Below are 55644 nucleotides of genomic sequence, written 5' to 3'. Positions count from 1 at the left end.
GTCACGGCGAAGCTCGAGCTCGAGAGCCCCTTGCTGAGGCCGCTGCCGATCAAGCCGGTGCCGACCTACACGACCGAGACGCCGAAGGTCCGGCGCTGGAGCACGATCAAGGTGCGGGGGCGGATCTACTCGGTGCCTTCGCAGCTGATCGGCCACCAGGTCGAGGTCCGGCTGCACGCCAACGAGGTCGAGCTGCGCTACGGCGGTGAGGTGGTCGAGACCTTCCCGCGGCTGCGAGGCGAAGGCGCGCACCGCATCGACTACCGCCACGTGATCGCCTCCTTGGTGCGCAAGCCCGGGGCCTTCCCCAACTACTGCTTCCGCGAGGAGCTGTACCCCTCGCTGATCTTCCGCCGGGCCTACGACGCGCTCGAGCGCGCTCGACCCGGGCGCGGCCACGTCGACTACGTGAGGATCTTGCACCTCGCGGCGATGACGATGGAGTCGACGGTCGAGGCCGAACTCGCGCAGCTGCTCGAGGCCGGCGCGCCCTTCGACTACGCGACGGTCAAGCAGCGGGTCCAGCCCACGGAGTCCGAGGTCCCGCAGCTCGAGGTCGGCGAGCCCGATCTGGGCGTCTACGACGAGCTGCTCGGAGGTGCGGCGTGAACCCTCGACCCCCCGCCCACGCCGAGCAGATCACCACGCTGCTGCGCAGCTTCAAGCTGACGACCGCGGCCGAGGAGCTGGTCCCGCGCCTGGTCACCGACGGCCACGAGCCAGCGCTGGCGACGATCGCCGAGGTCCTGGACCTCGAGGCCGAGGCCCGCCACGCTCGCCGAGTCGCTCGCCTGCGCCGGGCCTCGAAGCTCAGCGTCGGCAAGACCTTCGAGACCCTCGACGACAAGCGGCTGCCGCGACCGGTGGTCCGCAAGCTCCGCGAGCTGCAAGCCGGCGACTTCCTCGACGAGGCGATCAACGTGCTGGCCTTCGGCCTGCCCGGCGTCGGCAAGAGCCACGCCCTCGCGGCCCTCGGCCACGCCCTCGTCGAGCAGGGCCGCTCGGTGCTGTGGACGCCGACCTACTCGCTGATCCAGGAGCTGCTCGCGGCCAAGCGAGATCTGGAGCTGCCCCGGAAGCTGCGTCGGCTCGACAACTTCGAGCTCGTGATCCTCGACGACATCGGCTACGTCAAGCAGTCGGCCGAGGAGGCCGAGGTCCTCTTCACCCTGCTGGCCGAGCGCTACGAGCGACGCTCGACGGCGCTGACGAGCAACCTGGTCTTCAGCGAGTGGGACCGGATCTTCAACAACAAGATGGCGACCTCGGCCGCGATCGACCGGCTCGTGCACCACTCGGTGATCCTGGAATTCAACGTGCCCAGCTACCGGACCGAGAAGGCCAAGGGGCGCAAGAAGGGCTGACGCCCGACGACAACTACACCGGGCTGCGACAACTGCCCGAACGACAACTACCCCGCGCGCGAGGTCGCCGTGCACGGGGACGCGCAAGTCTCGCACCGGCAGGAATAATCGTCGCCAATCGGAAAAAATAATTGACGCTGATCACGGGGCTTCTGAAGGGGGCTGTGAACACGGCAGGAGGGGTCGGTGAGCTGGGCGGAAACGCGATGGCGGGTGGGGCCGAGTTTGGGAGCGACGTGCTGGATGGGAGGGGGCTGTCGGAGCTGGAGATCAGCTACGACGAGCTCGACCACGACGTGCGGGTGACAGTGGATGCGGCGCCAGAGATTGCGGGGAAGATCTACGAGGAGGCGGTCGAGAAATTCGAGAAGGGGGACATGAAGGAGAAGGTGTTCATGGTGAGTGACGCCGGGGGCCAGGTGGTGTTCGAGGTGTTGCTGGAGGTGGTGGGAGGCGGAGCGACGAAGCTGGGGAAGGCGGACGACTTTGCAGACGCGGCGCGGCTGCTTGACAGGCTTGATGACGGCCGAGACCTGAGCAAGGGGCTGGATCTGAGCAAGCTGTCGGGGCGGAGCCGAGAGCTAGTGGATCGAGGGCTGCTGGGATCGGCGCGACACAACGAGGCGCTGAACGCAGGGAAGCGCAGGGAGCTGGACGCGAAGAGCTGGGGGAAGGTGAAGTCAGAGATCCCAGAAGGGACGAAGGTGTGGGTGGACGAGGAGCTGCCGATTGGAGAGGTGCGTGTGGAGTACGACGCGCCGGGAGGAGTGGTGAAGGCGGAGTCGGTGCGGATCGTGACGGGCCCGGGTCCGGAGGCGAAGCGGATCAGGCTGCATGGAGAGACGGTGCGGCAGGTCCGGAAGTACAGCGGGCTGCAAGGAGAGGTGCGGCGGCTGCTGTCTCGGTTGAGGTTCTATCTGACGGGGGTGGACCGGGGAGCGGGGTCGGTGCTGTGGGAGGCGAAGATGGAGGTGGAGAAGCTGGAGAGGGGGATGAGCGAGTGGATGGGAGATCTGCTGGGGGCGGATCCTGGAGGGGCAGGGGCGGAGAAGGCGAGGCGTGAGCTGGAGGGTATTGGAGGGCAGTACGAGTACTGGCGGCGGGTGTCGGAGGGAGAGATCTCACGCCGTGAGTCGCGTGGGTACATAGCGATGGAGGGGGATGAGGCGGGTGTGGGACTGGAGGCGCTCGAGGAGGCGGGGGATGAGGCGGGTGTGGGACTGGAGGCGCTCGAGGAGGCGGGGGATGGGAAAAGGGTCTATGCTCCGGGAGCAGCCGAGAGGAGCGTGCTTCCTGAAGGAGAGGGTGCGCGGGTCAGTCAGGAGAGCAGCGTTTCATCCGCCGCAAAGGGGGGAGTGGCGCCCGGAGTCGTGTCTGGACGAGGTGAAATCTTGGCGAAGGCGAGGGCGGCGAAGGCCGGCGACGTGCAAGCGCTCGGCGAAATCCAGGCCGCGAAGGTCCTTCAGGCCGAGGGCAAGAACGTCCATTTCCAGACACCGACCGGACCGCGCGGGGCGGGGACCGCAGACCTTCTCGTTGGTGGAGAGGCAGGGACCGGAGCGGGTGGTATGGTCATGGATGTCCTGACACCTCGCACCTCGAACCCCGCAAATGTGTATCTGGGGATCGCTTCCAAGAACAACCAGGCGCCGAACATCATCGTGAACATCCGGAACAACCCGCGTCTGACGCCAGAACTCCTGGGCACCGAGGCCGAGATCCTCGAACAAGTTCGGTTGCTCATCGAGCCGGCCGGCGGCGTCATGAACATCCGCAGCGTTCGGGTCATCAACTAGGAGGAAGAGCACAACATGTCATCGTGGGTCACCTGTCCCTGTGGGCATCGAACAAGCACGGGAGCATTCCCAAACCCCGGAGTCCACAGGCTTATCTCTGAGGAAGCGTACGATGAGGTCGTCGATCCGATAGACCGCCGCAAGCTCAGTCTGTTGTTTCTGGGCGGCCGGGAAGTGGTCGAATGTCCGGAATGCGCTCGTCTGCTGGTGCGTGCTCCCGATACCGACGAGTACCGGGCGTACGTGGCGGAGGCTCAAGAACGAAAACCCTGACTATTTCGCGGGCCGGTTCTTCGGAGGCGTGTGGCGGTGATCTCCCGATGGGTTCCGCCACAACGAGATGCCCCGCCTTTCGCTTCCCAACCTGGTCGTCGCCTTCCTGACCCGTGACGCGAGGACGACCAGCCTCGACCTTCTCGCCCGCATCTCGGTTCTCGAAGGCATCGCCGGCGTGAACCCGGGCACCTGGATGCGCAACGTCGTGCCCGAGAAAGAGATCGTCGAGGTGTTCGGGCCGAGAGTGAAGGCGAACTGGTTGTCGCCCCGGGACTCCGGGTTGGTGACAGCCGTCAGGCGGTCGTTGGAACCGCTGCTCCGGAACACGACGACCACGGCCGACGACATTCTCCAGCCGGCCATCATTGGCCTGGGGGCATCGGGCGAGGTCAGCCGGCTGCCCCTGTTCTACGGCGTCGGCAAAGCGCCTGGGTTCACGGTCGAGAAGGTGGCGGCCGGTTCCCTCGTGCCCCGCGACGTGCTGGCGGTCGCCAAGAGTTACGCTCGACGGCGAGCCATCGACGTGCTCCGAGCCCAGGCCCGGAAGCCCGGTATCGTTCGCGTCGATGGCGATGAAGTCGAGCCGATCAGGAAGCACGACGTGATCGACACCATCGTGACGGTGCTCGTGGACCCGGGCCATCCGATGCACGGGGTGCTCCGCCGCAGCCTGTGGGCCGTCGTCGAACGTGAGGCTCGGCCATCCGACCGGCGCATCTTCGAGGCGCTGGTCGAGGGCGCCCACAAGGGCATGAACGATGCCGCGGTGGCCCGTGCCCTGGGCATCAGCCGGGCCGCCGTATCCCAGGCCAAGAAGCGCGTCGGCGTTGTCATCCGCAACGCCATCGCCCGAAACCCGAAGCTGATCGAGCCGGTGCTGCGCCAGCACGAGCTTGATCAGCTTGGCCTCGCCCGTCGTGCCCGCCGTCAGCGGTCGAACACATCGTCGGCGTCGGCGAGTTCGAGCCGAAGAACCTCGGCTATCGCCTGGAGACGGCTCAGCTTCGAGAGGTTCACACCGGCCATCGCAAGGTCGGCGACAAGCTCGGCTGTGGGGTCGTCGAGGTGCGCGGCGTAGGCGTCGGCTTGTCCGGCTCGAAGCCCGACACGCAGGGCCACCTCGATGGCGAAAGCGTCGCGGGCGTTGATCTGCTGTTCCAGGTCGAGAAGGAGCTTGGTCGCCTTCGGTCCTTCGGCTTTCAGTTTCTCCTGGAGGCGGAGAATCTCCTTCGTGCGCCGACGCTCGTCCGGGTGCCGGGCGAGCGCGGCGATGACGAGTTCGATCAGGTCGTCGAGGTCGGGCATCGTCCTGATGAACGCGGGCGGTGGCCGGCGTCAACCGGGGCACCCTCCACGAGATCCTGTGCGCCTCCGTGAGCAGCTCCGGGCCGGATGGACCACTGCACCGACTCGGGGCTCGAAACGATCTGGAGGGCTCTCAGGCCCGCCGGCGATCAAGGTAGCACCTTGAAGCTCATGCGGCGGGCCTTGAAGGCCGGAGCGGGACTCTCGACGGGGTGGTAGCCACCGTCCCCGTCCTCGACGATCTGGTAGCCGTGGTCGGTACGCCGCAACCACCCGTTGACGCGCTCCAGGAGAATCCCCTCGTCAGCGTCCGACATCGACGACCCCACGTCGATCAAGGCGTCGATGAGGTCGGTGGGGCGGTTGCCGGTGCCGACGAACAGGAACGCATCGACCACGACCCACACCGTGTCCAGATCGAGGCCGGTGTCCAGGGCGCCAGTCTGGTCGATGGCGTCGGTGAGTTCGACGAGGGCGGCGTGGCCGAGCTTGTCGGGCACGGCGAAGGGAAGTTCGACCAGGGCACCGGCCTGCTGGTCGAGGTGATTCTCGATGGCGTCGGCGAGGGTGCGCAAGAACACCACGCCCATCCGGTCGGGAATGATCTCGATGTCGATGCGCCCCGTCATGCGGCTTGCCCTCCGAGCCTACGTGATTGCCCACGCAGGTCGAACCACCCACCCGACCGTCGTGCCATCCCGCCGAGGCGTTCCCACCCTCGCATGTCGATGTGCTCGATCATCTGCTCGCGCTCCGTGAGGTTGGTGGTGACGATCAATACCGAGCCCGTGGCCGACTCCCGCAGGTCGAAGAAATCGGACCAGATCCGGCGAGGAAAGTCGGGCTTCCCGCCGTGGCGCCAGCCGAGATCCTCGATGATGACGAGGGGCGTCGCCGCGAGCCGTCTGATGCGTTGGCGCTCGGACGGGGCATCCTCGTCGTCGTACCCCCGTTGGATGTCGCGCAAGAAGTCGGGGTCACGGACGATGCTCACGCTGTCGAGTGAGGGCCGAGTCACGACCTGTTGCTCGTAAGTGGCGCGCAGCCGAGTGCCGGCGAAGACCAAGCTCGGGGGCGGAGCGTAGGTGCCCGCCCGCGTAATGCCTCGCAGATGCTCTGTCGTCGTCTGGATTTCGACGCCTCGGCCGAGCAAGCGCACGGCGAGCCACGCCCCAAGCAGGCTCTTGCCGGTCGAGTTTGGTCCCGACAACACCACCGCGAGGGGAGGCTCGTTCGGCTCGGGCATCTGCATGGGTTCCAGTTCCTCGATGACCTCGACGTTCCCCTCGTCACGCTCAGGGACCAGGAGATGCCGAACTCGATGCTTCCGCAGCAAGTCCCGATGGGCACGGCGTAGGTGCTCGGCGAGTTGCACGATGCCCCAGGTTCGGTCGCGCTTGGTGAGTTGCTCGTCGGCCTCCAGCGGGAAGTGGATGCGGTCGCCGGTGATGAGGTGGGTGAGTTGCCCGAGGCGCTGCTCACGAGCCTCGGGGTCCATCCGGTCCAGGTCACGCAGCAAACGTGGCAGGTCGGTCCGCAGTCGGTAGTCGCTCACAGGGCCCTCCTTCCGCTCGGGCGGCTTCGTTGCTGTTCCAAGGCGTCGTACTTCTGGCCGACCTCCGGCTTGGGTTTCCTGGCGGTCGCGTTCCGGGGGCGCTCGCCGTCCGCGACCCACCCGGCGACCATCAGGCAGTGTCGCTCGGGGTGCATGACCGCGACTTCACCCGCCACTTCGTGCAGCGCCGCGATCAGGTTGTCGCGTGTCTCGGGGCCGCCGGCTTTGTCGAGTGCCGAGGCCCACGCGGTCGCCGACAGGCCGGGATAGCGCCCACAGGTCACGCCTCCATCGCGCGACCAGGTGACGCGCACCCCGGCAACGAGGGTCGTCCAGGTGGCGGGCGGGTCTTCGTCGCCCAGGTACTCGCGGCGTTCTGCCGCATCCATCGACCGCCAGGTCGCGTCGAAGCCGGCTTCGGGAGGTTCCATCGCCAGGAGGTCGGCATCCGACAGATCGTCCACCCACGCCCGCGGGGAACCAGGATCTGAGCCGTCAGGTGAAGGGGAAGACGACGACCGACCGTCTCTGTCTGTCTCTTGTTCTCTGACAGTCTCCTTGTCTCTGTGGGGGGGGGGGGGCGGGGTGCTGTGAGCAGCAGCCCTCGTGTTCTCCAGAGCACCCCCGCTGCTGTGGGCAGCACCCGTCGTGTTCTCCAGAGCACCCCCGCTGCTGTGGGCAGCACCCTCCCGGGGGGTCGTGGACAGCGCCGTGGTCGGGTCGGCCATCGTCCACTCGATCTTCGAGCCGGCCGTGGCGCCGCCGCCCCACTGCTCGAAGCCGAGGTCTTCTCGGCCAGCAGCACCCGCGACGCCCTCGGCCGCACCCTCGCCGCTGTCTCCCCAGACGGCAGCGAAGTCACCTACGGCTACGACGAAGGCGGCCTTCTCACCCGCGTAGACCTCCGCCACCGCGGCGGCCCCACCCTCGACACCCTCGTCGGCGACATCGCCTACGACGCCAAGGGCCAGCGCCAGTCCATCACCCACGGCCCCATCGATGCCCCCACCTCGACCACCGCCTACACCTACGACCCCCACACCTTTCGTCTACAGCGCCTGACCACCACGCGCACCAGCGACCAGGCCCTGCTCCAGTCGCTCCACTACCACTACGACCCCGCCGGCAACCTCACCGACGTCCGCGACGCCGCCCAGCAGACCCTCTACTTTCAGAACACCGTCGTCGAAGCCGCCAACACCTACACCTACGACGCCCTCTACCGCCTCATCGAGGCCACCGGCCGCGAGCACGCCAGCGACGGCACCACCCAGCGCTCCCACGACCAGCTCCCCGTCGGCCCCCAGCCGATGACCTCGGACCCGTCGGCGATGCGGCGCTACACCCAGCGCTTCACCTACGACGTCGTCGGCAACATCCTCGCCCTCCAGCACATCCCCAGCACGGGCACTGGCTGGACCCGGCGCTACCAGTACGCCGAAGACGGCAACCGCCTCCTCGCCTCCTCCGCCCCCGGCGACGCTCAGAACGTCTACACCCACGCCTACACCCACGACGCCCACGGCAGCATGACCACCATGCCGCACCTGGCCGCGATGCTGTGGAACCACGACGACCAGCTCGAGCAAGCCACCGCCGGCACCACGACCGTCCACTTCCAGTACGCAGGAAGCAGCCGCGCCCGCAAATATACCCAGCACGCCGGCGCCACCACCGAAGAGCGCATCTACCTCGGCCCCTTCGAACTCTACCGCAAGCGCGTCAACGGAGACCTCGACCTCGAGCGCGAGAGCTTGCACGTCAGCGACGGCACAGGCCGCATCTGCCTCATCGAGACCAAGACCATCTCCGACGGCGCCGCCATCCAAGACCCCCTCCCCATCTGGCGCTACCAGCTCGGCAACCACCTCGGCTCTGCGGCCATCGAGCTCACCCGTGCCGGCCAGGTCATCTCCTACGAGGAGTACCACCCCTACGGGACAAGCGCCTACCGTGCCGTCGACGCTGCCATCGACGTCAGCCCCAAACGCTACCGCTATACCGGCATGGAGCGCGACGAGGAGACGGGGCTCGCGTATCACACGGCCCGCTACTACGCGCCTTGGCTCGGGCGATGGACGGCGGCAGATCCAATAGGGCTAGCCGATGGCCTGAACCAGTACACCTACACAAAAAACAAACCCACCATAACAACAGATCTAAACGGGAATAAAGGATGGCTATCAAACACAATAGACTCTTTTCCAACGCCATCTTCCCCCACGCCCGAGCTCTATCCCTCATATATCATACCGCAGTCACCTCAGACGACTGAGGCCGAAGAAGAAACAGAACATAGCGAAACCGCAACATCCCAAACCGAAGACAACCCCACGCCGCGGAAAAAGACCGACGCAGAGTATGAGGCAGAAGTTTACCGAGAGTTAGAGCACCAACTCGAAGTCGAAGACGCCGACCACTACAACCGGCCACTAATCGCAGAGTTCCTTCCGCTAATAGGATTAGTAGACCTCCCGCACGACGCAGGACAACTAGGAGCGGCCATTGAGCTTGGCGACGAACAAAGAGCACGCAACGCACTCACACAAGTCAGCCTCGACGTCATCTTCACGGTCTTAGATATATACACATTTGGAGGAGACCGACTCATTGCAGGATCCGCAAAAAAACTCGCCCGAAAAGAGGCTCAAGCCCTCACGCTTTCGGCAAAAGGCGCAAACGGCGAGGCCCGTCACGAAGCGAAAGCAGCAGTACGAAGCGACGCCCCCAAGGGGCGCGGATCGCTGCCTGAGCAGGACTCGCTGGGTTTCCGAGCGGAGGCGGTCGAGGCCAGGGCCAACGACAACTCGACAGAATCATCGGGTCGAGTAGCGAAGCCGTGCATGGTCAATTTGGCAATCGAGTCCGAGATACCCAGCCGGCGTGTCGCAGCGATCAAGTCAGCCGCTCGGCATCGAATACCATACATATGTGACCGTCACGATATTTGCAGACGAGTATGAGAGGGCAGAGCGCGTCAAACTTCAGTCGCCAAACAAAAAGAAAAACGCGATGCCCAGGAACGCAAGGATCCCACAAGTCGACCGTACTGACAAGCGCCTCATGATGATCGGCCAGCTCATCACCGAGGTCGTCGAAGAACGAATGGGAGGTGAGCGAGGGTGGATGGAGACCTCGCAGGCCGAGCTTTGCGTCGTGGCCGACGCCCTGTGGCTCCGAGAAGAGCAACGACTCGAGGCTGCACGTACAGACGCCGCCAGGATCATCGTCGATGGCGAGCCCTACCGCCGCATGCCCCAGCCTTCGAGCCGGCTGTACCATGGTCGGTGGGGAGCCCACCGGATCGAGGAGCCTCTGTACCGTCGAGAAGGGGTGCGCAATGGGCCAACGCTCCGACCTCTCGATCGGGTCATCGGTGTCGTCGATGGCTCGCTTCTCCCCGAGCTCGCACTGGCGCTGGGCAGCCTCTGCGCCGTTCAGACGAGCCGGGAGGTCGAGGAGACGCTGACCCGACTCGGATTTCGCCCCCCAAGCCGGGCCACGATCCAGAAGCGGACTGACGGCCTCTTCGACGACATGGCGACAACCGTGCGCGAGCTCGAGCAAGAGGTCCGCGTCGAGGAGAAGCTCGACTTCGAACTCGGCGCGGTCAGCTGCGGCCTCGACCGCTTTGCCGTGGCCATGGACGAAGAGCTCCCCGATGGGCCCGAGCGAGACGCGAAGCTCGTAGCTCGTCAGAAGCGAGCCTACGAGCGGACGCCGCCTGAACCCTACGAGCAGAATTGGCGCATGGCCTGGGCCGGCAACGTCACCCTCTATGACACCGAAGGCGTAGCCCGTCGGAGCCTGCGCTATGGCACCGATGCGGGAGATGAGTCTCACCGACTTGCAGCTCGGATGACCGATGACATCCTCCATCTCGTCGATGAGCGGCGAGACATCCCCGTGGCGATCATCCAAGACGGGGCGGCCGAACTCGCCGTGCTCCCCCAAGCTGTGCGAGAGCGCCTCCCCGAGGGGGTGCCTCGCTGGCAACTCGTCGACTTCCACCATGCGATCGGCTACCTCGACGCCATCGTGACTGCGCGCGATGACGGGGACCCCTACGACATGCGGCGTGCATATCGAGGCTGGCTGCTCAACGATGACGATGGCGCACAACGAGTCGTCCGCCATCTACGCCACGAAGCGGCGAAGCCTGACCTCGAGCCTGCGCTCGCGGAGACCATCGACGCCGCTCTGACCTACTTCGAGCGCCGCCGACCGCTGATGAAGTACAAGGCCGCACGCGATGAGGGACTGCCGATCGCCAGCGGGACGACCGAGTCTACCTGTGGGCTCTATCAGCTTCGCGTCAAACACCCGGGCTCGCACTGGCGCCCTCCTGGGCTACGGGGCGTCATGACGGCCAGGGGACTGATGCTCTCGGGTCGATTCGATGCAGCCTTCGAGGCCCACTACGCGACGCTGCTCGCAGAGGTGCGAGTCGCCTGATCAGACTGAAATCCACGCCCGCCTGATCAGACTGAAATCCACGCCCAGGGGCCGGCTGTCTTCGGGAGCTTGCCGAGGTCTGGGAGCGCTGACGGAGCGACGAAGGCTTCCCGGCGGGCCGAGGGGTGCTGCTGCAACAGATGACCGAGCGCGCTCCGTCTCCAATGCAACAGATGGTGCGATGGAACCCTTCACCGACTGTTCCTATCCCCGGCGACTCTCTCCGAGGCGAGTTGGCAAGACTGGAAGGTGAACACCAAGCACGAGAACCTCGCCAACCTTCGCCTCCAACTGACCGCCCTCGCCGCCGTCCAAGTGGCACAGCCTGGGGGTCCCTGCCAAAAGGCAGGGGCCCGTGAACCCAAGCGGGTAGAGGGAGTCACGGTCGTCAGCCCAACTTGCATCGCCGCAGTCCGCGTCGACGGCGGGACCACCTTCGAGATCGACACCCCACCACACCGCCGCAGCCCCGCGCTGCGCGAGTTCATCGCCTCGATGGCGAGCGCCGAGCCGCACACCTCGCTCTCCCTCGACATCCCGGGTTCAGCCGGCTCGGACGTCATGCTCGGCGTGCGTCACGGCGAAGAAGCTGCGCAAGCACGCGTTCTTCGAGCAAGGAGCAGCGCTCGAGGCGACGCTGCGGCCGCTGGAAGAGGCGAAGGCGAGGGCGGACCGGGAGGCGAAGATCCAGGCGGAGCTGGCAAAGGTTCGGGAGGAGATGTCGGCGTACTGGAACTGGCAGCCGCTGAAGGACATCCGGGCGGAGCACGAGCGGCTGAGCAGGAAGCTGCTGGAGATGGGTGGGAAGAGCAAGACGGGGGTGCTGGAGGTGCAGCTGGAGGTCCTCGCGGGGCTGAACGTTCCCGAAAACTTCGAGTGGGGGCCGTCGATGACGGAGCGCTCGCAGACCTTGGCAAAGGCGGTGATGGACGACATCGGGCGCGGGGCTCGGATGTTTGCGAAGGAGATCGAGGGAGCGCTGAGCGGAGGCAAGCCTGACGGGACGAGGCTCGAGGTTGTGCTGGGGGCGTTTCGTTGGGTGGACTTCTACGATGAGGGGACGACGAAGTCGGAGCGGCTGGCGCCGATGGTGCTGGAGGCGTTCTCGGATCCGAGCGTGACGTTGACGGCGCTGTCGAGGTTGGAGCGCGGGAAGGTTTTGATTTCATGGCTCTCGCCGGATCGTCGGCCCGAGCTGGGGTTTGCGATGCGGGTGATCTGGGCGGATCCCGAGGCGGGGGAGCAGGCGGGCTCGGCCAAGGACGCGATCGAGTTTCTACGAGAGATCGGGGCAGGGGGGCGGCCACGGGCGGTGAAGCAGGCGACGTCGATGTTGTCGAAGTCTGGAGCGCTGACGCGCTACGCGGGGCACAACGAGACGTTGGCGTTGCTGGTGGAGATGGTCTACCAGCTGTGGTTCGACCGCTTCGACTATGGATTCGTTGGCACCGGAGACGCGCTGGCGAGCGCGATCACGGGAGGGGGCGGCGAGGCACGGGCGTGGATCCCGATCGTGGGGAGTCTGCGAGTGGAGCGAGTGGGGAGCGGGGACGAGTTCAGGGTCCGAATGAACTTGCGAGATTATGGAGAGGCGGAGGGGCTGGGAGCGGACGGTAAGACGGCGAACGAGATGTGGAATGGTGGTGGGGTCCTGGTGCGAGCACGGGACAGGGTGGGGCTGTTGACGGAGGAGGGCCGGGTGTTGGCGCCGGCGATGAAGCTGCTGGAGTTGGGGGCGATGGCGGAGCGGGGGCTGCTGCGGGCAGGGGGACAGGAGCTGGCGCGGTGGTCGTCGGAGACGGCGAAGTCGCTCAACGAGGGGGTGGAGAGGCGGGCGAAGGCGCGGGTGGAGTGGCTGGAAGCTGGGCTGGAGGGCTCGGGAGATGTGGCAAAGAGGCTGGCGGGGCAGGTGCTGGAGGGCGAAGACCTGGAGCGGGCGAAGTGGGTGATCGATGGGCTGGAGCAGGGGGGTATCGGGGCGTACTCGTCGGCGGAAGGGTTTCGGACGGGGCTTCTGAAGGGGGCTGTGAACACGGCAGGAGGGGTCGGTGAGCTGGGCGGAAACGCGATGGCGGGTGGGGCCGAGTTTGGGAGCGACGTGCTGGATGGGAGGGGGCTGTCGGAGCTGGAGATCAGCTACGACGAGCTCGACCACGACGTGCGGGTGACAGTGGATGCGGCGCCAGAGATTGCGGGGAAGATCTACGAGGAGGCGGTCGAGAAATTCGAGAAGGGGGACATGAAGGAGAAGGTGTTCATGGTGAGTGACGTCGCGGGTCAGGTGGTGTTCGAGGTGTTGCTGGAGGTGGTGGGAGGCGGAGCGACGAAGCTGGGGAAGGCGGACGACTTTGCAGACGCGGCGCGGCTGCTTGACAGGTTTGATGACGGCCGAGACCTGAGCAAGGGGCTGGATCTGAGCAAGCTGTCGGGGCGGAGCCGAGAGCTGGTGGATCGAGGGCTGCTGGGGTCGGCGCGACACAACGAGGCGCTGAACGCAGGGAAGCGCAGGGAGCTGGACGCGAAGAGCTGGGGGAAGGTGAAGTCAGAGATCCCAGAAGGGACGAAGGTGTGGGTTGATCAGCGTCAATTATTTTTTCCGATTGGCGACGATTATTCCTGCCGGTGCGAGACTTGCGCGTCCCCGTGCACGGCGACCTCGCGCGCGGGGTAGTTGTCGTTCGGGCAGTTGTCGCAGCCCGGTGTAGTTGTCGTCGGGCGTCAGCCCTTCTTGCGCCCCTTGGCCTTCTCGGTCCGGTAGCTGGACACGTTGAATTCCAGGATCACCGAGTGGTGCACGAGCCGGTCGATCGCGGCCGACGTCGCCATCTTGTTGTTGAAGATCCGGTCCCACTCGCTGAAGACCAGGTTGCTCGTCAGCGCCGTCGAGCGTCGCTCGTAGCGCTCGGCCAGCAGGGTGAAGAGGACCTCGGCCTCCTCGGCCGACTGCTTGACGTAGCCGATGTCGTCGAGGATCACGAGCTCGAAGTTGTCGAGCCGACGCAGCTTCCGGGGCAGCTCCAGATCTCGCTTGGCCGCGAGCAGCTCCTGGATCAGCGAGTAGGTCGGCGTCCACAGCACCGAGCGGCCCTGCTCGACGAGGGCGTGGCCGAGGGCCGCGAGGGCGTGGCTCTTGCCGACGCCGGGCAGGCCGAAGGCCAGCACGTTGATCGCCTCGTCGAGGAAGTCGCCGGCTTGCAGCTCGCGGAGCTTGCGGACCACCGGTCGCGGCAGCCGCTTGTCGTCGAGGGTCTCGAAGGTCTTGCCGACGCTGAGCTTCGAGGCCCGGCGCAGGCGAGCGACTCGGCGAGCGTGGCGGGCCTCGGCCTCGAGGTCCAGGACCTCGGCGATCGTCGCCAGCGCTGGCTCGTGGCCGTCGGTGACCAGGCGCGGGACCAGCTCCTCGGCCGCGGTCGTCAGCTTGAAGCTGCGCAGCAGCGTGGTGATCTGCTCGGCGTGGGCGGGGGGTCGAGGGTTCACGCCGCACCTCCGAGCAGCTCGTCGTAGACGCCCAGATCGGGCTCGCCGACCTCGAGCTGCGGGACCTCGGACTCCGTGGGCTGGACCCGCTGCTTGACCGTCGCGTAGTCGAAGGGCGCGCCGGCCTCGAGCAGCTGCGCGAGTTCGGCCTCGACCGTCGACTCCATCGTCATCGCCGCGAGGTGCAAGATCCTCACGTAGTCGACGTGGCCGCGCCCGGGTCGAGCGCGCTCGAGCGCGTCGTAGGCCCGGCGGAAGATCAGCGAGGGGTACAGCTCCTCGCGGAAGCAGTAGTTGGGGAAGGCCCCGGGCTTGCGCACCAAGGAGGCGATCACGTGGCGGTAGTCGATGCGGTGCGCGCCTTCGCCTCGCAGCCGCGGGAAGGTCTCGACCACCTCACCGCCGTAGCGCAGCTCGACCTCGTTGGCGTGCAGCCGGACCTCGACCTGGTGGCCGATCAGCTGCGAAGGCACCGAGTAGATCCGCCCCCGCACCTTGATCGTGCTCCAGCGCCGGACCTTCGGCGTCTCGGTCGTGTAGGTCGGCACCGGCTTGATCGGCAGCGGCCTCAGCAAGGGGCTCTCGAGCTCGAGCTTCGCCGTGACGTGCTGGTTGTGCTCGCGCTCGAGGGTCTGCTGGACGAAGCGCTCGTAATCCTCGACGCTGGCGAAGTCCCGGCTGCCCCGCAAGATCAGCGCCTGCTTCAGCAGCTTTTTGGTTCGCCGATGCCGGACCTCGACCGCGCCGTTTTCGTGCGACTTGCCCACGTTGATGCGCCGGACCGTCTCGATGCCCAGATGCGTGCACGCGTCCGCGAAGCGCTTGTTGAGGCTCCGGCCCCGCGCCTTCTTCAGCTCGTGCGTCGCCGCCGACATGTTGTCGAGGGTCAGCTTCCGCGGCACCCCGCCCAGGGCCCACAGTGCCCGCTGGAGCCCCTCGACCAGCGCCTCGTAGCTCTCCGACAGCGCCACGCAGGCCCAGGTCCACGCGCTCGCTACCAGGACCAGCTCGAAGAGCAGGTGGCGGAAGGGCTCGCCCGCGATCGTCACCTGCAGCTCGTTGCAGTTGGTGAAGTCCAGCGCCGCTTCCTCGCCGGGCGGGTGCTCTTGCTGGAAGTAGACCTCCTTGTCTGGTCCGTGCAGCGCTCGCCAGTCCCGGACCCGCCGCTGCATCGTCCGCAGCTGGCCCTGGTTGAAGCGCTCGGGCTTCTCCTCGATCAGCTGCTTCAGCAGCGTCTTGGCTTCGAGCTCGCCCTCCTTGTCCCGCTCGAGCAGCGGGACGATCTTCTCCTCCCACACCCCCTCGAAGGGATCCTTGCGCGTCCGCCAGTGCCGCGGCTCCTTGGTCTGCGAGGGCAGTGGCCCGCTCTGCCACTTCCGCGCCGACCTCACGCTCATTCCCGCCGCCGCTGCTGCGGCCTGCTGTGTCTTGCCTTGGTTCATCTTGCTCCGTAGCAGCCGTACTTGCTCGTCCGTGACCACGTGGGGGCTCCTGCTCCCCAGCGTCCCACGCGCGTTCTGGCTGGCTCGGACCGGCAGGTTTAGTTGTCGTCGACCGGCAAAAGTTATTGTCGTCGATCAGTGGGTGGACGAGGAGCTGCCGATTGGAGAGGTGCGTGTGGAGTACGACGCGCCGGGGGGAGTGGTGAAGGCGGAGTCGGTGCGGATCGTGACGGGTCCGGGGCCGGAGGCGAAGCGGATCAGGCTGCATGGAGAGACGGTGCGGCTGGTCCGGAAGTACAGCGGACTGCAAGGAGAGGTGCGGCGGCTGCTGTCTCGGTTGAGGTTCTATCTGACGGGGGTGGACCGGGGAGCGGGGTCGGTGCTGTGGGAGGCGAAGATGGAGGTGGAGAAGCTGGACAGGGGGATGAGTGAGTGGATGGGAGATCTGCTGGCGGCGGATCCTGGAGGGGCAGGGGCGGAGAAGGCGAGGCGTGAGCTGGAGGGTATTGGAGGGCAGTACGAATACTGGCGGCGGGTGTCGGAGGGAGAGATCTCACGCCGTGAGTCGCGTGGGTACATAGCGATGGAGGGGGATGAGGCGAGTTTGGGACTGGAGGCGCTCGAGGAGGCGGGGGATGGGAAAAGGGTCTATGCTCCGGGAGCAGCCGAGAGGAGGGTGCTTCCTGAAGGAGAGGGGGCGCGGGTCAGTCAGGAGAGCAGCGTTTCATCCGCCGCAGGGGGGGGAGGATCGAGACTCAAGCCTGGTGAAGCTCTGGAGAGGCACTTCGTCGGGGACAGCTTGGAGGGGCTCATGGCCTCCCTCGACAAGGATGGAACTCTGCATCTATACATTGCCGCGGGCGAACACACACCGAAGGGCGGCGCGATGTTCAGGGAGGCTATTGATGCATTTGGAGCCGACTCGATCAAAGCGATCGAGGGCAGGTGGGGTGGAGGCGGCGACCTGGCTTCCAACTTTGACGCCTACAAGGCTGCCGTCGCGCGAGGTGTTTCGCCCGAAACAGCTGCTCTTGACCACACGTTTACTGGGCATATGGCCAAGAAGTTCGGTTTCACCGAGGTGGAACTTCTGAAAGATAACAGCAAGCTCGTCGTACCAGTATTCACGAGGCCAAAATGAGCACCTACGAAAAACTCCGGCAACACGCACTCAGGACCGGAGACCCGCCGCACTCCTTGGCAAACAAGCTCGCAGATATGCTGGGCGTTGAGCTTACGCAAAAAGTCGTGGTGGCGGGCTTCAAGCGGGCGTTTCCTTCGCTCCCACTACCTGTGCTCCTGGAGGCTGGTGGGTGGCACCGAGTTAGCGACGGCGATATGCCCGACAGCGAGTTTGACGCGCTTCTGGGAGAACTCATTGCCATGGACTTGGCCGGCGGAGGGTAACCAGCCTTCCCAAAGGAATCTGGGACGGACCGAAGGACTCGTCCTCCTCCGACATCAACGAACCGATGTCTGAGACCCATGAACCCTGATGTTGCATTGGGTCAGGCCGCGAGAGAATCGTAGATGCTCTCGAACTCTTGCCGTGCAACGCCGCTGGCCAAGGTTGCAAGGTGCAGGCGTCCCTGGGGTCGCGTGAGTCGGCCGGCCCGACGCAGCAGGAGGTGTCGGAGGGTCCCGAGCGTCTTGAGTTCGTAGTGCGGTGCCCTCGTCGTCGACGTCCGCCGCGTGGGCTCGACGACCTGCATCTGCAGCTCGCGGCTGAGGTTGTGGGCGAGCATGGTCGAGAGCGTGAAGACCTCGTTGGCCGCGCGGCGGCGGCAGGGGATGTAGTCGAGGCTAGCGAAGGACTTCGCCTCGCCGTAGACGGCCTCGTTGAGCCCGCGGCCGTTGAAGAAGTGCAGGACGTTGGCGGCGGTCGTGGTCTTGTTGTGCACGAGTCCCCGATCGATGGATGTGGCCACGCGCGAGGCAGGACAGCGGGCGCGCAGACGTGCGGGTGACAGTGGATGCGGCGCCAGAGATTGCGGGGAAGATCTACGAGGAGGCGGTCGAGAAATTCGAGAAGGGGGACATGAAGGAGAAGGTGTTCATGGTGAGTGACGTCGCGGGTCAGGTGGTGTTCGAGGTGTTGCTGGAGGTGGTGGGAGGCGGAGCGACGAAGCTGGGGAAGGCGGACGACTTTGCAGACGCGGCGCGGCTGCTTGACAGGTTTGATGACGGCCGAGACCTGAGCAAGGGGCTGGATCTGAGCAAGCTGTCGGGGCGGAGCCGAGAGCTGGTGGATCGAGGGCTGCTGGGGTCGGCGCGACACAACGAGGCGCTGAACGCAGGGAAGCGCAGGGAGCTGGACGCGAAGAGCTGGGGGAAGGTGAAGTCAGAGATCCCAGAAGGGACGAAGGTGTGGGTGGACGAGGAGCTGCCGATTGGAGAGGTGCGTGTGGAGTACGACGCGCCGGGGGGAGTGGTGAAGGCGGAGTCGGTGCGGATCGTGACGGGTCCGGGGCCGGAGGCGAAGCGGATCAGGCTGCATGGAGAGACGGTGCGGCTGGTCCGGAAGTACAGCGGGCTGCAAGGAGAGGTGCGGCGGCTGCTGTCTCGGTTGAGGTTCTATCTGACGGGGGTGGACCGGGGAGCGGGGTCGGTGCTGTGGGAGGCGAAGATGGAGGTGGAGAAGCTGGACAGGGGGATGAGTGAGTGGATGGGAGATCTGCTGGGGGCGGATCCTGGAGGGGCAGGGGCGGAGAAGGCGAGGCGTGAGCTGGAGGGTATTGGAGGGCAGTACGAATACTGGCGGCGGGTGTCGGAGGGAGAGATCTCACGCCGTGAGTCGCGTGGGTACATAGCGATGGAGGGGGATGAGGCGAGTTTGGGACTGGAGGCGCTCGAGGAGGCGGGGGATGGGACAGGGGGCTCAAGGCTGGGTGGGGAAACTGAAGCGGGGGATGGGAAAAGGGTCTATGCTCCGGGAGCAGCCGAGAGGAGGGTGCTTCCTGAAGGAGAGGGGGCGCGGGTCAGTCAGGAGAGCAGCGTTTCATCCGCCGCAGGGGGGGGAGCGGATGAGTTCGTTGATGTGCTGTCTCCACGGTCGCGGCAGCACATTCTTCATGGCGACGGTCCGGGCAGCGGCGGGCACCTGTGGCCGGGCCAGCCCGGAAAGACGCCCTTCCCCCAGAACTGGTCCGGCGACAAGATCGTCCACGAGGTGGGGGACATAGTGACGAGCCCGAACACGCGATGGCACGTGCAGACGGGTAGCGGCGGTCAGTACACCGCCGCCGGCAACCCGGCCCGCTGGCGAGCGTGGGAGGTGCGTGATGGAGTGAGGACCAGGGTTGTGTACGAACCGGCCACTGGCGAGGTAATAACGGCCTTCCCGGACCCGCACACCGTCCCAACAGGAGCACTCGTACCGTGACCGAAAGCCAAACACAGAAGGTTGAAGCCGAAGTGCGTGCCGTTGGCGCCTTGTTCGATGGACGGCTGAACGCCGACGTATTGAGCGACGCGTTGAGCTACGTCGGTTTCGGTGAGTGCCGCCTCGCAGTCGAGACTCTCTGCGACCAGCTTTATGAGTATGGCGTGGAGGTAACCCGCGAGGAGGTTGCGACATTGAAGGCGCTGTTAGCCAAGCTGGGCGGTGAGGCGCAACACGCGGCGGTGCTTGGCAAACTGGCCAAGGGTTAGCGGTGGATCTGTGGTCGGCCCGCAACAGCCTTGCCGTCGGGCCGCCCCCTCATTCCCAACAACCACACTGAGAGGAACACCGTGACCACCCGAGTAACGTTCGGGGAGTGTCCGGTCTGCCGGCAGGGGACACTTGAGGCCGCCCGTTTGCCCAACGCCGGGGTGTTGGTTGTTGTCTGCGACGACTGCGAGTCGCAGTGGCGGCACCCAGGGGAGGCCACCGGCGGTGACACCGTGATCCGCGAGGAGTACGCCAGGCTCGTCCCGGCCGACGCTGAGGAGGTTGCGGCGGCGGGCTGGCCTGAGGGAACGGTCGTAGATACGCCGTAGCGCCCGATAGACCGCTCCGCCCACAGCAAGATCCCCGAATATTGCACTCCCCCAGACCGCGGGTGCAGACGCCGGTGAAACACCCCGGGTGGGGGCGCCCCGCGCGGCGACGGCGAGTTGATCCCCACCGACGGCCCGCGCCACTGACGGGCGGCGACGGCGAGTTGATCCCCACCGACGGCCCGCGCCACTACGGGCGGCTACGGGCCGTTGCGATCCGGGCCTTCGGAGGGGTCGGGGTGTTCGGCTATTTCAGCCGGTCGCGCCAGTACCCCGGTCGGCGGCGTCCGTGAGCGACGGCCACGACGGCCTGCTGACCGGCAAGCATCGCGGTGACTACCGTGTACGGGAAACGGCGAACGACGAAGCGGCGAACATCACGGCTCGGCGGCGTCCCGGGTACGCGAGGGCCACTTTGCGGCAGTTCTACGGCGCGATCGACTGCACGTTGCACCTCCGCGACAAACAGGGCGCCGTACCCACGTCGCTCGCGTTCGTACCAGGCGGCGGCTTCCTCCAACTCCTCGGCCGCGTCGGCTTGGAACGGCAGCCGCATCAGATGCGGCTGAGGGTTTCCCGGATGCGGGCTTCCACCTCGTCGCCGGGAATGAGACGGGACTCACCGCGTTCGACGGCCTCGATGCGGCGCTCGATTTCGGCTTTCCACTCTGGGCTGAGTTCTCCGGCGGCCTCGTGCAGGCTGTCGCTCAACGCCTCCATGAGGGCCGCCCGGTCCTCGTCGGGCAGCGCGAGGGCCTGCTCAAAGACCTTTTTCGCCTCGGCGGTCACCCGACCAGTCTACGCTACCGCATCCGATGGAGCCACAGCCTCGGCATGGAGCGCTGACGGATGGCTAGTGATCGACGACAATAACTTTTGCCGGTCGACGACAACTAAACCTGCCGGTCCGAGCCAGCCAGAACGCGCGTGGGACGCTGGGGAGCAGGAGCCCCCACGTGGTCACGGACGAGCAAGTACGGCTGCTACGGAGCAAGATGAACCAAGGCAAGACACAGCAGGCCGCAGCAGCGGCGGCGGGAATGAGCGTGAGGTCGGCGCGGAAGTGGCAGAGCGGGCCACTGCCCTCGCAGACCAAGGAGCCGCGGCACTGGCGGACGCGCAAGGATCCCTTCGAGGGGGTGTGGGAGGAGAAGATCGTCCCGCTGCTCGAGCGGGACAAGGAGGGCGAGCTCGAAGCCAAGACACTGCTGAAGCAGCTGATCGAGGAGAAGCCCGAGCGCTTCAACCAGGGCCAGCTGCGGACGATGCAGCGGCGGGTCCGGGACTGGCGAGCGCTGCACGGACCAGACAAGGAGGTCTACTTCCAGCAAGAGCACCCGCCCGGCGAGGAAGCGGCGCTGGACTTCACCAACTGCAACGAGCTGCAGGTGACGATCGCGGGCGAGCCCTTCCGCCACCTGCTCTTCGAGCTGGTCCTGGTCGCGAGCGCGTGGACCTGGGCCTGCGTGGCGCTGTCGGAGAGCTACGAGGCGCTGGTCGAGGGGCTCCAGCGGGCACTGTGGGCCCTGGGCGGGGTGCCGCGGAAGCTGACCCTCGACAACATGTCGGCGGCGACGCACGAGCTGAAGAAGGCGCGGGGCCGGAGCCTCAACAAGCGCTTCGCGGACGCGTGCACGCATCTGGGCATCGAGACGGTCCGGCGCATCAACGTGGGCAAGTCGCACGAAAACGGCGCGGTCGAGGTCCGGCATCGGCGAACCAAAAAGCTGCTGAAGCAGGCGCTGATCTTGCGGGGCAGCCGGGACTTCGCCAGCGTCGAGGATTACGAGCGCTTCGTCCAGCAGACCCTCGAGCGCGAGCACAACCAGCACGTCACGGCGAAGCTCGAGCTCGAGAGCCCCTTGCTGAGGCCGCTGCCGATCAAGCCGGTGCCGACCTACACGACCGAGACGCCGAAGGTCCGGCGCTGGAGCACGATCAAGGTGCGGGGGCGGATCTACTCGGTGCCTTCGCAGCTGATCGGCCACCAGGTCGAGGTCCGGCTGCACGCCAACGAGGTCGAGCTGCGCTACGGCGGTGAGGTGGTCGAGACCTTCCCGCGGCTGCGAGGCGAAGGCGCGCACCGCATCGACTACCGCCACGTGATCGCCTCCTTGGTGCGCAAGCCCGGAGCCTTCCCCAACTACTGCTTCCGCGAGGAGCTGTACCCCTCGCTGATCTTCCGCCGGGCCTACGACGCGCTCGAGCGCGCTCGACCCGGGCGCGGCCACGTCGACTACGTGAGGATCTTGCACCTCGCGGCGATGACGATGGAGTCGACGGTCGAGGCCGAACTCGCGCAGCTGCTCGAGGCCGGCGCGCCCTTCGACTACGCGACGGTCAAGCAGCGGGTCCAGCCCACGGAGTCCGAGGTCCCGCAGCTCGAGGTCGGCGAGCCCGATCTGGGCGTCTACGACGAGCTGCTCGGAGGTGCGGCGTGAACCCTCGACCCCCCGCCCACGCCGAGCAGATCACCACGCTGCTGCGCAGCTTCAAGCTGACGACCGCGGCCGAGGAGCTGGTCCCGCGCCTGGTCACCGACGGCCACGAGCCAGCGCTGGCGACGATCGCCGAGGTCCTGGACCTCGAGGCCGAGGCCCGCCACGCTCGCCGAGTCGCTCGCCTGCGCCGGGCCTCGAAGCTCAGCGTCGGCAAGACCTTCGAGACCCTCGACGACAAGCGGCTGCCGCGACCGGTGGTCCGCAAGCTCCGCGAGCTGCAAGCCGGCGACTTCCTCGACGAGGCGATCAACGTGCTGGCCTTCGGCCTGCCCGGCGTCGGCAAGAGCCACGCCCTCGCGGCCCTCGGCCACGCCCTCGTCGAGCAGGGCCGCTCGGTGCTGTGGACGCCGACCTACTCGCTGATCCAGGAGCTGCTCGCGGCCAAGCGAGATCTGGAGCTGCCCCGGAAGCTGCGTCGGCTCGACAACTTCGAGCTCGTGATCCTCGACGACATCGGCTACGTCAAGCAGTCGGCCGAGGAGGCCGAGGTCCTCTTCACCCTGCTGGCCGAGCGCTACGAGCGACGCTCGACGGCGCTGACGAGCAACCTGGTCTTCAGCGAGTGGGACCGGATCTTCAACAACAAGATGGCGACCTCGGCCGCGATCGACCGGCTCGTGCACCACTCGGTGATCCTGGAATTCAACGTGCCCAGCTACCGGACCGAGAAGGCCAAGGGGCGCAAGAAGGGCTGACGCCCGACGACAACTACACCGGGCTGCGACAACTGCCCGAACGACAACTACCCCGCGCGCGAGGTCGCCGTGCACGGGGACGCGCAAGTCTCGCACCGGCAGGAATAATCGTCGCCAATCGGAAAAAATAATTGACGCTGATCAGACGTACTCCGCGAGCCGCCGCTTCGGTCGCGCCGCCTCCGCGAGGTCGGCGTCGAGCTGCTCAGCCATGCGCACCGAGAAGCGATCGAGCCCGCAGCTGATCGAGGCCACTCCCGGCGGGATGGCCTCCACGGCCCTGCTCGCGGCCTCGAGCATGTCGACGTCTTCGACGATGTCGGCGGACATCAGCTTGACGCGCTTTTCGAGCAACGAACGGCTCGGAGGCCGCATCCCGACCACCCTCAGGATGTTCTCGAGCTCGCGGCTGTTCAGGTCCGCGCTCAGCTCACCAGCGATGCGGGCGAAGTCGGGGGTCAAGCGTCGGGCGATCATACCGACGCACAGCTCCAGCGGCTTGATCGTCGGCCCGTTGTGCACGCCGAGCTCCCGGTAGAGCGCCTCCTCGATCGTGTGCGGCCCCCAGCGTCCGTGGTAGGTCGCCGACGACCGCTGCGACAGGCGAGCGTAGCGTCGGCCTCCGACCTCGACCACGTCGGCCTCCGAGACAGACTCGCGCAAGTCGTCGTCCTCACGCTGCCACAGCACGTCTCGCATCAGCTCCGCCTCCAGATCACGCCGCTGCTCGAAGGTCGCATCTGGCCCGAGCTGCTCGTCGACCTTCTGCTTGATCATCGCCGCGAGCTTCCGCACCAGCTCACTGTTCGGCTTCTTGGGCTGCTTCTTGGGCTTTTTCCGGCTTGCCATGGTGACCTCCAGCCCAGCATGATCTCAAACCTCGGAAACCACAACCGGGGAGTCGCCGTCCTCCTGCAACGCGCAGGGGAGCCTGCTCAGGATCGGATCCGCCCCGGGTTTCCTACGGGAATCAGTGGGGAGCGTTCCTGTCATTGCCCAGACGCCACACGGGCCAAGGAGCACGGTGGGGGATCAGGTGATGGGTGCGGCCAACACGGGCGGGCTGATCCAGCGGAGCTGCGCGAGCTGCAGCGTCAAGCCAGAAGAGGACACGCTCGCGCGCAGCACGACGCTGCGTCGAGCATGCTCGAGCTGCGAAGCCGAGGGGGGCGCTGCGGCGGATGTGCTCGGCCCGTGAGGCCGAAGCGAGGGACGAGGCGTGATCTGGAGGGTATTGGAGGGCAGTACGAGTGCTGGCGGCGAGTGTCGGAGGGAGAGAGCTCTCGCAGTGAGTCGCGTGGGCACATCGCCATGGAGGGGGATGAGGCGAGGGGGGACTGGAGGCGCTCGAGAAGCGGGGGGATGGGGCTCGAGGCTGGGTGGGGCAACTGAGGCGGGGGATGGGAAAAGGGTCTATGCTCCGGGTGCAGCCGGGAGGAGCGTGCTTCCTGAAGGTGAGGGAGCGCGGGTCAGCCAGGAGAGCAGCGTTTCATCCGCCGCAGGGAGGAGTGCCCAAGTGGGTCGAGAAGCTCCCCGACAAGTGGCGCATGGCCCCCGGCGGGGCGAAGTAGGACGCGTTGACACGGAAGAGCTAACCTGGCTGCGAGACAAAGCTCATGCTGGTTGCCCCGCACACTGGGATGTCCAACTGAATAGTGGAAATATTCATCAGAACGTAGGATTCGACGGTAATCACCTGAAGAGAGACTCGTCCCATGCGAAGCACAGAAGCAGTACACGTGGATCTCCTGATCGACGGTGGGGAGGAAGGTCTTCTCACCGTCGCCCTGAACGCGGGAGAGTTTGGTCTTCAGTGGCACTTGTTGCCAGGCGGAGGGTTACGAGCGATGCAAGGCATGCTCTCAACGGGAACTGGCGAGAGTCGAGAGTTGATTGTCGGAGAGATATTCGGCGTTCCCCTGCGCCTGGTAGGGAGGGAAGGAATCTTTAGCTTCAAGTCGCTCTCCTCTGACTCCTCAGCCGACTTGTTTCGCTTCGATCTATCACCAGCGATGGTCGAATCGCTCATTGCGGCTTTGAGTGACGCTGTAGAGGAATGGGAAGACCGATAGTTGTCGCTTTTACCCGCGTGCCCGCGCTGCGTCTCGTCGGACACTTTGGGCGGGGCCGGAGCAGCCCACGGCGCTGCCTATTCTGACCACTCGGACGCGTCCGCGAACGCCCGCGCCCGCGCCCGAACCGATTCCTCATCGTCGCCAATAAGCGACTCCACTGCTTGTCGGACCAGGCTTGCTCGACGGGCGTCATCCCCAACCTCAAGGGCTTCGTCAAAGGCTGAATGTCGCACTTCGGGGTTAGGGTCCATCGTAAGCACGAGATGCATGGCGTCGCCAAGCGTTCCCCCATGGATAATCAGGGCGTGCCGAGCCGCGGCCCGCACGTCCTCCTCCTCATCTTCAAACGACGCACGCAGCAGTGCGGCCGTCAGGGGCGCAGACAGGTGCGGCAGTTCAGCTGCTTCGCGTGCCGCACTCTCGCGGGCGTATTTCGCGGCCAAGAAGGGAGGGACAAACGCTTCGCGTTCCATCTCTGAGACCCGCGGCGTCCGGCGCCCGATCAACAATGAGACCAATGTGTTCTCGTCCTGGGCCACTAGTGATGTCCTCCTCTCAGACTACCCGCGTGTCCGCACATCCTCGCACCTAAACAGTAGCGACAACGTGACCGCCGACCAAGCCGAAATGGGAGATCTGCTGGCGGCAGATCCCGGGGGGCAGGAGCGGAGAAGGCGAGGCGTGAGCTGGAGGGTATTGGAGGGAGGGCAGTACGAATACTGGCGTCGAGTGTCGGAGAAAGAGATCTCCCGCCGGGAGTCGCGTGGGTACATGCCCATGGAGGGGGATGAGGCGAGTGTGGGACTGGAGGCGCTCGAAGAGGCGGGGGATGAGGCAGGGGGCTCGAGGCTGGGTGGGGTAACCGAAGCGGGGGATGGAAAAAGGGTCTATGCTCCGGGTGCAGCCGAGAGGAGCGTGCTTCCTGAAGGAGAGGGGGCACGGGCCAGCCAGGAGAGCAGCAATATATCTGCCGCAGAGGGGACTCATATCGTCTCCGCGAGGCCGAGGAGAACGCCATGAGCAACGACAAGAGTCAATCACTTCGAGTGAGCGTCATCCTCAGACTAAACGACGTCACACGGGCCAAGGAGCACGGTGGCGATGAGCGAAGGCCGATCAACTCACAGCCAACAAGTTCCCCCGATGGAGCAAACGCGATGAGCATTTTCAATCAAATCAACCAGCAACTACCCCTGAAAATATCCCACGCGTCTTGGACCGGTGAAGTGCTCACCATCTCCGGCACGGATTGGGGATTGAACACCCCTGGAGCTTGGAGGATCCGAACCCCGAACCGGGTACTTGCCGCATGTTTTGATGACAACGCATCGGACGACGTCGGGAAGCTCGTTGGTCGTTTGGTTGTGCGAGTCGAGGCTCAGTCGGCAGACTTCGCTGTTGATCCTCGTTTAGTGCTCGACAACGGCGAGTTCCTCGAAATATTCTCGTCCGATACCTTCGAGCCGTGGACGTGGCGACTCCCATCTCCACCCGTGTGGGTAGCGGCACCTGCTGATGAGGCATGGGTGCAGAGGATCAAGGAGGGCTTGTAGGAGGTGATCGGCAGACTCGACACGGGCCAAGGCCATCCAGGGGTTCGAGAGCCAAGGAGGGACGCTCGAGTGCAAACAGACAAACAACTCGTTCCAGACATTGCTGCTTTGCTTGGTGTGCCGTTCGTCGCGGCGAACTGGTCAGGAGTCGATGCGGTACTCCCAATCCTCGAGAAGATGAAAGTAGAGGGGGCGGTGGTGGTGTTCAAGTTCGATGGAGAGCGTGGTCTCGAAGACAACGGTGCATACACGGCAATCGCGTCAGGACCCCCTCTCGGTGAGGATTTTCTCCGAGTTGATGCGGGCACGCTCGAAGAAGCTCTTGCTTACGTGATCGTTCGATACGCAGCAAAGAGGTGGGGGTATGTTCGCCCGAGTTGAGCGAAGCCCGGGCGGACGCCACAGGGGCCAAGGTTACAAAGCCTTGCAGTCCCGTTTTCAAGCTCAACAGCCGTCAGTCTATTCGCTGCACCGTTTGCGATTTCATGAGGCTGTTGGCGGTGCCTCTGCGTCGCAATGCCGGTTTTCTCGGGCGCGACTGCTCATTTCGCTCGTCGAGGTGAGGATCTGGTTGCTGGTCGGGGACCCTGGTACAATGTTCCCCGCGGCAACACCATGAGTGAGATTTTTTCATATGTCCATGAGGCTCTTGGCCTCTTTTCGCCCGAGAATGGCCTCGACGAATTGACAGCCTCCAATCTTTTGCGGCATCAACTGGAGACTCCGGTCTGGCGAGAGGGGTTGTCTAGGGAACTTTCCGAAATGCTCTGCAGCGACGATACGGACTGGCTCTCCGTGGTGGACAATGACGACTTTTGCATGGGCGATTTCACCGGGCGAGGTGACGCTCGGGCGTTTGTGGAGCGCCTCCTTGCTCCATTTGTCACTCGAGCCGTAGGCGGCACCCCGGTTGCCGGGGTCGACGTCGGTGGGCGCCACGAGGTGAACATCAAGGTTTCAGATTGAGAGACGAGCATGATTCGAATTGTGGCGCAGACCCGAGAATTTCATGCTATCAAGTTCGTAGACGCCATCCGCAGAGCGACAGGTGTCGGGCTCGAGGACGGCCTTGACCATGTACGAAGGTTGAGCGAAGGCGAGGTCCTGTTGATAACGCCGAGGCCCGGAGTCTCAGACGAGGACTTGGCCTTGTGGCTTGGAGGCTGTGGGGTTGCATGAATTGTGTGAGTTGAAAATGAAGATGCGGAACATCACGGATGGCGGTAATGTGCCATGGCGAAGAGGATGAGCTTCTGTGCGGGTGACCTGCCGGCGGCGGACCCTGGAGCGAGTCTTGTCCACGGCGAAGTAGCCTTGGCTTCGCTGAGCGAGGCATGGGACAATCGGGAGCCATGGCCCTGCTGAGGATCATCGAGGGAGAGCACTGCGGGGCGTGTTTCGTCCTCGATGAGCGCACGCAGACGGCGGGGCGTGATCCCAGCTGCGACGTCTTGCTCGTCGATGCAAAGGCATCGCGTGTGCATGTTCGGTTTTTGTGGGCGCAGGGAGGCCACGTGGTCGTGGATCTCGCCAGCAAGAACGGTACGAAGGTCAACGGTGCGTCGATCCGCGAGCGCAGGCTCGCTCATGGTGATCTCCTGGAAGTCGGCGCTCACGTGCTGCGCTTCGAGGATGAGGCGGGCGAGTTCTCTGGCGAGGAGGCGCGGGGGGAGACGCAGGTCTCGGCGTGGTTGCGGGTGCTCGAGGGCGCTCGGCCCGGGGCTTCGTACTATCTGGGTGAGCGCACCTGTACGGTCGGTCGTGATCCGGGAAACGTGATTCAGCTGGTCGACGATGACATCTCGCGCCACCACGCGCAGTTTCGTTGGCGGGGGGATCACCACGTGATCAGCGACATGGACAGCACGAACGGGGTCCGCGTCAATGGACGTCGGGTGGAGGAGGCGCGCCTCGGCCACGGGGATCGGGTGATGCTTGGCGGCCATGTCCTGCGCTTCGAGATGATCGCGGCGGCGCCCTACTTCAACGAGGTCCTCGAAGGAAAGGACACGCGGCCGCGCAACCGGGCGGAGCCGACCCGGGTCATCAACGTCTCGGAGCTCTCCGAGCTGGCGTTGCTCGACGAGAGGGGCAGCGTCGTCGATGCCCTCGACATGGGGTCGATCGAGATCGATATCGAGGTCGTGGAGGATAGCGCCGTGTTCGTGTCGTCGGCTCGGCGCGAGTCGAGCTGTGAGCAGGCGGTGCGACGGCTGAGTGAGCAGATCGATCAGGATACGAGCTTGGAGGCCTTTTGGACCGTGGCGCTGGACGAACTGGTCCTGGCGCTCGATCCCGATCGCGCGGTGCTCTTCTTTTTCAGGGGCGCGAGCCTGGGACCGCGCGGTATCCATGTTCGCGGTCAGCCGCATGTCGCGGCGTTGCCGAGGGACCTGTCGCAGGGGGCGATCCGCGAGGTGCTGCGCAGTCGTGGGCCGACGCGTGTGCGCGAGCAGGGGGGAAGCTTCGAGGGGGCGGCCGTGTGTGCGCCGATGCGCGTCCCCCAGGCTTACTACGGACTGGTCTATGTCGATCGCTTGGGTCGAGCGCCGCGCTTCGACGACGAGGAGTTCGAGCTGGTCATCTCGAGCGCAGAGATCATCGCCCGTGGTGTGTTCGCGCGGACGCGACGTCGTTAGTGTGCGCGCCAGAGGACTTGAAGGGCCCCAGGCTTGGAGCACTGGCCGCTGACTTCGTTGCTCGTCAGTCATTTGTGCCCGACAGACTCCCTCCTCGCGCCTCGTCAGCAACCGGCGGTCCGGCGCCTGAGACCCTTCAAGTCCTCTGGCGCGCACACTAGCGACGCCGTGCTGGGGCCGTTCGGGCTCAGTCCTCCGGCGCGCAGCAGCAGCGAGCGTGGGTGTTGATCGTCCAGTCGAGCGGAGCTTCGCAGGTGGCCAGCACCGACATGTTGGGATCCATGCACCGGTTTTCGCTGAGCCCCACGCCGAAGGTGGCCTGCGCGCAAAACCAAGACGAGCAGCCTTGCTCGTCGGCCGAGCAGCCTCCGGGGACGCAGGCCTCACCGACCGCGCCGCATAGCTCGGCGCAGGTCTGGTGATGGTGGGCGGTCTGGCAGGGCGACCAGTGCGGCTGAGGGCGAGGCGCAGTCGGTGTGTCGTCGTGGCGAGCGAGCGAGACCAAGGTGAGGGTGAGGAGCACGATGAACACGCCGCCGAGGGTCAAGGCGATGGTCCACTGGCGTGGTTTGCTGGGGAGGGCGCGCCCGAGAGGGTGAGGTGCGGTCGGTGGGGCCGGTGGGGTGTCTGGAGGGGGCGCGGAGTCCTCGGGCTTCGGGGCCTTCGAGGCCTCGAGATTCTCGGCGATGGTCTCGGGGTCGAGGGTCTCGGTCTCGTGGGCGCTGGTGGCCGGCTGGCTGGGGGTGAGGGTCGCCAGCGGAGGCGGAGTCGCGTCGCCGAGGGCGAGTGACTCGGAATGCGAGGCGGCGAGGTGCGTGGCGTCTGCTTCGCTCGTGGGGATGTCGACGGCGAGGGCCGAGGGCCGCGGGCCGAGGTCGACGAATTCGCGGACCAGGGTCTCGAGCTGGAAACTGAGGTCGCGCATCCCCGACCAGTTGTCGAGGCGCTCGAGGGCCTCGCGGGCGCTGGCGAGGCGCTCGCGGGGATCGGGCGCGAGCAGGTCGCGGCGTAGCGCGTCGAGTTCGGGGGGGACCGCGACTCCGAGGGGCGGGACCTCTCCGCGCAGGATCATCCCGTAGAGCTGGCCGTCGTCGTCGGCCTGGGAGCGAAACTTTCGGTTGTCGAGGAGCTCGTGGAGGATCGCGCCGACGGCGAAGAGGTCGATGGTGGGCTCGCGGGAGCTACCGGCGAGCTGCTCCGGCGGCATGTAGCGCGGCTTGCCTCTGACGAGGTTGCTGCTGCTGTCTTCGCTCGACAACCGCGCGATGCCGAAGTCCATCAGCTTGACCTCGCCGCCGACGGAGAGCATCACGTTTTGCGGTGAGACGTCGCGGTGGATGATCTGGCCCTTGCGGCCGCGATGGTCGAGCTCGTGGGCGTAGGTGAGGGCGCGCAGCAGCTTGGCGATGATGAAGGCGCTCTGGACCTCGCTGAGGCGCTGTCCGACGGCGCGCATGCGGGCGCAGAGCTGGGCGAGATCGAGGCCGTCGACCCACTCCATGACCATGGCGCAGCGCTCGCCGTCTTCGACCACGTCGAACACCTGCACGATGTTCGAGTGGCTGAGCTTCATCGAGAGCCGAGCCTCCTGGACGAAGAGCTTGCGTAGACCTTCGGCCTCGAGGTGGCGGCGGGCGAGCAGCTTGATCGCTACGAGCTTCTTTGCCCCGACGGAGGTGCGCCGCTGGCCGAGCCAGACCTCGCCCATGCCCCCTTCACCGATGCGACGGAGCAGAGTGTAGGCGCCGATCGTCTCCACCCCTGTGCTTCTGACATGCCCCCCTTGGGCGGTCAACTCTCAATAGACCAAGTTGCAAGCGAGGGCAGGATCCGCGACGCAGGTGTTCCCAACACAGGACGCCGAGCCAGCACAGACCGCGCTGGTGCTGCATCCCTCCCCCAGGGTTCGGGTGGGCTGGCAGGTGAGCCCCAGCCCGCCGTCACAGTAGAGCTCCGGGCCGCAGGTGAAGGTTTCCTCGCAGGACTCGCCTTCACCCGGGGCCGGCTGGCAGGTCAGCGAGTCGATGTCACACATCAGCTCGCCCGTGTTGCCGCAATCGAAGTTGAGGCCGGGGTCACAGGCGTCGCCAAGCACGGGCAGGGGTTGGCAGGTGTAGGTGGCCTCGCTGCCGCGGTGACAGTAGGCCCCCTCTTCACAGGGGAGCAGGCCCCAGCAGCGCTCGCCTACGCGGACGGGGAGCGCTGGCGCGGGCGCGCACAGGTTGTCCTGACAGGTCAGACCCCGGGCGCAGGGGCTGTACCACTGCGTGTCGTATTCGCAGGTTTCTCCTGCGGGGATCGTGCCGTAGAAGAGAGAGCAGACGCCGTAGAGGCGCGGGGCGAGCTCCAGCGCCTCCTCGAAGGGGGCGCAGCCCCAGCGCTGCCAGGTCCACAGCAGCTCGCCGGCGCAGTCTTCGTTCCATCCTTTGCCCGCGGCGATGTACGGCTCGATCACGGCTACCTGCTCGTTGATGCAGGTGGCTTCGTCGGCGTAGCTGTGGGTCGTGCACGCGCAGGCGAAGAGCGACGCGCAGATCTGTTCGGCCAGGGCGCGGGGGCCATCCTCTTGGGCCAGGGGCTGGGCGGCGTCGTTGCCTTGCTCTTCGCTCGCGCAAGATGAGAGCGACGCGAGCACGGCCAGCGTGATCAGGGGAGGCGAGCGACGAAGACCATGCATGGCACGAGCCTATCAGGGCGCAGACGGCCACTCCATGGACGTGGGCGCAAAGCTGTGTAGGCTGTCGTCGTGAACCAGCGAAAACGCCGACGCGCTCGCTGGGCCCGGCGACCGCAGGCAGGCGCCCGGCCCGGCGAGTTCGTGCTCGCCGAGGCCGACGCCCCCGCGCACGTCCGGGCCTTCGACTATGGCTCGGAGTACTGCCGCGAGTGGCAGCCTGGGCTCGAGCAGCTCGAGCCCATGGGCAAGGCCCAGCGCGAGGCCGACAAGGTCGCGGTCCGTTGGATCGACGTCGACGGCCTGTCGGACGCGAGCTTGCTCGGGCGCCTGGCCGATGCCTTTCATGTCCACCCGCTGGCTCTCGCGGACATGGTCAACGTGCCTCAGCGTGCCAAGGTCGATCCTTATGAGCACAACCACCTGGTGATCGTGCGCATGGTTCGGCTGATCGAGGGCGGGGTCATCGACTACGAGCAGGTCAGCATGATCGTCGGCGATGGCTGGCTGGTCACGGTCCAGGAGCAGGCCGGCGATGTCTTCGAGCCGCTGCGCATGCGCCTGCGCGAGAAGCTCGGCAACGTGCGCAGCATGGGCGCGGACTACCTGGCCTACGCGCTGATCGACGCGGTCGTCGACGCCTACTTCCCCGTCGCCGAGCACCTCGGCGGGCAGTTCGAGGACCTCGAGCGCGAGATCATCGAGGACGGCGGCGATCGTGACGACCTCAACCGGATCCACGCGCTGCGCGGCGAGCTGCGCGACTTCGAGCGCCCGGTCCGGCAGATGCAGAGCCTGCTCTCGACGCTGCTCCAGGGCGAGCAGAGCCCGATCTCGCCGGAGGTCCGGGTGTGGCTGCGCGACGTCCAGGACCACGCGCTGCAGGTCCGCGAGCAGCTCGACCGCCAGCGCGACTTCGCCAACGCGCTGATGGAGCTGCACCTGTCGACGGCCAACAACCGCATGAACGAGGTCATGAAGCTGCTCACGGTGATCAGCAGCATCTTCATCCCCCTGACCTTCATCGCCTCGATCTACGGCATGAACTTTCAGCACATGCCGGAGCTGACCTCGAGCGCGGGCTACCCCGTGGTCCTGGTCGTGATGGTGCTGATCGCCAGCGCGCTGTTCGTGTTCTTTCGCCGCCGCGACTGGCTGTGAGCGGTCGCGGGGCGCTGGGGTGCGGGCTCAGCCTTCGCCGAGCACCTCTTCGAGGACCAGGGCCAGGCGCAGGCCGGCCTGCTGGAGGCGCTGCTCGGCGACGGGGAGGTTGCGCTGGTACCAGTCCTCTCCCAGGGTGTCGCCCGAGCGGATCGGGGTGATGCCGTCGGCGTGCAGGTAGCCCTCGGCGGCGCCGATCAGCCGTGACTCCTCGAGCCAGTCGTAGACCGAGCCCCGGCCCCAGCGCGCGCGGGCTTCGGGGGTGACGCGCTCGTCGAGGCGCTGGGCGTAGGTCTGCCAGTCGATGCCCTCGCGGCCGAGGTGGATCGCCACGAAGCCGCCGTCCCAGACCGCGTGGAGGTTGGTGCGCTCCTTGGCGGGGGTGAACTCGAGCATGCGCAGCTCGTTGATGTCGTTGCCGCCGCGGTCCTCGGCGTGGCCGGCGTGCAGGGGCTGGTGGGCGTCGCCGACGAAGTGGGCGAGCAGGCGCAGGGCCTCGGCGCGCTCGGCCTTGCTGGCCCGTTGGCTGCGCAGGATCTCGGCGTAGTAGGCCATGCCCGTGGCCACGCAGCCCGAGCGCTCGAGGCATAATTGATGGAGCTCGCGCGGGCTCAGGCGCGCGCCCAGGTTGACGTAGTGGCTCGACGCGACGAAGGCGAGCTCGGGGACCTGGCGGGCGACCTGATCCGCCCAGGTCGAGGCCGTGGCCAGGGTCGTGTACTCGGGGGTGTCGGCGAGCAGCTCGCGGACCTTGGCGCGGGTGTCTTCGCTGAGGTTGCGCTCCGCGATCTCGCCGACGATGCGGTGGCCATCGTCCCACCACGCGTGGGCCGTGCTCGGGGTCAGGGCTGCGAGGCACAGGCCAAAGGCGAGCCACCGTCGCTTTGGTCGGGCGGCGCGGCGGCGGCCGACGTCGAGGTTGGGTCGGAGCATGCCGGGAGGCTAGCAGCTGGCGGGGGGGTGGTGACGATCTCCGCTCCCCTGCACGCGGGGGCCTCCCCCTGCCGCGGGTGAGGAAGAGCCTGCGAACGTCGCCGCTCGCGCCCGGCTTTGCGGTGACGAGGCGTGACGGGCCGTGTCGGCTCGTCCGTCCAGGTTCGCGGGCGGGGGCCCGCGCCTCGGGCTGCACGCGGCCCGCGGGGAGATTGGGGATAGGGCCGTGGATCCGCGCTCTGGGAGGGTATTTGGCTCGCGCTCGGGTTGGTCGGTGAACGGTTCGCGCGGCCTTCGAACCGTTCGCTTCGGTGATCCGCCGGTTGCTCCCGCGTACCTGACGGTCAGGCCCCTTACCCCCCAAGGTGGTCCGGCGTGAGGGCGTGGTCGTGCCCCGACGCGGACCTACGCCCCACCACCTCGAGCGGAGCCGAGCCATGTTCCAAGAACACTACGAATCCCACCCAGCCGATGAGGCATGGGACGAGCCCACCCGACCCCCGACGGGGATCTGCTTCGTGGGCAGCTTCGAGGGACGCACGCTGACCACGCTGGATATCGGCGGGGCGCCCGGATGGTTCGCCGGCGAGCTCGCGGCGATCCTCGGTCTGCGCCTGGGCGCCTCGGAGCTCGCGCGTCACCTTGCGCTCGACTGGGCCGACGAGGCCAGCGAGGGCGAGCACTGGCTGCGCATCGGTGAGCTCGAGCTCGCCGAGCTCAAGGCCGCGCTCGAGGATCGCGGGCAGGTGCTCCCGGCCAGCCTGGTCGAGGCCAGCAGCAGCTTGATCCTGCGCGAGCCGGGCGTGGCCCTGGCGGTCGCGCGCCTCGCAGGTCAGGGCTCGGGGGCAGGGGAGCGCCTGCTTCGTCACCTGCGCGAGCGGGTGATCTCGGAGGTCGAGGCGCTCTCGCGTCGCGTCCGGCACAGCTCGCCGCTCGAGCGCCAGATCGCGGCCGTCGCCCGCGAGCGCCTCGACTTCGAGCGTCGGCGCTGGGAGTACGACGCCCTCGAGGGGCTGTGCGAGTCCGTCGAGCGCGAGGCCGAGGTCGATCCCGAGGTCGTGTGGGCCTACCGGGTCGTGGCCGCCGAGGTCGCCCTCGACGGCTCGCTGTGGCAGCTCAAGCCGACCATCGGTCACGGCTGGCTCAGCCCCACCGAGATCGCCCGCCGCCACCTGGGCGTGACGCCGCAGCGCGTCGGACAGGTCATCAGCTTGCTGGGTCTGCGCGAGAGCAAGGTCCACAGCAAGGCAGTTCTCAACAAAGCCGTCGGTCGAGATCGGACCGTCGTCACCCATCTTTACAGCCCGGCCGCCGTCGGGCTCATCGAGCGCGAGCTCAGGAGTCGAGGATACCGCCGTGTCGAGTGAATCCACTACCGCTACTGCAAACAACACCGCGAACGCTACTACCCCCGCCAAGAACGAGGTCCGCATCTGGGTTGCTCGCGACGCCGACGCCAACCGGATCAGCGCCGTGCTCGAAGCCCTCGGCTACACCGTGCTGCGCGAGCTCGAGGAGGGCGACGGGCCCTCGCGGCTGCGCTGGGCCGTCAACCGCCTCGCCCAGCGTCACAAGCTGACCGGGCGCGAGCAGGACATCCTCGAGCGCGTGCTGGCCGGGCGCAACAACGAGGAGATCGGCGTCGATCTCGAGATCAGCCGCGCCACGGTCAAGTGGCACATGCACAACATCTTCGCCAAGAGCAACACCAGCAACCGCGAGAGCCTGCTGCGCCTGGCCCTGCAGCTCGGCGGCGCCCGTGACCCCGGCTCCGAGGGCGAGGAGAGCCCCGCGCCGCGGCCTTCCGAGCAGGCCACCGAGCCGCACAAGGCCGCGCCCGCGAGTGATCCGATCCCCGCGGCGGCCGTGCCCTCGAAGGCCTGGTAGCCGCGGCGCTCGAGCGCAGACGACAAGCACAGACAGACGAGTAGAGAGAGCGGGCGATCTTCGGGTCGCCCGCTCTCTTTGTTTGTCTGTCTGTGCTCGGTCGTCTGCGTCCGGCTGGCTGGCTGGCTGATTGTGGGTTCGTTGTGGATCGTGCTGTGTAGCGAGGGTCGAGCGGCCGATGGGCGTGAACGGGCGCGGTCAATTTCGCGCTGGCATCGGTGCGCGATGGTTTGTCGCCGGTGCCCGACGGTGACGGACGGTTACGCCACGTTCGGGCTGGGCCCCATCCCGACCGAGCGGGCGTGGGCCCGCGAATTCGGCCTGTTTACGGCCAGCACGGAGGACGGGCGTCACCGGCTGGTGGTTCGTGGCGGAGACCCGCCGGTTGCACTGCGGTCCCTGACGGTCCGCCCTCCGGGGTTGCATGTTGTCCCTGCAAACGACGGGTCGAGACGACGACGACATCGCCTCCCTCCTCCTCCTCTTCTTCATCTTCATCACTCGCTTTCCAACGCAGGAGCTCATCATGGACACCAACACCGCCACCACCACCGCCGCCACCATCTCCATCACCAACCAGGTCCACATCCGCGTCGCCCGTGACGAGGACGCCGCTCGCATCAGCGCGGTGCTCGAGGCCCTCGGCTACAGCGTCCTGCGTGAGCTCGACGAGGGCGACGGCCCCGCGCGGCTGCGCTGGGCGGTGAGCCGCCTGGCTCGCACCCACAAGCTCACCGACCGCGAGCAGGACATCCTCGAGCTGGTGCTCAACGGCCGCAACAACCAGCAGATCGGCCGCGAGCTCGAGATCAGCCGGGCGACGGTGAAGTGGCACATGCACAACATCTTCGCCAAGACCAACACGGGCAACCGTGAGAGCCTGCTGCGCCTGGCCCTGCAGCTCGGCGGCAACGCCAACGGCGAGCTTGAGCATGCGCCGGTCTCGGCCGTGAAGCCGCTGTCGACCAGCATGCCGCGGCCGAGCACCAGCGTGGCTTCTTCGAGCAGCTGGGGCGCGAACGAGGACGTGACCTCGCGGGTGGACTTCGACCAGCCGCGCGTGCCCTCGGCGGACTCGGTCCCCTCCAAGAGCTACTACTAGGCCCCCCTCGTTGGGGCGTCGTTTGGGGCCGTGCACGTCCGCTGCTTCGCAGCGAACGCCCCCTCGCTGCGCGAGGGGGACGGGCTTCGAATGAGGTCTACGGTGCTGACGTAGTGACCCCCGGAGGGGGTCTGGTTAGGCCCCCCTCGTTGGGGCGTCGTTTGGGGCCGTGCACGTCCGCTGCTTCGCAGCGAACGCCCCCTCGCTGCGCGAGGGGGACGGGCTTCGAATGAGGTCTACGGTGCTGACGTAGTGACCCCCGGAGGGGGTCTGGTTAGGCCCCCCTCGTTGGGGCGTCGTTTGGGGCCGTGCACGTCCGCTGCTTCGCAGCGAACGCCCCCTCGCTGCGCGAGGGGGACGGGCTTCGAATGAGGTCTACGGTGCTGACGTAGTGACCCCCGGAGGGGGTCTGGTTAGGCCGTCTGGTTTCGCCCTCCAGAGAGGGATCGTTGGCTCTGCGAAGATTTGTCTTCGTGGGGCCGTTGGTCTTGGTTTTGGGGACTCAGCGGGTCTCGACGAGCTCGAGGCGGTGGACGAGGCCGGGGAGGCCGTGGGCGAGCTGGTCGTCGGTGCTCTGCTCGGCGGGGGCGCTGCCTTCGGCGGGGCCGCGGCACAGCAAGGTGCCGTCGAGCTGAGCGGCGCAGGGGGAGTCGATGGCGACGACGTCGTGGATGCGGCCGAGGGGGCGGGTGTCGATGCGCTGGATGGGCTCGTGTTCGCAGTTGAACTGGGCGGCGCCGATGAGCGAGCAGCCGCAGGCGCGCTGCTCGCAGCCTTCGACGGTCCAGGTCTCGGGCTTGGTCTCGGCTTCGGTCTCGGCCTTCGTGGGTTTGGCGACGCAGGTCCACTGGCTGCCGGCATGGACGCACAGGCGGTTGGTCCACTCGGCGATGGCGTCGGCGTCCTCGATCGCGAGGCCCTCGACCTCGCGCAGGCCGGTGGCCCGAGACCAGCACGAGACCTTGCCCTGGTGCAGGGCGCAGCCTTGCTCGGTGTCGCTGTCGGGGAGCAGGTCCACGACCTCGCGCAGGGCGTGGCTGGGATCTCCCAGGGGGATCAGCGGGGTGAACTCGAGGGCGTCGATGGTCCTGGCGGGGGCGCTGGGGCAGCTGGGGGCGCCGGCGCTGTCGATGACGCAGCCGCCTGCGAGGGCGCGCAGGTGGCCGAGGGCGGTGAGCTCGACGGGGTCTTGGCCGGGGAGCCAGCACCAGGCCTCGCCCTCGCCGTCGCGGATGCAGCTGCGCATGCCGGCGCACTCGAGCTCGACGGCCGGGGGGAGGCCGGGGACCCGGGGCAAGGTCGTGCTGGTGCTCGCGCCGCAGTGGACCGCGCCGGTCTTGGTGCGCGCGCAGACCATGGAGCGGCGCGCGGGAGCGCCGGTGCACAGCTCGGCGATCTCGAGCTCGGCGGGGTTCTTCTCCGGCAGGGCAGCCGGCGGGTCGAGGAGGCGCAGGGAGGCGAAGGCGTCCTCGATGCCCTTCCACTGGTCGGCCGAGCGGGGCATGCGGCAGTGGACGACCACGCGGGCGTCGGGGGTCGGGCCGGCGATGGTGCGCACGCGCCCACGCAAGGTGCCGTGGGTGTAGTCGAGCTGCTCGTCACCGGCGAGCTCGAAGGCGTCGGCCTGGTTCGGGGCCGCGACGACGCCCTTGGGCATGGGCCCGGTGCCCTGGCGGCGCAGCTCGATGGCGCAGATCGGCATGAAGGCCGGGTGCTCGCTGGGCCGGTAGGCGAAGGCGAAGTTGGGCTCGTCCTCGTCGAGGCGCTGCCAGTCCGAGGGCACGGTGATCTCGACCCCCGCGGCGCGCAGCTGGTTGCCGTCGACCGCGATGGGCTCGGGCCTGGGCAGCTCCTCGGGGTCGACCTTGCGCGCGCCCGAGGCGTCGAGTGGGTCCTTGGCCTTGCATGCGCCGGTCAGCGTGCACAAGGCGAGGGGGAGGGCAAAGGAGAGGGGGGCGGCGAAGGTGAGGGCGCGGCGGCGCTGCGCGTAGACCATGGCCGCGACGATATCCGCCTTGCTGCACGGGCTCCAGGCGCGCGCTCGGCGGGTCGACTGCCCACGGTGGGGGCAGGGTGCGGGGGTGCGGGGGCGCTCGCGGTGCGTGGAAAACCCTGCGACGCGCTGGGCTTCCTCGCCGCTCTAGCGCCCCAGCGGGCGGTACAAGACGCCCGACGCCAGCATCCAGCAGCCGCTTTGAGGGTCGCAGTCGAGCTGGCCGCCGCGCAGCGCCGCCGAGACGATCAGCAGACGCTCGAGCTCGCCCTCGGCCTGGCTGTAGAGCGCGAGCTGGTCGTCGGCCTTGTACTGCGAGAGCACGGCCAGGCTCTTGCCGTCACCGAGCTCCTCGCCGGGCTGGTAGCCGTCGACGTGCGTCCAGCTGCGCCCGCCGTCGGTCGAGCGCTCACCGCCGACCTCGACGCCGCCGCCGCGGACCTTCAGGCGCCGGCTGCTGGGGCTGGGGCCGGCGAGCACGAAGTGGCGCCCGCCGTCCTCGCTGTACATCAAGGTGGGCGGGTCGTAGCGCCCGCCAGCGACCTGGATCCACACGAGCTCACCCTCGGCGGCGAGGTCGATGACGGGCCGCGAGATGCCGGTGACCACGGGCTCCCACTCGCCGCTGCCGCCCACGCTGCGCAGCAGCTCGCCGCCCGAGGCCGCGGCGTAGACGATGCCCGAGGCCTGGTAGAGCGCGACCCAGTTGGCCGCGGGGAGATCTTCGGTCACGGGCAGCCACACGGGGGAGTCGGCCTTGGCCGCGAGCAGGGTGTTCTTGCCGGCGGCGAGGCGCAGCTTGTCGCTCACGACCATCACGGTGTTGAAGCGCGGCTTGCCGACGAACTCGCCGTCGAACCACGACCCGCCGCCGTCGAGGGAGGTGAGCAGGCGGCTGCCGTTGGTCGCGACGAGGATGTCGCCGACCACGTCGAAGGCGCTCGCGCCCTTGCGACCCAGGGCCAGGCCGCTGGCTGCGGCCCACCCGGCCCCGCCGTCGCGGGTCAGGGCCACGAGGCCGTCGTCGCCCATGGCCATGCCGACCTCGCCGTCGAAGGTCAGCGCGCGCACGTTGGGCAGCCCCTCGGGGGTGCTGATCTCGGCGTCGTAGCGGCAGGCCTCGCCGTCGAGGGGGCCGTCGTCGTCGCAGGGCTCGAGCTTGCCCGGGAGTTCGAAGGCCTCGGTCTCGCTCCAGCTGGTCCCGTCGGCGCTGGTCAGGAACACGCGCCCGTCGCTAGCCAGGAAGTTGCCGCCGATGGCGCCGACCCAGTTGAAGTTCTTGCCGGCGGGGGCCTCGGCATAGTCCCAGTTCTTGCCGCCGTCGTTCGAGTAGATCAGCGTGCCCTTGGCCCCGACGATCACCATGTTGTCGCCGTCGATGACCCCGTCGGTGAGGTCCGTGGAGCCCTGCCAGCGCTGGTCGACCCAGCTGCTCCCGTCCTTGGACAGGGCCACGGCGCCGCCCTTGCCCACGGCGTAGTAGGGTCCGCCGGGCCGCCCGAAGATCGAGCCGACCGACTTGAAGTTCACGGGCAGGCGGGCGGAGATCCAGCTCTCGCCGCTGTCGCGGGTCAGGGCCACGGCGCCGCGGCTCTCGACGGCGAACTCCTCGCCGATGCCAAAGGCGGTGCCGGAGACCGAGCAGACCACGCCCTTGGCCTTGCCGACCTTGGAGATCGAGCAGCTGCCGGCGCTGGTCAGGTAGGTGCGGCCGTCGCCGAGCTGGGGCAGGGCCTCGAGCTCGGTCCACGCGCTGCCGTCGGTGGTCCCGTAGCCCTTGCGGCCGGACCAGGCGAGCACGGCCCCGTTGAGCTCGGCGAGGGTCTTGGGCTTGAACTTGTCGGGCATCCACCCGGCCCCGCCGACCTCGCCCTCGCGGGTGTAGCGGGCCCAGCCGCCGCGCTTGCCGATGGTGATCACGCCGATCTTCGCGGCGAGCACGTCGATGAGGTCGTCCTCGCTCAGGCGCGGGAGCCGGCGCCAGCGCAGGCCGTCGTCGGAGATCGAGATCGCCCCGGGGTAGAGGACCACGTAGGGCCCGCCCGAGTAGCCGGTGACGTCGACGACGCGATCGTCGGCCTTGGTCCAGCGCCAGCTCGCGCCCCCGTCCACGCTCAGCCCGACGTGGCCATCCTTGCTGGCGACGATCGCCTCGTCGTCCGAGATGACCTCGCCGACGACGATCGGCGCGTTCATGAAGGCGTGCAGCGGCGACCAGCGCTTGAAGCGATCGGGCCCGGTGATCGGATCCGGCGGCGGGGCGGGGGCCTTGGCGACCTCGCCCTCCGCCTCGCCGGCCTTGGCCTCGCCCTCGCCAGCGTCGCCTTCACCGGCCGCGGTCTCGCCGGCCGCCGGGGCATCCTCCGCGTCGTCGCTGTCGCCACAGGCGAGGGTCAGGCTCGCCACGAGGGCGAGGGGGACCAAGTTGAGCTTCGCGCGCACCACGGGAGCTTAGCCGAAGTCGAACATCTGCTTGAGCTTCTGCAGCCCAGCCGGGTCGTTGGTCTTGATCTTGCCCCGGGCGATGTCGATGGGCCCCGGCAGCTTGCCCTTGACCACCATGTTCACGAAGATCTTCTCGTCGGTCTTGAGGATCACGTCCGCGTTGTCGACGGTCTTGCCCGCCTCGACGACGCAGCTGTCCCCGACCTTGACCGTGTACTTGTGGTTGTCGATGGAGAAGTAGTAGACGGCCGGTTTGTCGGCCGAGCCCGCTTTGTAGCGGCGCGGCATCTCGTCGAAGATCTGCTTGACGTCCATGGGGTTCCTCGCCGGCACCCTATCTCAGGGCGAGGCCAAACAGAGGTGAGTCTGCTCTCAGCTGGATCGCCCGCGATCTTGGCGAGCCATGCCGAGCCGCCGCGACCGTGGGATGAAAAATGCTGCGCCAAGCCCGCGAGCCGCCGCGATGTGTGGGGGCTAGGAGCGGCCGCGCCACTCTTGCTCGAGCAGCGCGTAGATCCACGAGTCACACCACTCGCCGCTCAGCCACCAGTTCTCGCGCAGGTGGGCCTCGCGGCGCATGCCTTGCTTCTCGAGCACCCGCGCCGACGCGGGGTTGCGGGGGTCGATGTCTCCCCAGATCCGATGCAGGCCGAGGGTGTCGAAGCCAAAGCCGAGGATCGTCGTCACGGCCTCGCTGACGATCCCCTTGCCCCACAGATCTCGACGGAGCACGTACCAGACCTGGGCGTCGCGGTGCTCGGCCCGCTCGATGCCCAGGCCCACGCGGCCCAGGAAGCGGTCCTCGTCTCCCATGGTGATCGCGAGATCGTAGACCCGCCGCGGCTGAGCCTGGGCCTGGGCGACGCTGCGCTCCAAGTAGGTCCGGCTCTCCGCCTCGTCCTTCACGTCGGAAGACTGGTAGCGAGTCACCTCGGGGTCGCCGTCGATGGCCCGGGCGTCTCGCCAGTCCTCGACCGCCAGCTCGCGCAGGGTCAGGCGATCCGTCTTCAGCGTCACCGGGTAGATCGTGGGCAGCTCGGCCATGGCGCGGCAGTCTATCAACGCTCGAAGACCACGAGGCGGTTCGGTCGCGTGTGCGCGACGTAGAGGCGCTGCCCGTCCGGCGAGAGCGCGACGCCTCGCGGCAGCGCGGCGGGGCCGAGGGCGGCGGTCGAAGTGACGCTGCCTGTCGAGAGATCGATCGCCGCGACCACGGCTCCCTCGGGCGCGCCGCCGCTGCCACAGGCGACGAAGGCCGCGGTCGCGTCCTGCGAGATCGCCAGCGCCGTCCCGTAGCGCAGCGCGGGCACGAGGGGCTGCTGCGCCCCGGTGGCGAGGTCGTAGGTGAAGAGCAGGGCGTGATCGAGGGTGCCGAAGAGGCGGCCGTCCGACGCGAAGGCGAGCGCGCTGGTGCGTGCCTCCGGCGGGTCCGTCCACCGCGGCGTGCAGGTCTCGGTGTCGAGCAACATCGTCTGTCCGTTGGTCGTCGCGACCGCGAGCGACGCCCCGTCGGGCGAGAGCGCCAGGGCGCAGATGCTGCCCTGGGCCTCCCAGCGCTGGAGCTCGGCGCCCGTGGCCGCGTCCCAGCAGCGCAGCGTGTTGTCGAAGGGCGACTTGTCGCTGCTGCCCCCGCTGTAGAGCTTCGTGCCCTCGGGAGAGAACACGGCCCGGGCGACGTCTCGCTTGTGGCCTTTGAAAGCCTGCGCGCGCTTCCAGCTGCTCGTGTCCCAGGTGGTGAGCCCGGTCGCGCCGGCGGCGACGCGCTGCGAGTCGGGCGAGAAGCACAGCGCCGCGGGGCGTCTGCCGACGTGCCGCGCCTCGAGCTCGTCGAGGGTCCGGGCGTCGCGGACCCGCAGCTTCTTGTCGTCGCCCGTCGTCGCTACCCACCGGCCGTCGGGTGAGCAGGCGAGCGAGAGGGGGGCGTCCGCGAGGTCGAGGCTGCTCAGTACCTGCACTCGACAACCATCGCGGTGATGTTGTCGGTGCCGCCCGCAGCGTTGGCCGCGTCGATCAGCTCGCTCACGCCCGCCTCGAGATCCGAGGCGCCCTCGACGATCCCCTGGATCTCCTCGTCGGTGAGCATCCCCGAGAGCCCGTCGGAGCACAGCACGAAGCGGTCGCCGTCTTGGATCTCCCACTTGTTGATGTCGACGACGACGTTCTCGCGCATGCCCAGCGCCCGGGTGATCACGTTCTTGTGCGGGAAGTTGCGGGCCTCTTCCTCGGTCATGTCGGGCCGCGCGTCCTTGTAGTCCTCGAGCAGCGAGTGGTCGCGGGTGAGCTGCTTGATCTCGCCCTTGCGCACCCGGTAGACCCGCGAGTCGCCGACGTGGGCGACGTAGGCGTGGTCGCCGTTGATCAGGCAGCTGACCACCGTCGTCCCCATGCCGCGGAGGTTGGGCTCGCTCTGCGACTTTTGGTAGATGCGCAGGTTCGACAGGCGCACGCCAGCGACGAGTCGGTTCTCGACGTAGCTGAGGTTGTGATCGTAGCGATACGGCCAGGTCGCGTCGGCGTCGCGCGAGTGGGCGTAGAACTCACCGACGACGTCCGCGGCGAGCTTGCTCGCAACCTCGCCGCAGGCATGACCACCCATGCCGTCGGCGACGATGAAGAGCTGCTCGTCCTCGATCAGCGCGAAGTAGTCCTCGTTGTGAGTCCTCTTCATGCCGACGTCGGTTTTGGCCGCGTAGCGGATTCGCACAGCGGAAAAATCTTAGACGAGGTTGAGGGAAAAGGAATAGCGAGTCGGTCGGGTTTCCAACTTGGTCCGTGCGTCCTCCCTGATCGGGCCGCCGAGGTGGTCGCTGTGACACCAGCAGAGATCCCTTGGTCTCCAAGATCACGGGAACAACACCCCCTGACGGCCCAAATTGCTCCCAGGCCCCAGCCAAGGCTGGTGTGCGTGTTGACCGCGGTCTGTTCGCGGCTGTCCGTGCCTTGAATTTGCCCCGGGAGCGGCCCAAGCTCCGGGTCTGCTCACCGACCACCCTGTGGGCTTGACATATGCTCAGTGGTCGGCGAGCTTGAGCCACGATGAGCCGCGTTCAGGCACAGCTGCTGACGATCGGTGACGAGCTACTGGCCGGCGACATCATCGATCGTCACAAGGCCTGGCTGGGTCAGCGCTGTCGCGCGCTGGGCATCGAGGTCGTGGGCGCAGCCACGGTACGCGACCGCCGCGAGGAGATCGTCGCGGCCATGACCCAGGCTGCGAGTCGAGCGCAGCTGTGTCTCGTCACCGGGGGTCTCGGCCCGACCACGGACGATCTCACCGCCCAAGCTGCGGCGAGCGCGGCCGGGGTCGAGCTCGAGCGCCGCCCCGAGCTCGCCGAGCGCCTCGAGGCTTTCTTCGCGTCTCGCGGCCGCGCGCTGCTCGAGACCAACCTCAAGCAGGCAGATCTCCCCGCTGGCGCAGAGGTGCTCGACAACCCGATCGGCACGGCGGCCGGCTTCGCCGTGGACATCCAGGGCTGCCTGCTCTTCGCCATGCCCGGCGTCCCTCGCGAGGTGCACAAGATGATGCGCGAGCAGGTCGAGCCGCGGATCAGCGCTCGCTTCGCGCTCACGCCGGTGCCCCGCCGGGTCTACCGCGCCATCGGCCGCGGCGAGTCCTCGGTCCAGCAAGACGTGCATCAGCGGATCGAGGCGGCCCGCCAGCGCTCGCCCGGCCTCGCCAATGTCTTCGTCCACTACCGCGCCCGCTACCCCGAGGTTCAGCTGATCCTCGAGGCCACGCCCGGGCCCGATGGCGCGGCCGCCAGCGCCGAGGAGCTCGCCAGCCTCGACCCCGAGCTGTGCGCGGCCCTGGGCCGGGCCGTGTTCGCCGTCGGCACCCAAGATGGCCCGGCGGAGATCGGCCCGCAGCTGGTTCGCCACCTCGTCGAGTCCGGGCAGACCCTGGCCACCGCCGAGTCCTGCACCGGCGGGGGCGTGGGCGAGGCGATCACCGCCGTGCCCGGCTCCTCCGCCATCTATCTCGGCGGGGTGATCGCCTACGCCAACACGGTCAAGCAGCGTCAGCTCGGCGTGCCCGCGCAGCTCCTCGAGGCGCAGGGCGCGGTCTCCGAGCCCGTGGCCCGAGCCATGGCCGAGGGCGCCCGCGCGGCCCTGGGCAGCGACATCGCCGTGGCGACCACCGGCATCGCCGGCCCCGGCGGGGGCAGCGAGGACAAGCCGGTGGGCACCGTCGACATCGCCGTCGCCAGCGAGCGGGGCACCACCTACAAGCGCCTGCGCCTGTTTGGTGACCGCGCGCAGGTCCGCCGGGGCGCCGTCTCCTGGGCGCTCAAGCTCGTCTGGGATCACCTCGAGCTCGGCCACCGCGTCGACTGAGCCGCCCCGCTCACGTTCATCCCCCTCTCCCTTCCCCTTGTCTGGCTCGGACAACGCAGCGAGCCCAACCCGCGCTAGGGTGCGCACCGAACCTCAGAACAGGATCTCCAAGACCATGGCCAAGCCCGTCCCCGTCAGCAAGCAGCAAGATCAGCGCGGCGCCGCGATCGACCTCGCCCTCGCCACCATCGAGAAGCAATTCGGCAAGGGCTCGATCATGCGCCTCGACGCCGAGGGCAAATTGCCCGGCCAAGACGTGCCGGTGGTGCCCACGGGCTGCCTGGGCCTCGACATCGCCCTGGGCGTCGGCGGCCTGCCGCGCGGGCGGATCATCGAGATCTACGGCCCGGAGTCCTCGGGTAAGACCACCCTCACCTTGCACGTGCTCGCCGAGGCCCAGCGCCAGGGCGGCGTGTGTGCCTTCATCGATGCCGAGCACGCTCTCGACGTCTCCTACGCCCGCAAGATCGGCGTGAAGACCGAGGATCTGCTGGTCTCTCAGCCCGACTACGGCGAGCAGGCCCTCGAGATCTGCGACATGCTCGTGCGCTCTGGGGCCATCGACGTGATCATCGTCGACTCCGTCGCCGCGCTCACCCCCAAGGCCGAGCTCGAGGGCGAGATGGGCGACAGCCACGTCGGCCTCCAGGCCCGGCTCATGAGCCAGGCGCTGCGCAAGCTGACCGGCTCGATCTCGCGTAGCCGGACCATGGTCATCTTCATCAACCAGCTGCGCTCCAAGATCGGCGTGATGTTCGGCAGCCCCGAGACCACCACCGGCGGCAACGCGCTCAAGTTCTACTCGTCCGTGCGCCTCGACATCCGCCGCATCGGCAAGATCAAGCAGGGCGATCAGGTCACCGGCAACCGCACCCGGGTCAAGGTGGTCAAGAACAAGCTCGCCCCGCCCTTCCGCGAGGTCGAGTTCGACATCAACTTCGGCGAGGGCGTCAGCCGCGAGGGCATGCTGATCGACCTTGCCGTCGACGCCAACGTCCTCGACAAGGCCGGCGCCTGGCTCAGCTACAAGGGCGACCGCATCGGCCAGGGCCGCGAGAACGCCAAGAACTTCCTGCGCGAGAACACCGACATGTTCGCGGCGATCGAGACCGAGGTGCTCGGCAAGCACGGGCTCTCGCGTGGGCCGCAGGCGGTCATCGAGGGCGGCCGCGCCGAGCCCGAGCCGTCGCCGAAGGAAGCCAAGATCGTCCGCGGGAAGACCTCCGCGGCCAAGAAGTCGCGCAAGTCCTAGTCGCGCGAGTTCTAGTCGCGCGAGCGCGCCGCAGCGCGCAGCGCGACAGTCTTCGTGGGACGGAGCGCCGGGAGAGAGGCCGGTGCTTCGTCCCTTTTTTTTCGCCTCAGGGCCGCGAGCCGTCGACGCGATAGCGAGCGAGGTCCATGTGGATGTGGTTGTGGTGCAGGCGGTCGAAGTAGGGCGTGACGACCACCGAGAACACCTCCTCGTCGTAGAGCCGGTTGGCGAGGGCGCGCAGGAACTCGCTTTGGGGGCTGGGCGGCTCGTCGAGCTCGGGCTGAAAGTCGGCCTTGACGTCGGCGGACTCGCCGTTGGCGAAGTGGAAGGTCTTCAGGTCGATGCCGTTGGCGAAGCTGTGCTCGCTGAGCATGTCGTAGTTGACCATCTCGCGGCAGTTGTAGGTGCCGATGTGGTCGATGGCGGTGATCCGCGAGCCCATGATGCGGTCGGCCTCCTCCTGGGCGACGCGCTCGAAGTCGGCGAGGGCCACGGCCATGGTGCAGGTCAGCAGCGGGTTCGAGCTGTAGGCGATCTTGCCGGGGCCGCGGCGGAAGCGGACGACCTGGTGGGCCCCGCAGGTGTAGACGCCGTCGCGCTTCTTGCCCACGCCGATGCGCGCGGGTTTGAAGGAGACGCCGGCCTGCTGGAGGCGATCTTCGCAGTCGTCGAGGGGCTCGGGCGGCCCGATGACGGCGTCGTTGTCGGGGTCGAGGTCGGCGTGGCCCCAGGACACGCGCTGGGGCTGCGTGGGGGCCTCGGGGGCTTGGCTGTCGTCACCGCTCGAGTCGAGCGCGGGAGCCTGCTCGGGATCTGGAGCGAGCTCCGGAGGAGACTGTGTGGGCGTGGGCGTGAGGGCAGCGGCGGCGGGGGGCTCGATGCTGGGATCCTCGGGGGTGCTCGTGCGCGAGCCGTCACAGCCGAAGAGCGTTGGCACGAGGACGAGCAGCAGACGCGCAGGGGACGACCGGTTCACGGGCATGGTGGGAGAACGGCTGGGTGCGCGACGGAGGTCTACCCGCAGCGCCGATCGAGCTCACATGTGACGGTAGCGAGAAAATCAGCCGCGATGGAAGTCCTCGCCGCCCATGCGCGTCGGCCCGCGCGCTTCCCCGGGGCAGGGCAGGGCAGGGCAGGGCTGGGTGGGGCTCAAAAACAGCGCTCGATGGCCTCGGACACGGTATGCACGGCCACGCAGTCGATCTTGGCTGCGTCCGCTGGGGCTCCGGCCTCGAGCTTGGCGTGGGGCACGATCGCGCGCGTGAAGCCCAGGCGCGCGGCCTCGGCCAGGCGCTCACCCAGGCGTGGAACCCGGCGCAGCTCGCCCGTCAGCCCGACCTCGCCGATGGCCAGGGTGCCCCGGGGGATCGGCTTGCGCATGTGCGAGCTGGCCACGGCCAGGAGTACGGCGAGGTCGGCCGCGGGCTCGCTCAGGCGCAGGCCGCCGGCGACGTTCACGAACACGTCCTGGTCGACGACGAAGAGCCCCGCGTGACGGTCGAGCACGGCCAGGAGCATGGCGAGGCGGGCCGGGTCGGCGCCGACGCAAGTCCGCCGCGGGGAGCCGCCGGGGCTGGGCCCGAGCAGCGCCTGGACCTCGAGCAGCAGCGGCCGCGAGCCCTCGAGGGAGGCGGTCACGGCCGAGCCGATGGCCTCGCCCGGGTGGTCGGCGAGGAAGGCCTCGCTGGGGTTGGCGACCTCGCTCAGGCCGACGCCGGTCATCTCGAACACGCCGAGCTCGGCGGTGCTGCCAAAGCGGTTCTTGGTGGCTCGGAGCATGCGGGTGGCTCGCTCGTCGTCGCCCTCGAAGCTGAGCACGGCGTCGACCATGTGCTCGAGCAGGCGCGGGCCGGCGAGCTGGCCGTCCTTGGTGACGTGGCCGACGACGATCACCGGGACGCCGCGGCCCTTGGCCCAGCTCAGCAGGTGCCCGGTGACGCTGCGGATCTGGCTGATGTTGCCGGGCAGGCCGTCTTGGGCGTCGCTGTAGACCGTCTGGATCGAGTCGACCACGAGCAGGTCCGGGCGGCGCTCGGCGGCGGCGTCGAGGATCGACTCGATGCGGGTCTCGGCCAGGAGCAGCAGGCGCTCGTCGTGGGTGGAGAATTTTCCGCCGCGCAGGCGGGCGGCCCGTCCGGCGACCTGGGCCACGGACTCCTCGCTGCTGGCGTAGAGCACGGTGGAGCCGCCGGCGACCACGGCCGCGCAGGCCTGGAGCAGCAAGGTGGACTTGCCGATGCCCGGGGCGCCGCCGACGAGGACCACGCTGCCGGGGACCAGCCCGCCCCCGAGCACGCGGTCGAGCTCGCCGATGCCCACGCGCAGCCGAGACTGGCGCTCGGCCTGGGCTTGGGCCTGGGTGACCGGGACGACCGTGGCCTCGCTGGTGGCGCTGCGCAGGACCACGCGCTCGCCGGCGGTCGGGCGGTCGACGACCTCCTCGATGGTGTTCCACTCGCCGCAGCTGGGGCACTGGCCGAACCACCCGCGGGTGGTTGCGCCACAGGCGGTGCACTGCCAGCTGGTCTTTTGCTTGCGCTTGGCCATGAGCGCGTCAGTGTACGCGCCACGGCGCCTCGCACCAGTGGGCGCGCGAGGCGGGAGCGGCCCGTGAACGGGCAGACTTCGATCACGCTGCGGCCGAGCTTCGAGCCACTTGGTACTCGAAGCCCGGCCGCGACGCGCACTGGCGCGGATCAGTACTCGTAGCAGACGTCGTCGGCGAAGAACTCCTGGCCGCCGAAGCCGAAGAAGTTGATGGAGGTGCCGCTGGTCGGGATGATCTCGACCGCGCCATAGACTCCACCGAAGAAGGAAACCTCGCTCACGGAGATCTGGCAGCCGCCGATGACGGTGCCGTCGAGGTCCATGAGGTCGTCGGTGTTGTAGAAGTCACCGTTGACGACGAAGTTCACGTTCCCGCCGAGGTCGGCGTAGAGGAACTTCGCGCTGTCGGCCGCGCTGTTGGGGAACACGTAGGTGTTGATGTTGTTGAGGTTGACTTCGGGCGCAGTGCCGTTGGCGTAGTTGGAGGCCACGATGGTGGCGGTGCCGGCGTAGGTCGTGGTCCCGCTCGACCACTCGAAGGGCTGATAGAGGATGGTGGAGGTGCCGGTCGCAGCGAAGCCGCCCACGGCGTAGCTCGTGCTCACGCCAAAGGTGGAGTAGTCGATGCAAGCCGAGGCCGCGGAGGCCGAGCCCGCGGCGAGGGTGAGCACACCGGCGGTCAGGACAGGGAGGAGCGCGCGAGTAATGAGGCTCTTGGTCTTCATGGTTTTGTAATGTGAAGGATGTGTCTGATGATTTGAAGTCTAAAATGCATGCTTTGTCGGTGTGCATGTGTGAGCGTTCTTTGTGTTGCTGAAATGTCCTGTGTCTGATTTGTCTCTCGCTCTCGAATGTGTCGTGACTTTCTTGGCTGGTCCTGCGCGCGAGAGTGAAATGTGTGTATGGTCGACATGGTGATATTCATCGTGGCATTGCAGCGCTTCGCCTGGACATCGGCGTGTAGTCTTTGCGCTCGACTTTTGGTTCAATTCTCGGAAGGAGGGGAGGCGGCCGAGTGATGGGCTGGGCCTTCGCGGGTAGGCCTGCTCGAGCCACGAAGAGCAGGCGAAGAGGGCGCCGCGCAGGCGAGTGGTGGAGGTGGTGGCCTGGCACTGCTTGTCATCCGGGGGGAGGGGGTGCTAAGGCAAACGGGATGATCGCCCGGCGGTACCGGATCGCGTTTGCGAGGATTGGGCAGCTCGTTGAGAGAAACGAGCTGGTCCTCGCGGAGGTCGAGGTGTATTTGCCGACGGCCCAGCCCTGGGAGGACGCCATGGACAGCACTGTTTTTTCATCCTTCTCTCACGGCGCCGCCGGAGGGACGCCCGCGCTCGAGGAGCCGCGTACATGCCGGTGACGATGCAGCGCCGCGCCTTCATGGCTGGCCTGGCCGGCGGAGCCTTCGTGCTCGGCCTGACCCTCGGGCGGGACGCGGACGCGGCGTCGCCCTCGTTGACCAAGGTCCGAGGCGGGGACGCGACGCCTTCTTTGTTCATCGCGATCACCTCGGCGGGCGTGGTCGAGCTGACCTGTCACCGCTCGGAGATGGGTCAGCAGGTCTGGAACGCCATGGCGCAGATCCTCGCCGAGGAGCTCGGCGCGGACTGGGATCGGATCGAGATCATCCAGGCCGAGGGCCACCCGCGCTACGGCGACCAGAACACCGACGGCTCGCGCTCGGTCCGCAACAATTTTCATCGCCTGCGCGTCGCCGGGGCGGCCATGCGCCTGATGCTGATCCGCGCGGCGGCCAAGCAGTGGAAGGTGACGGCCAAGGCCTGCCGCGCCGAGCTCGGCGAGGTGATCCACGACGCGAGCGGGCGACGCCTGGGCTACGGCGAGCTGGCCGCGGGCGCGGCCGAGCAAGCCATCCCGAGCCTGAAGGACGCCGAGGCCGCGCTCACGCCCCGGGAGAAGTGGCGCTACATCGGCGCGCCCCTGCCTTCGCTGACGGTCCCCAAGATCGTCCGCGGCCAGGGCACCTTTGGCGTCGACGTGCGCCTGCCGGGCATGCTCTACGCCGTCGTCGCCCGCCCGCCGCAGGTGCTCGGGCGGCTGCGCAGCTTCGACGACGCGGCGAGCAAGCAGATCCCCGGCGTGGTCGCCAGCGTCGAGCTCCCCGAGGCCAAAGCGCCGGTGTCCTTTCAGCCCCTGGGCGGCGTGGCGATCGTCGCGCGCGACACCTGGGCGGCGATCCGCGGGCGCGAGGCCCTCGTGCTCGAGTGGGAGCCGGGGCCAAACGCCGACTACGACTCCGAGGCCTACGCCGAGCTGCTCTTCGAGCAGGTCCGTCAGCCGGGCGAGGTCCGGCGCAAGCGCGGTGACGTCGACGCGGCGCTCGCCGGGGCGAGCAAGCGGATCGCTGCGGAGTACTACGCGCCCCACCTGGCGCACTCGGTGATGGAGCCGCCGGCCGCGACCGCGCGCTGGAGCGAGTCTGGCGACGCGGTCGAGTGCTGGGCGGCGGTCCAGTCGCCTCAATCTGCGCGCTCGGCCGTGGCCGCGATGTGCGGGCTGCCCGAGGACGAGGTGACGATCCACGTGACCTGGCTGGGCGGCGGCTTTGGGCGCAAGGCCAAGCCGGACTTCGTGGTCGAGGCGGCGCTCGTCGCCCGGGCCGCGGGCGCGCCGGTCAAGCTGATGTGGACGCGCGAGGACGAGCTCCAGCACGGCTACTATCACACGGTCAGCGCCCAGCGCCTCGAGGGAGGCCTCGACGAGCAGGGCCGCTGCGTGGCCTTCTTGCACCGCACCGTGTTTCCGCCGATCGCCTCCACCTTCATGGAAGGGGCGAGCAAGGCCAGCTGGGGCGACATGCGCCAGGGCGCCTCGGACACGCCCTTCGACGTGCCCAACCTCCAGCTCGAGTCCGGCGAGGCCCCCGCCAAGGTCCGGATTGGCTGGATGCGCTCGGTTGCGAACATCTACCACGCCTTCGCCGTGCAGAGCTTCGCGGCCGAGCTCGCCGCCGCCGCGGGCCGGGATCAAAAAGACTACCTGCTCGAGCTCATCGGCGCGCCGCGGACCATCGATCCCAACACCGAGGGCGCCCAATACGACAACTACGGCAGCCCGATGGCCGACTACCCCATCGACACCGGCCGCCTCGCCAATGTGGTGAAGCTCGCCGCCGAGATGGCCGGCTGGGGTCGCGCGCTGGCCAAGGGCCACGGCCTGGGCATCGCGGCCCACCGCTCCTTCGTGTCCTATGTGGCCACGGTGGTCGAGGTCGCCGTCGACGACCAGGGCGAGCTGGTGATCCCCGGGGTCTGGTCGGTGATGGACGCGGGCACCGTGGCCAACGTCGACCACGCGGCCTCGCAGCTCGAGGGCGGGACCTTGTTCGGCCTGTCCAACGCGCTCTATGGCCAGATCACCGCGAAAAATGGGGTGATCGAGCAGGACAACTTTCCGCGCTGGCGGCTGATGCGGATGCCCGAGGCGCCGCGCCACATGGAGGTGAAGATCGTCGCCTCCGACGCGCCGCCGGGCGGGGTCGGGGAGCCGCCCACGCCACCGGCCGCGCCGGCCCTGGTCAACGCGATCTTCGCGGCCACCGGCCAGCGGATCCGTCGCTTGCCGGTGTTCGATACCAGCCGCCGCGATCGCCTCGTGGCCGCCGATTCAGGAGACGAAGGATGAGCGTGAAGCTGCGAGTCAACGGTCAGGATCACGAACTCGAGGTCGATCCCGAGACCCCGCTGCTGTGGGTCCTGCGCGATCACCTTGGCCTGACCGGGACCAAGTATGGCTGCGGCGTCGCCCAGTGTGGCGCGTGCACGGTCCACGTCGACGGGGCGCCGCGGCGGGCCTGCGTGGCGCCGGTCGCCAGCGTCGCCGGTCGCCAGGTCACCACCATCGAGGGCGCCTCCGGGCCGCATGCCGAGGCCGTGCGCGCCGCCTGGGAGGGCCTCGACGTCCCCCAGTGCGGCTACTGCCAGTCGGGCCAGGTGATGAGCGCCATCGCCTTGCTCGAGCGCGTGCCCGCGCCGAGCGACCAGGACATCGACCACGCGATGAGCGGGAACATCTGTCGCTGCGCCACCTATGTCCGCATCCGTCGGGCGATCCACAGCGCCGCCGAGTCCGTCGGTGGCGGTGGCGGGGGCGGCGAGGGAGCCAGCGACCACGAGGCGGAGGAGGGGCGATGAGCCGCGCTGCACCTTCGAGTCTGCTGTCGCCGAGGCTTTCGGGGGCCCTGCTCGGGCTCTCGCTGGTGCTCTTCGCTGGTTGCCGAGACTCGGGGGAGCTCGAGAGCCCCGCGGAGGAGGCGGTCTTGCCCGCCGACAGTGGGCTGCGCTCGGTCGCCGACTTCACCGAGATCAGCGACGAGCGCGAGCGCTCCTTGGCGCTCTTCGCCGAGCTCGGCCAGGTGATCTCGCACCCGCGCTGCGTCAACTGTCACCCCGCCGGGGAGCGGCCGCTCCAGGGCGAGGCGGGCTTCCTGCATCAGCCCCTGGTGGTCCGCGGCGAGGACGGGCACGGGGCCGCCGCGATGCAGTGCGCCACCTGCCACGGCGAGGCCAACTACCTCAACGTGCCCGGCAACCCCAAGTGGCACCTGGCTCCCGCGGAGATGGCCTGGGAGGGCAAGTCGCTCCCGGAGATCTGTGCGCAGATCAAGGACCCCGCGCGCAACGGGGACATGAGCCTCGACCAGCTCGCGGAGCACATGGCCTACGACGAGCTCGTGGGCTACGGCTGGAAGCCGCCGGCGCAGCTCGAGCCAGCACCCGGCAACCAGGCGCTCTTTGGCCAGCTGGTCCGAGCCTGGATCGCCTCCGGGGCGCACTGCCCCGAGCCCTGAATAGCGAGCCTCGCCAGCCTGGCCAACCTCGCAGCGCCGCTCACCGAAAGCGGCGCACGTAGGTCCCCGGCGGCGCGCCAAACTGGCTCTTGAAGTCACGGGTGAAGTGCGAGGGCGAGGCGTAGCCGACGCTGGCGCCGGCCTCGGCCGCGCCCAGGCCCTCGCCCAGCATCAGCACCCGCGCGTGATGCAGGCGCAGGTGCTTGAGGTACTGCATCGGGCTCATGCGCACGATCTCGCGGAAGCGGTGGGCGAAGTGCGAGGGGCTCATGGCCACGTGGCGGGCGACCTCCTCGACGGTCAGGTGCTCGCCGAGGTGCGTCTGCAAGAAGCTGCGCGCCCGTTGGATGCGCTCGTCGTCGACGGCGGCGGCCCGGCGCAGCGAGGCGCCGGCGGGGCTGAGCAGCAGGTGGATCAGCAGCTCGCGCTCGGCGAGGGGCGCGAGCGCGCGCGTGGCCACTGGATCGTTCAAGCTGTCGATCAGCCGGGCGAGGGTGTCGAGCAGCCGCTGCTCGAGCTTGGCGACCACCGCCGGCTCTTCGATCTCGTCACGGTGGAAGCGGACGCCGGCGTCGACGAGGGCGAACACGGCCGCGGCGATGCGCTCCGGGGGCAGCTCGAGGGAGAGCGAGTAGTAGGGCTGCTCGGGGTGGGTGAGCTCGACGTGCGAGACGTAGCGGCGCTCGCCGGTGACCAGCAGATAGTCGCCGGGCTCGTAGGTCAGCCTCTGATCGCCAAAGTCGACGATCTTGCGGCCCTGGAGGATGACCGCCAGGGTGACCATGCGCGCCTCGGAGCGCTTGTTGGTCAGCGGGGCGTCGGCGCGGTAGAGCCACAGCCCGGGCAGCGCCGTGGCGTTGCGGCCCTGAGGCTGATCTTCGACGAGCGCGGAGACCTGGCGAAGGAGCTGACGAAGTGCGGCTTGCATCTCGCTCGCCGCCAGCATGACCGAGGGCCGTAGCCGACGTCCACGAGATCGTCACAGGAGGCAGGAACCCATCGCTATATCGCAGGATCGGGCAAGTTCGGGCTGCGGTGCCAGGACCGCAGGATCAGGCAAGAGCACAGATGTTCTCGCCCTGGCTGCCGTCGCAGCTTGGGTCAAGCTCGTGGGCATGACGAACACGATCGAACGCAGCCTCGGCAAGGATGGTCCCAAGCTCTTCCCCATCGGCCTGGGCTGCATGGGCATGAGCGACTTCTATGGCCCGGCCAGCGACGCGGAGTCCATCAAAGTCATCCACCACGCCCTCGACATGGGCGTCACCTTCCTCGACACCGCCGACATGTATGGCGTGGGCGCGAACGAGCGCCTCGTCGGCAAGGCCCTGGCGGACCGCCGCGACAAGGCATTTTTGGCCACGAAGTTCGCGATCGTCCGCGGCGAAGACGGC

Annotated in this window: 56 protein-coding genes (2 of these 56 cut by a window edge); 32 read left to right on the top strand and 24 right to left on the bottom strand. The window is 67.7% G+C overall.

What is annotated here, in order from left to right:
- From istA (G6O69_RS01100) to G6O69_RS39285, 5 genes are all read left to right on the top strand, one after another.
- Nucleotides 1–609: the 3' portion of an IS21 family transposase gene (gene istA / locus G6O69_RS01100; protein WP_172301650.1), read on the top strand. It extends 837 nt beyond the left edge of the window; only the last 609 of its 1446 coding nucleotides appear in the window; the start codon falls outside the window, past its left edge; the stop codon is at nucleotides 607–609.
- Nucleotides 606–1364: an IS21-like element helper ATPase IstB gene (gene istB, locus G6O69_RS01095; protein ID WP_172301648.1), complete on the top strand. Its 759-nt coding sequence runs from the start codon at nucleotides 606–608 to the stop codon at nucleotides 1362–1364. The genes istA (G6O69_RS01100) and istB (G6O69_RS01095) overlap by 4 nt, the downstream gene beginning before the upstream one ends.
- A 131-nt stretch (nucleotides 1365–1495) precedes the next feature.
- Nucleotides 1496–3160 carry a hypothetical protein gene (locus G6O69_RS01090; protein ID WP_172301668.1) on the top strand — a complete coding sequence of 555 codons (1665 nt, stop codon included), beginning with the start codon at nucleotides 1496–1498 and terminating at the stop codon, nucleotides 3158–3160.
- A 340-nt stretch (nucleotides 3161–3500) separates the two neighbouring features.
- Nucleotides 3501–4514, top strand: a complete 1014-nt coding sequence (locus G6O69_RS01085; RefSeq protein WP_172301667.1) for a hypothetical protein — start codon at nucleotides 3501–3503, stop codon at nucleotides 4512–4514.
- Between the two features lie 8 nt (nucleotides 4515–4522).
- Nucleotides 4523–4813 carry a hypothetical protein gene (locus tag G6O69_RS39285; RefSeq protein ID WP_217909745.1) on the top strand — a complete coding sequence of 97 codons (291 nt, stop codon included), beginning with the start codon at nucleotides 4523–4525 and terminating at the stop codon, nucleotides 4811–4813.
- Between the two features lie 77 nt (nucleotides 4814–4890).
- On the opposite strand, the gene G6O69_RS01080 is transcribed toward G6O69_RS39285, so the two are convergent.
- Genes G6O69_RS01080 through G6O69_RS01070 form a run of 3 tightly spaced genes read right to left on the bottom strand, consistent with a single transcriptional unit; the run spans nucleotide 4891 to nucleotide 6727 of the window.
- A complete protein-coding gene (locus G6O69_RS01080; RefSeq protein ID WP_172301666.1) occupies nucleotides 4891–5370 on the bottom strand; it encodes a hypothetical protein in 480 nt (159 codons plus the stop codon).
- Nucleotides 5367–6296: a hypothetical protein gene (locus G6O69_RS01075; protein ID WP_172301665.1), complete on the bottom strand. Its 930-nt coding sequence runs from the start codon at nucleotides 6294–6296 to the stop codon at nucleotides 5367–5369. The genes G6O69_RS01080 and G6O69_RS01075 overlap by 4 nt, the downstream gene beginning before the upstream one ends.
- Nucleotides 6293–6727 carry a hypothetical protein gene (locus G6O69_RS01070; RefSeq protein ID WP_176396548.1) on the bottom strand — a complete coding sequence of 145 codons (435 nt, stop codon included), beginning with the start codon at nucleotides 6725–6727 and terminating at the stop codon, nucleotides 6293–6295. Before G6O69_RS01070 ends, G6O69_RS01075 begins: the two co-directional genes overlap by 4 nt.
- Nucleotides 6728–6970: 243 nt before the next feature.
- Here G6O69_RS01070 and G6O69_RS01065 point away from each other — a divergent pair, with 243 nt between their 5' ends.
- Nucleotides 6971–9259 carry an RHS repeat-associated core domain-containing protein gene (locus G6O69_RS01065; protein ID WP_172301663.1) on the top strand — a complete coding sequence of 763 codons (2289 nt, stop codon included), beginning with the start codon at nucleotides 6971–6973 and terminating at the stop codon, nucleotides 9257–9259.
- A 100-nt stretch (nucleotides 9260–9359) separates the two neighbouring features.
- Entirely contained in the window at nucleotides 9360–10751 is a 1392-nt protein-coding gene (locus tag G6O69_RS01060; RefSeq protein WP_176396547.1) for a hypothetical protein, read from the top strand.
- A gap of 543 nt (nucleotides 10752–11294) precedes the next feature.
- Here the strand turns inward: G6O69_RS01060 and G6O69_RS01055 are convergent.
- Nucleotides 11295–11564 (bottom strand): hypothetical protein, encoded by a 270-nt coding sequence (locus tag G6O69_RS01055; protein WP_217909744.1) that lies wholly within the window; start codon nucleotides 11562–11564, stop codon nucleotides 11295–11297.
- Here G6O69_RS01055 and G6O69_RS01050 point away from each other — a divergent pair.
- A complete protein-coding gene (locus tag G6O69_RS01050; protein ID WP_217909743.1) occupies nucleotides 11548–13422 on the top strand; it encodes a hypothetical protein in 1875 nt (624 codons plus the stop codon). The genes G6O69_RS01055 and G6O69_RS01050 overlap by 17 nt on opposite strands.
- A 47-nt stretch (nucleotides 13423–13469) precedes the next feature.
- Here the strand turns inward: G6O69_RS01050 and istB (G6O69_RS01045) are convergent, their stop codons facing one another.
- Entirely contained in the window at nucleotides 13470–14228 is a 759-nt protein-coding gene (gene istB, locus G6O69_RS01045) for an IS21-like element helper ATPase IstB (protein WP_172301660.1), read from the bottom strand.
- A complete protein-coding gene (gene istA / locus G6O69_RS01040) occupies nucleotides 14225–15670 on the bottom strand; it encodes an IS21 family transposase (protein WP_172301650.1) in 1446 nt (481 codons plus the stop codon). Before istA (G6O69_RS01040) ends, istB (G6O69_RS01045) begins: the two co-directional genes overlap by 4 nt.
- A gap of 142 nt (nucleotides 15671–15812) precedes the next feature.
- Here istA (G6O69_RS01040) and G6O69_RS01035 point away from each other — a divergent pair, with 142 nt between their 5' ends.
- Together G6O69_RS01035 and G6O69_RS01030 are read left to right on the top strand one after the other, a co-directional pair.
- Complete coding sequence (locus tag G6O69_RS01035; protein WP_172301659.1) at nucleotides 15813–16811, top strand: hypothetical protein; 999 nt, start codon at nucleotides 15813–15815, stop codon at nucleotides 16809–16811.
- Nucleotides 16808–17077: a hypothetical protein gene (locus G6O69_RS01030; RefSeq protein ID WP_172301658.1), complete on the top strand. Its 270-nt coding sequence runs from the start codon at nucleotides 16808–16810 to the stop codon at nucleotides 17075–17077. Before G6O69_RS01035 ends, G6O69_RS01030 begins: the two co-directional genes overlap by 4 nt.
- A 101-nt stretch (nucleotides 17078–17178) precedes the next feature.
- On the opposite strand, the gene G6O69_RS01025 is transcribed toward G6O69_RS01030, so the two are convergent.
- Nucleotides 17179–17598, bottom strand: coding sequence for a hypothetical protein (locus G6O69_RS01025; protein WP_172301657.1), 420 nt, complete (start codon nucleotides 17596–17598; stop codon nucleotides 17179–17181).
- 41 nt (nucleotides 17599–17639) lie between these two features.
- On the opposite strand from G6O69_RS01025, the gene G6O69_RS41810 reads away from it, so the two are divergent.
- The 3 genes from G6O69_RS41810 (at nucleotide 17640) to G6O69_RS01010 (ending at nucleotide 19651) form a co-directional block, all read left to right on the top strand.
- Entirely contained in the window at nucleotides 17640–19052 is a 1413-nt protein-coding gene (locus tag G6O69_RS41810) for an EndoU domain-containing protein (protein WP_346016989.1), read from the top strand.
- Nucleotides 19049–19321: a MafI family immunity protein gene (locus G6O69_RS01015; protein ID WP_172301656.1), complete on the top strand. Its 273-nt coding sequence runs from the start codon at nucleotides 19049–19051 to the stop codon at nucleotides 19319–19321. The genes G6O69_RS41810 and G6O69_RS01015 overlap by 4 nt, the downstream gene beginning before the upstream one ends.
- Before the next feature lie 81 nt (nucleotides 19322–19402).
- Nucleotides 19403–19651: a hypothetical protein gene (locus tag G6O69_RS01010; RefSeq protein WP_172301655.1), complete on the top strand. Its 249-nt coding sequence runs from the start codon at nucleotides 19403–19405 to the stop codon at nucleotides 19649–19651.
- Between the two features lie 247 nt (nucleotides 19652–19898).
- Here G6O69_RS01010 and G6O69_RS01005 read toward each other — a convergent pair whose 3' ends face one another.
- Both G6O69_RS01005 and G6O69_RS01000 read right to left on the bottom strand, forming a co-directional pair.
- Entirely contained in the window at nucleotides 19899–20207 is a 309-nt protein-coding gene (locus G6O69_RS01005) for a type II toxin-antitoxin system RelE/ParE family toxin (RefSeq protein ID WP_172301654.1), read from the bottom strand.
- Nucleotides 20207–20440: an addiction module protein gene (locus tag G6O69_RS01000; RefSeq protein ID WP_172301652.1), complete on the bottom strand. Its 234-nt coding sequence runs from the start codon at nucleotides 20438–20440 to the stop codon at nucleotides 20207–20209. The genes G6O69_RS01005 and G6O69_RS01000 overlap by 1 nt, the downstream gene beginning before the upstream one ends.
- Nucleotides 20441–20646: 206 nt before the next feature.
- Between G6O69_RS01000 and istA (G6O69_RS00995) the strand changes: the two genes are divergently transcribed.
- Nucleotides 20647–22092 (top strand): IS21 family transposase, encoded by a 1446-nt coding sequence (gene istA, locus G6O69_RS00995; RefSeq protein ID WP_172301650.1) that lies wholly within the window; start codon nucleotides 20647–20649, stop codon nucleotides 22090–22092.
- Nucleotides 22089–22847 carry an IS21-like element helper ATPase IstB gene (istB, locus tag G6O69_RS00990; RefSeq protein ID WP_172301648.1) on the top strand — a complete coding sequence of 253 codons (759 nt, stop codon included), beginning with the start codon at nucleotides 22089–22091 and terminating at the stop codon, nucleotides 22845–22847. The genes istA (G6O69_RS00995) and istB (G6O69_RS00990) overlap by 4 nt, the downstream gene beginning before the upstream one ends.
- Before the next feature lie 141 nt (nucleotides 22848–22988).
- On the opposite strand, the gene G6O69_RS00985 is transcribed toward istB (G6O69_RS00990), so the two are convergent.
- On the bottom strand, nucleotides 22989–23696 hold the full coding sequence (locus G6O69_RS00985) for a hypothetical protein (RefSeq protein WP_172301646.1): 708 nt from the start codon (nucleotides 23694–23696) through the stop codon (nucleotides 22989–22991).
- 190 nt (nucleotides 23697–23886) lie between these two features.
- Here G6O69_RS00985 and G6O69_RS00980 point away from each other — a divergent pair, with 190 nt between their 5' ends.
- Complete coding sequence (locus tag G6O69_RS00980; RefSeq protein WP_172301644.1) at nucleotides 23887–24045, top strand: hypothetical protein; 159 nt, start codon at nucleotides 23887–23889, stop codon at nucleotides 24043–24045.
- Nucleotides 24046–24586: 541 nt separating this feature from the next.
- Entirely contained in the window at nucleotides 24587–24919 is a 333-nt protein-coding gene (locus G6O69_RS00975; protein ID WP_172301642.1) for a hypothetical protein, read from the top strand.
- A 77-nt stretch (nucleotides 24920–24996) separates the two neighbouring features.
- On the opposite strand, the gene G6O69_RS00970 is transcribed toward G6O69_RS00975, so the two are convergent.
- Complete coding sequence (locus tag G6O69_RS00970; RefSeq protein ID WP_172301640.1) at nucleotides 24997–25461, bottom strand: hypothetical protein; 465 nt, start codon at nucleotides 25459–25461, stop codon at nucleotides 24997–24999.
- Between the two features lie 67 nt (nucleotides 25462–25528).
- Between G6O69_RS00970 and G6O69_RS00965 the strand changes: the two genes are divergently transcribed.
- From G6O69_RS00965 to G6O69_RS00945, 5 genes are all read left to right on the top strand, one after another.
- The gene (locus tag G6O69_RS00965; protein ID WP_172301638.1) at nucleotides 25529–25942 is read left to right on the top strand and encodes a hypothetical protein; all 414 of its coding nucleotides are present in this window, start codon (nucleotides 25529–25531) and stop codon (nucleotides 25940–25942) included.
- Nucleotides 25939–26475 carry a hypothetical protein gene (locus G6O69_RS00960; protein ID WP_172301636.1) on the top strand — a complete coding sequence of 179 codons (537 nt, stop codon included), beginning with the start codon at nucleotides 25939–25941 and terminating at the stop codon, nucleotides 26473–26475. Before G6O69_RS00965 ends, G6O69_RS00960 begins: the two co-directional genes overlap by 4 nt.
- A 69-nt stretch (nucleotides 26476–26544) precedes the next feature.
- Nucleotides 26545–26856, top strand: coding sequence for a hypothetical protein (locus tag G6O69_RS00955; RefSeq protein ID WP_172301634.1), 312 nt, complete (start codon nucleotides 26545–26547; stop codon nucleotides 26854–26856).
- A gap of 135 nt (nucleotides 26857–26991) precedes the next feature.
- Nucleotides 26992–27441 (top strand): hypothetical protein, encoded by a 450-nt coding sequence (locus tag G6O69_RS00950; protein WP_176396545.1) that lies wholly within the window; start codon nucleotides 26992–26994, stop codon nucleotides 27439–27441.
- Between the two features lie 368 nt (nucleotides 27442–27809).
- Complete coding sequence (locus tag G6O69_RS00945) at nucleotides 27810–29114, top strand: FHA domain-containing protein (protein WP_172301630.1); 1305 nt, start codon at nucleotides 27810–27812, stop codon at nucleotides 29112–29114.
- A gap of 187 nt (nucleotides 29115–29301) precedes the next feature.
- Here the strand turns inward: G6O69_RS00945 and G6O69_RS00940 are convergent, their stop codons facing one another.
- Together G6O69_RS00940 and G6O69_RS00935 are read right to left on the bottom strand one after the other, a co-directional pair.
- Nucleotides 29302–30873, bottom strand: a complete 1572-nt coding sequence (locus G6O69_RS00940; protein ID WP_172301628.1) for a serine/threonine-protein kinase — start codon at nucleotides 30871–30873, stop codon at nucleotides 29302–29304.
- A gap of 39 nt (nucleotides 30874–30912) precedes the next feature.
- Nucleotides 30913–31791, bottom strand: a complete 879-nt coding sequence (locus G6O69_RS00935; RefSeq protein ID WP_172301626.1) for a hypothetical protein — start codon at nucleotides 31789–31791, stop codon at nucleotides 30913–30915.
- A 69-nt stretch (nucleotides 31792–31860) separates the two neighbouring features.
- On the opposite strand from G6O69_RS00935, the gene corA reads away from it, so the two are divergent.
- The gene (gene corA / locus G6O69_RS00930) at nucleotides 31861–32949 is read left to right on the top strand and encodes a magnesium/cobalt transporter CorA (RefSeq protein ID WP_172301624.1); all 1089 of its coding nucleotides are present in this window, start codon (nucleotides 31861–31863) and stop codon (nucleotides 32947–32949) included.
- Between the two features lie 27 nt (nucleotides 32950–32976).
- On the opposite strand, the gene G6O69_RS00925 is transcribed toward corA, so the two are convergent.
- The gene (locus G6O69_RS00925; RefSeq protein ID WP_172301622.1) at nucleotides 32977–33882 is read right to left on the bottom strand and encodes a S1/P1 nuclease; all 906 of its coding nucleotides are present in this window, start codon (nucleotides 33880–33882) and stop codon (nucleotides 32977–32979) included.
- Nucleotides 33883–34319: 437 nt separating this feature from the next.
- On the opposite strand from G6O69_RS00925, the gene G6O69_RS00920 reads away from it, so the two are divergent.
- From G6O69_RS00920 to G6O69_RS00910, 3 genes are all read left to right on the top strand, one after another.
- Complete coding sequence (locus G6O69_RS00920) at nucleotides 34320–35249, top strand: hypothetical protein (protein WP_172301620.1); 930 nt, start codon at nucleotides 34320–34322, stop codon at nucleotides 35247–35249.
- Nucleotides 35239–35769: a helix-turn-helix transcriptional regulator gene (locus G6O69_RS41805; RefSeq protein WP_172301618.1), complete on the top strand. Its 531-nt coding sequence runs from the start codon at nucleotides 35239–35241 to the stop codon at nucleotides 35767–35769. The genes G6O69_RS00920 and G6O69_RS41805 overlap by 11 nt, the downstream gene beginning before the upstream one ends.
- 424 nt (nucleotides 35770–36193) lie before the next feature.
- Nucleotides 36194–36871: a helix-turn-helix transcriptional regulator gene (locus tag G6O69_RS00910; protein WP_255215667.1), complete on the top strand. Its 678-nt coding sequence runs from the start codon at nucleotides 36194–36196 to the stop codon at nucleotides 36869–36871.
- Between the two features lie 502 nt (nucleotides 36872–37373).
- Here G6O69_RS00910 and G6O69_RS00905 read toward each other — a convergent pair.
- The 6 genes from G6O69_RS00905 to G6O69_RS00880 form a co-directional block, all read right to left on the bottom strand.
- A complete protein-coding gene (locus G6O69_RS00905; protein ID WP_172301616.1) occupies nucleotides 37374–38867 on the bottom strand; it encodes a hypothetical protein in 1494 nt (497 codons plus the stop codon).
- Between the two features lie 144 nt (nucleotides 38868–39011).
- The gene (locus tag G6O69_RS00900; protein WP_172301614.1) at nucleotides 39012–41306 is read right to left on the bottom strand and encodes a hypothetical protein; all 2295 of its coding nucleotides are present in this window, start codon (nucleotides 41304–41306) and stop codon (nucleotides 39012–39014) included.
- Between the two features lie 9 nt (nucleotides 41307–41315).
- Complete coding sequence (locus G6O69_RS00895) at nucleotides 41316–41624, bottom strand: hypothetical protein (protein WP_172301612.1); 309 nt, start codon at nucleotides 41622–41624, stop codon at nucleotides 41316–41318.
- A 159-nt stretch (nucleotides 41625–41783) separates the two neighbouring features.
- Nucleotides 41784–42353, bottom strand: coding sequence for a GNAT family protein (locus tag G6O69_RS00890; protein WP_217909741.1), 570 nt, complete (start codon nucleotides 42351–42353; stop codon nucleotides 41784–41786).
- A 14-nt stretch (nucleotides 42354–42367) separates the two neighbouring features.
- Nucleotides 42368–43264, bottom strand: a complete 897-nt coding sequence (locus tag G6O69_RS00885) for a PQQ-binding-like beta-propeller repeat protein (protein ID WP_172301610.1) — start codon at nucleotides 43262–43264, stop codon at nucleotides 42368–42370.
- Nucleotides 43252–44013, bottom strand: coding sequence for a Stp1/IreP family PP2C-type Ser/Thr phosphatase (locus tag G6O69_RS00880; RefSeq protein WP_172301608.1), 762 nt, complete (start codon nucleotides 44011–44013; stop codon nucleotides 43252–43254). The genes G6O69_RS00885 and G6O69_RS00880 overlap by 13 nt, the downstream gene beginning before the upstream one ends.
- Nucleotides 44014–44345: 332 nt before the next feature.
- On the opposite strand from G6O69_RS00880, the gene G6O69_RS00875 reads away from it, so the two are divergent.
- Together G6O69_RS00875 and recA are read left to right on the top strand one after the other, a co-directional pair.
- The gene (locus G6O69_RS00875; protein WP_172301606.1) at nucleotides 44346–45644 is read left to right on the top strand and encodes a CinA family nicotinamide mononucleotide deamidase-related protein; all 1299 of its coding nucleotides are present in this window, start codon (nucleotides 44346–44348) and stop codon (nucleotides 45642–45644) included.
- 115 nt (nucleotides 45645–45759) lie between these two features.
- A complete protein-coding gene (recA, locus tag G6O69_RS00870) occupies nucleotides 45760–46896 on the top strand; it encodes a recombinase RecA (RefSeq protein ID WP_172301604.1) in 1137 nt (378 codons plus the stop codon).
- A gap of 106 nt (nucleotides 46897–47002) precedes the next feature.
- Here the strand turns inward: recA and G6O69_RS00865 are convergent, their stop codons facing one another.
- From G6O69_RS00865 to G6O69_RS00855, 3 genes are all read right to left on the bottom strand, one after another.
- Nucleotides 47003–47872 (bottom strand): extensin family protein, encoded by an 870-nt coding sequence (locus G6O69_RS00865; RefSeq protein ID WP_172301602.1) that lies wholly within the window; start codon nucleotides 47870–47872, stop codon nucleotides 47003–47005.
- A gap of 173 nt (nucleotides 47873–48045) precedes the next feature.
- Nucleotides 48046–49443: a DNA repair protein RadA gene (gene radA, locus G6O69_RS00860; RefSeq protein WP_172301600.1), complete on the bottom strand. Its 1398-nt coding sequence runs from the start codon at nucleotides 49441–49443 to the stop codon at nucleotides 48046–48048.
- A gap of 149 nt (nucleotides 49444–49592) precedes the next feature.
- Entirely contained in the window at nucleotides 49593–50168 is a 576-nt protein-coding gene (locus G6O69_RS00855; protein ID WP_172301598.1) for a hypothetical protein, read from the bottom strand.
- Nucleotides 50169–50790: 622 nt separating this feature from the next.
- On the opposite strand from G6O69_RS00855, the gene G6O69_RS00850 reads away from it, so the two are divergent.
- Genes G6O69_RS00850 through G6O69_RS00840 form a run of 3 tightly spaced genes read left to right on the top strand, consistent with a single transcriptional unit; the run spans nucleotide 50791 to nucleotide 54250 of the window.
- Complete coding sequence (locus G6O69_RS00850; protein WP_217909739.1) at nucleotides 50791–53085, top strand: molybdopterin cofactor-binding domain-containing protein; 2295 nt, start codon at nucleotides 50791–50793, stop codon at nucleotides 53083–53085.
- Entirely contained in the window at nucleotides 53082–53594 is a 513-nt protein-coding gene (locus G6O69_RS00845) for a (2Fe-2S)-binding protein (protein ID WP_172301594.1), read from the top strand. The genes G6O69_RS00850 and G6O69_RS00845 overlap by 4 nt, the downstream gene beginning before the upstream one ends.
- On the top strand, nucleotides 53591–54250 hold the full coding sequence (locus G6O69_RS00840; protein ID WP_172301592.1) for an Isoquinoline 1-oxidoreductase subunit: 660 nt from the start codon (nucleotides 53591–53593) through the stop codon (nucleotides 54248–54250). The genes G6O69_RS00845 and G6O69_RS00840 overlap by 4 nt, the downstream gene beginning before the upstream one ends.
- A gap of 40 nt (nucleotides 54251–54290) precedes the next feature.
- Here G6O69_RS00840 and G6O69_RS00835 read toward each other — a convergent pair whose 3' ends face one another.
- Nucleotides 54291–55196 (bottom strand): AraC family transcriptional regulator, encoded by a 906-nt coding sequence (locus tag G6O69_RS00835; protein WP_172301590.1) that lies wholly within the window; start codon nucleotides 55194–55196, stop codon nucleotides 54291–54293.
- Nucleotides 55197–55365: 169 nt separating this feature from the next.
- On the opposite strand from G6O69_RS00835, the gene G6O69_RS00830 reads away from it, so the two are divergent.
- Nucleotides 55366–55644, top strand: the start of a protein-coding gene (locus G6O69_RS00830; protein WP_172301588.1) for an aldo/keto reductase. 717 nt of this gene lie beyond the right edge of the window; the window shows 279 of its 996 coding nt (coding positions 1–279); its start codon is at nucleotides 55366–55368; the stop codon falls past the right edge of the window.

This window comes from Pseudenhygromyxa sp. WMMC2535 (assembly GCF_011083025.2).
Note: the sequence above shows the minus strand (reverse complement) of the source record. Positions and strands in the feature narration are given on the sequence as shown.

Excerpts from the sequence above, each read along its gene's own strand:
- G6O69_RS01085 (WP_172301667.1), top strand. The coding sequence starts at position 3,501 with ATGCCCCGCCTTTCGCTTCCCAACCTGGTCGTCGCCTTCCTGACCCGT.
- G6O69_RS01080 (WP_172301666.1), bottom strand. The coding sequence starts at position 5,370 with ATGACGGGGCGCATCGACATCGAGATCATTCCCGACCGGATGGGCGTG.
- G6O69_RS01070 (WP_176396548.1), bottom strand. The coding sequence starts at position 6,727 with ATGGAACCTCCCGAAGCCGGCTTCGACGCGACCTGGCGGTCGATGGAT.
- G6O69_RS01060 (WP_176396547.1), top strand. The coding sequence starts at position 9,360 with ATGATGATCGGCCAGCTCATCACCGAGGTCGTCGAAGAACGAATGGGA.
- G6O69_RS01050 (WP_217909743.1), top strand. The coding sequence starts at position 11,548 with ATGGGTGGGAAGAGCAAGACGGGGGTGCTGGAGGTGCAGCTGGAGGTC.
- istA (WP_172301650.1), bottom strand. The coding sequence starts at position 15,670 with ATGAACCAAGGCAAGACACAGCAGGCCGCAGCAGCGGCGGCGGGAATG.
- G6O69_RS01030 (WP_172301658.1), top strand. The coding sequence starts at position 16,808 with ATGAGCACCTACGAAAAACTCCGGCAACACGCACTCAGGACCGGAGAC.
- G6O69_RS01005 (WP_172301654.1), bottom strand. The coding sequence starts at position 20,207 with ATGCGGCTGCCGTTCCAAGCCGACGCGGCCGAGGAGTTGGAGGAAGCC.
- istA (WP_172301650.1), top strand. The coding sequence starts at position 20,647 with ATGAACCAAGGCAAGACACAGCAGGCCGCAGCAGCGGCGGCGGGAATG.
- G6O69_RS00985 (WP_172301646.1), bottom strand. The coding sequence starts at position 23,696 with ATGGCAAGCCGGAAAAAGCCCAAGAAGCAGCCCAAGAAGCCGAACAGT.
- G6O69_RS00980 (WP_172301644.1), top strand. The coding sequence starts at position 23,887 with ATGGGTGCGGCCAACACGGGCGGGCTGATCCAGCGGAGCTGCGCGAGC.
- G6O69_RS00960 (WP_172301636.1), top strand. The coding sequence starts at position 25,939 with ATGAGCAACGACAAGAGTCAATCACTTCGAGTGAGCGTCATCCTCAGA.
- G6O69_RS00950 (WP_176396545.1), top strand. The coding sequence starts at position 26,992 with ATGCCGGTTTTCTCGGGCGCGACTGCTCATTTCGCTCGTCGAGGTGAG.
- G6O69_RS00945 (WP_172301630.1), top strand. The coding sequence starts at position 27,810 with ATGGGACAATCGGGAGCCATGGCCCTGCTGAGGATCATCGAGGGAGAG.
- G6O69_RS00935 (WP_172301626.1), bottom strand. The coding sequence starts at position 31,791 with ATGCATGGTCTTCGTCGCTCGCCTCCCCTGATCACGCTGGCCGTGCTC.
- G6O69_RS00925 (WP_172301622.1), bottom strand. The coding sequence starts at position 33,882 with ATGCTCCGACCCAACCTCGACGTCGGCCGCCGCCGCGCCGCCCGACCA.
- G6O69_RS00920 (WP_172301620.1), top strand. The coding sequence starts at position 34,320 with ATGTTCCAAGAACACTACGAATCCCACCCAGCCGATGAGGCATGGGAC.
- G6O69_RS00910 (WP_255215667.1), top strand. The coding sequence starts at position 36,194 with ATGTTGTCCCTGCAAACGACGGGTCGAGACGACGACGACATCGCCTCC.
- G6O69_RS00905 (WP_172301616.1), bottom strand. The coding sequence starts at position 38,867 with ATGGTCTACGCGCAGCGCCGCCGCGCCCTCACCTTCGCCGCCCCCCTC.
- G6O69_RS00895 (WP_172301612.1), bottom strand. The coding sequence starts at position 41,624 with ATGGACGTCAAGCAGATCTTCGACGAGATGCCGCGCCGCTACAAAGCG.
- G6O69_RS00890 (WP_217909741.1), bottom strand. The coding sequence starts at position 42,353 with ATGGCCGAGCTGCCCACGATCTACCCGGTGACGCTGAAGACGGATCGC.
- G6O69_RS00875 (WP_172301606.1), top strand. The coding sequence starts at position 44,346 with ATGAGCCGCGTTCAGGCACAGCTGCTGACGATCGGTGACGAGCTACTG.
- recA (WP_172301604.1), top strand. The coding sequence starts at position 45,760 with ATGGCCAAGCCCGTCCCCGTCAGCAAGCAGCAAGATCAGCGCGGCGCC.
- radA (WP_172301600.1), bottom strand. The coding sequence starts at position 49,443 with ATGGCCAAGCGCAAGCAAAAGACCAGCTGGCAGTGCACCGCCTGTGGC.
- G6O69_RS00855 (WP_172301598.1), bottom strand. The coding sequence starts at position 50,168 with ATGAAGACCAAGAGCCTCATTACTCGCGCGCTCCTCCCTGTCCTGACC.
- G6O69_RS00850 (WP_217909739.1), top strand. The coding sequence starts at position 50,791 with ATGCCGGTGACGATGCAGCGCCGCGCCTTCATGGCTGGCCTGGCCGGC.
- G6O69_RS00845 (WP_172301594.1), top strand. The coding sequence starts at position 53,082 with ATGAGCGTGAAGCTGCGAGTCAACGGTCAGGATCACGAACTCGAGGTC.
- G6O69_RS00840 (WP_172301592.1), top strand. The coding sequence starts at position 53,591 with ATGAGCCGCGCTGCACCTTCGAGTCTGCTGTCGCCGAGGCTTTCGGGG.
- G6O69_RS00835 (WP_172301590.1), bottom strand. The coding sequence starts at position 55,196 with ATGCTGGCGGCGAGCGAGATGCAAGCCGCACTTCGTCAGCTCCTTCGC.